At 72.6% G+C, this 55,329-nt stretch carries 52 protein-coding genes; 29 read left to right on the top strand and 23 right to left on the bottom strand.

Annotation, left to right across the window (positions count from 1 at the left end; translation table 11 throughout):
* Nucleotides 1–71: 71 nt before the first annotated feature.
* Nucleotides 72–464: a rodlin gene (locus ACZ68P_RS25650; RefSeq protein WP_365714296.1), complete on the bottom strand. Its 393-nt coding sequence runs from the start codon at nt 462–464 to the stop codon at nt 72–74.
* A gap of 277 nt (nt 465–741) precedes the next feature.
* Between ACZ68P_RS25650 and ACZ68P_RS25645 the strand changes: the two genes are divergently transcribed.
* Complete coding sequence (locus ACZ68P_RS25645; RefSeq protein WP_471010029.1) at nt 742–4,011, top strand: tetratricopeptide repeat protein; 3,270 nt, start codon at nt 742–744, stop codon at nt 4,009–4,011.
* Nucleotides 4,012–4,068: 57 nt separating this feature from the next.
* Here ACZ68P_RS25645 and ACZ68P_RS25640 read toward each other — a convergent pair whose 3' ends face one another.
* A complete protein-coding gene (locus ACZ68P_RS25640) occupies nt 4,069–4,305 on the bottom strand; it encodes a hypothetical protein (RefSeq protein ID WP_365714294.1) in 237 nt (78 codons plus the stop codon).
* On the bottom strand, nt 4,298–5,179 hold the full coding sequence (gene mca, locus ACZ68P_RS25635) for a mycothiol conjugate amidase Mca (RefSeq protein WP_471010026.1): 882 nt from the start codon (nt 5,177–5,179) through the stop codon (nt 4,298–4,300). Before mca ends, ACZ68P_RS25640 begins: the two co-directional genes overlap by 8 nt.
* 99 nt (nt 5,180–5,278) lie before the next feature.
* Here mca and ACZ68P_RS25630 point away from each other — a divergent pair, with 99 nt between their 5' ends.
* Together ACZ68P_RS25630 and greA are read left to right on the top strand one after the other, a co-directional pair.
* Nucleotides 5,279–5,680, top strand: a complete 402-nt coding sequence (locus ACZ68P_RS25630) for a DUF4307 domain-containing protein (protein ID WP_471010024.1) — start codon at nt 5,279–5,281, stop codon at nt 5,678–5,680.
* Between the two features lie 189 nt (nt 5,681–5,869).
* The gene (gene greA / locus ACZ68P_RS25625) at nt 5,870–6,367 is read left to right on the top strand and encodes a transcription elongation factor GreA (protein ID WP_365714291.1); all 498 of its coding nucleotides are present in this window, start codon (nt 5,870–5,872) and stop codon (nt 6,365–6,367) included.
* Nucleotides 6,368–6,452: 85 nt separating this feature from the next.
* Here greA and ACZ68P_RS25620 read toward each other — a convergent pair whose 3' ends face one another.
* The 3 genes from ACZ68P_RS25620 to ilvA all read right to left on the bottom strand — a co-directional run bounded on the left by ACZ68P_RS25620 (nt 6,453) and on the right by ilvA (nt 9,801).
* Entirely contained in the window at nt 6,453–7,313 is an 861-nt protein-coding gene (locus ACZ68P_RS25620; RefSeq protein ID WP_471010022.1) for an ABC transporter permease, read from the bottom strand.
* Complete coding sequence (locus ACZ68P_RS25615; RefSeq protein ID WP_471010020.1) at nt 7,310–8,341, bottom strand: ATP-binding cassette domain-containing protein; 1,032 nt, start codon at nt 8,339–8,341, stop codon at nt 7,310–7,312. Before ACZ68P_RS25615 ends, ACZ68P_RS25620 begins: the two co-directional genes overlap by 4 nt.
* Before the next feature lie 230 nt (nt 8,342–8,571).
* Nucleotides 8,572–9,801: a threonine ammonia-lyase gene (gene ilvA / locus ACZ68P_RS25610; RefSeq protein WP_471010018.1), complete on the bottom strand. Its 1,230-nt coding sequence runs from the start codon at nt 9,799–9,801 to the stop codon at nt 8,572–8,574.
* Between the two features lie 147 nt (nt 9,802–9,948).
* Here ilvA and ACZ68P_RS25605 point away from each other — a divergent pair, with 147 nt between their 5' ends.
* The 4 genes from ACZ68P_RS25605 to ACZ68P_RS25590 are packed head-to-tail and all read left to right on the top strand — an operon-like array spanning nt 9,949 to nt 11,497.
* Nucleotides 9,949–10,464 carry a MarR family winged helix-turn-helix transcriptional regulator gene (locus tag ACZ68P_RS25605; protein WP_471010015.1) on the top strand — a complete coding sequence of 172 codons (516 nt, stop codon included), beginning with the start codon at nt 9,949–9,951 and terminating at the stop codon, nt 10,462–10,464.
* Nucleotides 10,465–10,495: 31 nt separating this feature from the next.
* Nucleotides 10,496–10,996 (top strand): sigma factor-like helix-turn-helix DNA-binding protein, encoded by a 501-nt coding sequence (locus ACZ68P_RS25600; RefSeq protein WP_471010013.1) that lies wholly within the window; start codon nt 10,496–10,498, stop codon nt 10,994–10,996.
* 7 nt (nt 10,997–11,003) lie between these two features.
* Complete coding sequence (locus ACZ68P_RS25595) at nt 11,004–11,252, top strand: hypothetical protein (protein ID WP_471010010.1); 249 nt, start codon at nt 11,004–11,006, stop codon at nt 11,250–11,252.
* Between the two features lie 53 nt (nt 11,253–11,305).
* Nucleotides 11,306–11,497, top strand: a complete 192-nt coding sequence (locus tag ACZ68P_RS25590) for a DUF1059 domain-containing protein (RefSeq protein ID WP_471010008.1) — start codon at nt 11,306–11,308, stop codon at nt 11,495–11,497.
* Between the two features lie 77 nt (nt 11,498–11,574).
* Here ACZ68P_RS25590 and ACZ68P_RS25585 read toward each other — a convergent pair whose 3' ends face one another.
* Nucleotides 11,575–12,729: a cystathionine gamma-synthase gene (locus tag ACZ68P_RS25585; RefSeq protein WP_471010005.1), complete on the bottom strand. Its 1,155-nt coding sequence runs from the start codon at nt 12,727–12,729 to the stop codon at nt 11,575–11,577.
* 105 nt (nt 12,730–12,834) lie between these two features.
* On the opposite strand from ACZ68P_RS25585, the gene ACZ68P_RS25580 reads away from it, so the two are divergent.
* The 3 genes from ACZ68P_RS25580 (at nt 12,835) to abc-f (ending at nt 16,673) form a co-directional block, all read left to right on the top strand.
* Nucleotides 12,835–13,944, top strand: coding sequence for a hypothetical protein (locus ACZ68P_RS25580; protein WP_365714282.1), 1,110 nt, complete (start codon nt 12,835–12,837; stop codon nt 13,942–13,944).
* A 129-nt stretch (nt 13,945–14,073) separates the two neighbouring features.
* Nucleotides 14,074–14,733 carry a peptide-methionine (S)-S-oxide reductase MsrA gene (gene msrA, locus ACZ68P_RS25575; RefSeq protein WP_471010003.1) on the top strand — a complete coding sequence of 220 codons (660 nt, stop codon included), beginning with the start codon at nt 14,074–14,076 and terminating at the stop codon, nt 14,731–14,733.
* A gap of 299 nt (nt 14,734–15,032) precedes the next feature.
* Entirely contained in the window at nt 15,033–16,673 is a 1,641-nt protein-coding gene (abc-f, locus tag ACZ68P_RS25570) for a ribosomal protection-like ABC-F family protein (RefSeq protein WP_471010001.1), read from the top strand.
* Here abc-f and ACZ68P_RS25565 read toward each other — a convergent pair.
* Nucleotides 16,653–17,012 (bottom strand): DUF1330 domain-containing protein, encoded by a 360-nt coding sequence (locus ACZ68P_RS25565; RefSeq protein WP_471009999.1) that lies wholly within the window; start codon nt 17,010–17,012, stop codon nt 16,653–16,655. The two genes, abc-f and ACZ68P_RS25565, sit on opposite strands and share 21 nt — an antisense overlap.
* 128 nt (nt 17,013–17,140) lie before the next feature.
* The gene (locus ACZ68P_RS25560; RefSeq protein ID WP_471009997.1) at nt 17,141–18,187 is read right to left on the bottom strand and encodes an NAD(P)-dependent alcohol dehydrogenase; all 1,047 of its coding nucleotides are present in this window, start codon (nt 18,185–18,187) and stop codon (nt 17,141–17,143) included.
* A gap of 129 nt (nt 18,188–18,316) precedes the next feature.
* Between ACZ68P_RS25560 and ACZ68P_RS25555 the strand changes: the two genes are divergently transcribed.
* A complete protein-coding gene (locus ACZ68P_RS25555) occupies nt 18,317–19,177 on the top strand; it encodes a helix-turn-helix domain-containing protein (RefSeq protein ID WP_471009994.1) in 861 nt (286 codons plus the stop codon).
* Nucleotides 19,178–19,300: 123 nt separating this feature from the next.
* On the opposite strand, the gene ACZ68P_RS25550 is transcribed toward ACZ68P_RS25555, so the two are convergent.
* Together ACZ68P_RS25550 and ACZ68P_RS25545 are read right to left on the bottom strand one after the other, a co-directional pair.
* Nucleotides 19,301–20,566, bottom strand: coding sequence for a L,D-transpeptidase (locus tag ACZ68P_RS25550; RefSeq protein ID WP_471009992.1), 1,266 nt, complete (start codon nt 20,564–20,566; stop codon nt 19,301–19,303).
* A 205-nt stretch (nt 20,567–20,771) separates the two neighbouring features.
* A complete protein-coding gene (locus tag ACZ68P_RS25545; protein WP_471009989.1) occupies nt 20,772–21,149 on the bottom strand; it encodes a hypothetical protein in 378 nt (125 codons plus the stop codon).
* 109 nt (nt 21,150–21,258) lie between these two features.
* On the opposite strand from ACZ68P_RS25545, the gene ACZ68P_RS25540 reads away from it, so the two are divergent.
* Complete coding sequence (locus ACZ68P_RS25540; RefSeq protein ID WP_471009986.1) at nt 21,259–21,546, top strand: hypothetical protein; 288 nt, start codon at nt 21,259–21,261, stop codon at nt 21,544–21,546.
* A gap of 88 nt (nt 21,547–21,634) precedes the next feature.
* Here ACZ68P_RS25540 and hutH read toward each other — a convergent pair whose 3' ends face one another.
* From hutH to ACZ68P_RS25515, 5 genes are all read right to left on the bottom strand, one after another.
* Nucleotides 21,635–23,176: a histidine ammonia-lyase gene (hutH, locus tag ACZ68P_RS25535; protein WP_471010172.1), complete on the bottom strand. Its 1,542-nt coding sequence runs from the start codon at nt 23,174–23,176 to the stop codon at nt 21,635–21,637.
* 115 nt (nt 23,177–23,291) lie between these two features.
* Entirely contained in the window at nt 23,292–24,407 is a 1,116-nt protein-coding gene (locus ACZ68P_RS25530; protein WP_471009983.1) for a GGDEF domain-containing protein, read from the bottom strand.
* A gap of 93 nt (nt 24,408–24,500) precedes the next feature.
* Complete coding sequence (locus tag ACZ68P_RS25525) at nt 24,501–25,298, bottom strand: enoyl-CoA hydratase/isomerase family protein (RefSeq protein ID WP_471009980.1); 798 nt, start codon at nt 25,296–25,298, stop codon at nt 24,501–24,503.
* A 166-nt stretch (nt 25,299–25,464) separates the two neighbouring features.
* Entirely contained in the window at nt 25,465–26,601 is a 1,137-nt protein-coding gene (locus ACZ68P_RS25520) for an adenylate/guanylate cyclase domain-containing protein (protein ID WP_471009979.1), read from the bottom strand.
* Between the two features lie 261 nt (nt 26,602–26,862).
* Nucleotides 26,863–27,714 (bottom strand): biotin--[acetyl-CoA-carboxylase] ligase, encoded by an 852-nt coding sequence (locus ACZ68P_RS25515; protein ID WP_471009977.1) that lies wholly within the window; start codon nt 27,712–27,714, stop codon nt 26,863–26,865.
* Between the two features lie 133 nt (nt 27,715–27,847).
* Between ACZ68P_RS25515 and ACZ68P_RS25510 the strand changes: the two genes are divergently transcribed.
* Together ACZ68P_RS25510 and ACZ68P_RS25505 are read left to right on the top strand one after the other, a co-directional pair.
* Entirely contained in the window at nt 27,848–29,440 is a 1,593-nt protein-coding gene (locus ACZ68P_RS25510) for an acyl-CoA carboxylase subunit beta (RefSeq protein ID WP_471009974.1), read from the top strand.
* Nucleotides 29,441–29,449: 9 nt separating this feature from the next.
* Complete coding sequence (locus tag ACZ68P_RS25505; protein ID WP_365714269.1) at nt 29,450–29,662, top strand: acyl-CoA carboxylase epsilon subunit; 213 nt, start codon at nt 29,450–29,452, stop codon at nt 29,660–29,662.
* Nucleotides 29,663–29,801: 139 nt separating this feature from the next.
* Here ACZ68P_RS25505 and ACZ68P_RS25500 read toward each other — a convergent pair whose 3' ends face one another.
* A complete protein-coding gene (locus tag ACZ68P_RS25500) occupies nt 29,802–31,046 on the bottom strand; it encodes an SGNH/GDSL hydrolase family protein (protein ID WP_471009972.1) in 1,245 nt (414 codons plus the stop codon).
* A gap of 77 nt (nt 31,047–31,123) precedes the next feature.
* Here ACZ68P_RS25500 and ACZ68P_RS25495 point away from each other — a divergent pair, with 77 nt between their 5' ends.
* The 3 genes from ACZ68P_RS25495 to ACZ68P_RS25485 all read left to right on the top strand — a co-directional run bounded on the left by ACZ68P_RS25495 (nt 31,124) and on the right by ACZ68P_RS25485 (nt 32,729).
* Nucleotides 31,124–31,765: a TetR/AcrR family transcriptional regulator gene (locus ACZ68P_RS25495; RefSeq protein ID WP_471009969.1), complete on the top strand. Its 642-nt coding sequence runs from the start codon at nt 31,124–31,126 to the stop codon at nt 31,763–31,765.
* Nucleotides 31,766–31,840: 75 nt separating this feature from the next.
* Nucleotides 31,841–31,969, top strand: coding sequence for a morphogenic membrane protein MmpB (gene mmpB, locus ACZ68P_RS25490; protein WP_365714266.1), 129 nt, complete (start codon nt 31,841–31,843; stop codon nt 31,967–31,969).
* Between the two features lie 154 nt (nt 31,970–32,123).
* Complete coding sequence (locus ACZ68P_RS25485) at nt 32,124–32,729, top strand: nucleoside triphosphate pyrophosphatase (RefSeq protein ID WP_471009966.1); 606 nt, start codon at nt 32,124–32,126, stop codon at nt 32,727–32,729.
* A 152-nt stretch (nt 32,730–32,881) separates the two neighbouring features.
* Here ACZ68P_RS25485 and ACZ68P_RS25480 read toward each other — a convergent pair whose 3' ends face one another.
* A complete protein-coding gene (locus ACZ68P_RS25480; protein ID WP_471009964.1) occupies nt 32,882–33,310 on the bottom strand; it encodes a hypothetical protein in 429 nt (142 codons plus the stop codon).
* A 362-nt stretch (nt 33,311–33,672) separates the two neighbouring features.
* Here ACZ68P_RS25480 and ACZ68P_RS25475 point away from each other — a divergent pair, with 362 nt between their 5' ends.
* Both ACZ68P_RS25475 and ACZ68P_RS25470 read left to right on the top strand, forming a co-directional pair.
* On the top strand, nt 33,673–35,427 hold the full coding sequence (locus ACZ68P_RS25475) for an acetyl/propionyl/methylcrotonyl-CoA carboxylase subunit alpha (RefSeq protein WP_365714263.1): 1,755 nt from the start codon (nt 33,673–33,675) through the stop codon (nt 35,425–35,427).
* 254 nt (nt 35,428–35,681) lie between these two features.
* A complete protein-coding gene (locus ACZ68P_RS25470; RefSeq protein WP_471009960.1) occupies nt 35,682–36,227 on the top strand; it encodes a TetR/AcrR family transcriptional regulator in 546 nt (181 codons plus the stop codon).
* A 39-nt stretch (nt 36,228–36,266) separates the two neighbouring features.
* On the opposite strand, the gene ACZ68P_RS25465 is transcribed toward ACZ68P_RS25470, so the two are convergent.
* Nucleotides 36,267–37,196 carry a DeoR/GlpR family DNA-binding transcription regulator gene (locus ACZ68P_RS25465; protein ID WP_471010170.1) on the bottom strand — a complete coding sequence of 310 codons (930 nt, stop codon included), beginning with the start codon at nt 37,194–37,196 and terminating at the stop codon, nt 36,267–36,269.
* 245 nt (nt 37,197–37,441) lie between these two features.
* Nucleotides 37,442–38,881, bottom strand: a complete 1,440-nt coding sequence (locus ACZ68P_RS25460; protein WP_365714260.1) for an NAD(P)H-quinone dehydrogenase — start codon at nt 38,879–38,881, stop codon at nt 37,442–37,444.
* 181 nt (nt 38,882–39,062) lie between these two features.
* Here ACZ68P_RS25460 and ACZ68P_RS25455 point away from each other — a divergent pair, with 181 nt between their 5' ends.
* The 5 genes from ACZ68P_RS25455 to ACZ68P_RS25435 all read left to right on the top strand — a co-directional run bounded on the left by ACZ68P_RS25455 (nt 39,063) and on the right by ACZ68P_RS25435 (nt 47,478).
* The gene (locus tag ACZ68P_RS25455) at nt 39,063–39,500 is read left to right on the top strand and encodes a gamma-glutamylcyclotransferase family protein (RefSeq protein ID WP_365714259.1); all 438 of its coding nucleotides are present in this window, start codon (nt 39,063–39,065) and stop codon (nt 39,498–39,500) included.
* Nucleotides 39,501–39,737: 237 nt separating this feature from the next.
* A complete protein-coding gene (locus tag ACZ68P_RS25450) occupies nt 39,738–40,541 on the top strand; it encodes a purine-nucleoside phosphorylase (protein WP_365714258.1) in 804 nt (267 codons plus the stop codon).
* A gap of 297 nt (nt 40,542–40,838) precedes the next feature.
* Nucleotides 40,839–42,491, top strand: a complete 1,653-nt coding sequence (locus ACZ68P_RS25445; protein WP_471009956.1) for a phospho-sugar mutase — start codon at nt 40,839–40,841, stop codon at nt 42,489–42,491.
* A gap of 286 nt (nt 42,492–42,777) precedes the next feature.
* Nucleotides 42,778–43,962 carry a hypothetical protein gene (locus tag ACZ68P_RS25440; protein ID WP_471009953.1) on the top strand — a complete coding sequence of 395 codons (1,185 nt, stop codon included), beginning with the start codon at nt 42,778–42,780 and terminating at the stop codon, nt 43,960–43,962.
* A 114-nt stretch (nt 43,963–44,076) separates the two neighbouring features.
* On the top strand, nt 44,077–47,478 hold the full coding sequence (locus tag ACZ68P_RS25435; RefSeq protein WP_471009950.1) for a FlgD immunoglobulin-like domain containing protein: 3,402 nt from the start codon (nt 44,077–44,079) through the stop codon (nt 47,476–47,478).
* 75 nt (nt 47,479–47,553) lie between these two features.
* On the opposite strand, the gene ACZ68P_RS25430 is transcribed toward ACZ68P_RS25435, so the two are convergent.
* A complete protein-coding gene (locus ACZ68P_RS25430) occupies nt 47,554–48,186 on the bottom strand; it encodes a PH domain-containing protein (protein ID WP_471009948.1) in 633 nt (210 codons plus the stop codon).
* A gap of 332 nt (nt 48,187–48,518) precedes the next feature.
* Here ACZ68P_RS25430 and deoC point away from each other — a divergent pair, with 332 nt between their 5' ends.
* From deoC to ACZ68P_RS25410, 4 genes are all read left to right on the top strand, one after another.
* A complete protein-coding gene (gene deoC / locus ACZ68P_RS25425) occupies nt 48,519–49,478 on the top strand; it encodes a deoxyribose-phosphate aldolase (protein ID WP_471009946.1) in 960 nt (319 codons plus the stop codon).
* Between the two features lie 6 nt (nt 49,479–49,484).
* A complete protein-coding gene (locus ACZ68P_RS25420) occupies nt 49,485–50,921 on the top strand; it encodes an aldehyde dehydrogenase family protein (protein WP_471009945.1) in 1,437 nt (478 codons plus the stop codon).
* The gene (locus tag ACZ68P_RS25415) at nt 50,914–51,804 is read left to right on the top strand and encodes an aldehyde dehydrogenase family protein (protein WP_471009942.1); all 891 of its coding nucleotides are present in this window, start codon (nt 50,914–50,916) and stop codon (nt 51,802–51,804) included. The genes ACZ68P_RS25420 and ACZ68P_RS25415 overlap by 8 nt, the downstream gene beginning before the upstream one ends.
* Nucleotides 51,805–51,880: 76 nt before the next feature.
* Nucleotides 51,881–53,302: a TerD family protein gene (locus tag ACZ68P_RS25410; protein ID WP_471009939.1), complete on the top strand. Its 1,422-nt coding sequence runs from the start codon at nt 51,881–51,883 to the stop codon at nt 53,300–53,302.
* Nucleotides 53,303–53,315: 13 nt separating this feature from the next.
* Here the strand turns inward: ACZ68P_RS25410 and ACZ68P_RS25405 are convergent, their stop codons facing one another.
* The gene (locus ACZ68P_RS25405; protein WP_471009937.1) at nt 53,316–53,714 is read right to left on the bottom strand and encodes a hypothetical protein; all 399 of its coding nucleotides are present in this window, start codon (nt 53,712–53,714) and stop codon (nt 53,316–53,318) included.
* Between the two features lie 117 nt (nt 53,715–53,831).
* Here ACZ68P_RS25405 and ACZ68P_RS25400 point away from each other — a divergent pair, with 117 nt between their 5' ends.
* Nucleotides 53,832–54,461 (top strand): uridine kinase family protein, encoded by a 630-nt coding sequence (locus tag ACZ68P_RS25400; protein ID WP_471009934.1) that lies wholly within the window; start codon nt 53,832–53,834, stop codon nt 54,459–54,461.
* 128 nt (nt 54,462–54,589) lie between these two features.
* On the opposite strand, the gene ACZ68P_RS25395 is transcribed toward ACZ68P_RS25400, so the two are convergent.
* Nucleotides 54,590–55,312: a SigE family RNA polymerase sigma factor gene (locus ACZ68P_RS25395; RefSeq protein ID WP_471009932.1), complete on the bottom strand. Its 723-nt coding sequence runs from the start codon at nt 55,310–55,312 to the stop codon at nt 54,590–54,592.
* Between the last annotated feature and the right edge of the window lie 17 nt (nt 55,313–55,329).

The following is a 55,329-nucleotide window of genomic DNA, read 5'->3' as shown; positions in this document are numbered from 1 at the left end:
AAACGGGAGCGGCCCCGCTCCCCCGCAATGGATATGCGAGGAGCGGGGCCGCTTCAGCGGAGGTGCTGGCGTCAGCCGCCGACGTTTCCGTTGTCCGCCAGGACGTTGCGCAGGAGGTTCGACAGCGGGTCGTCACCGGTCTGCTGCACGGAGTTCTGGGTGCAGGTCTGGTTCGACATGTCGTTGCCGATGACGTCCTGGACCGCGACCGGGATGGCGATGACGCCGACCGGAACCTGGGCCTGGACCTTCTGGATGTCGAAGCAGTGGAGAACGCCACCGTTGACGAGGCCGAAGTTCGGGCTCATGTAGCCACCGGTGGAGTTGCTGCCGATCGCCTGCTTCGACGTGTTGCCGATGGTGTTGGCGCTGTTGCCTTCGTCGCCCGCCGCCATCGCCGTCGTCGCCGAGACGCCGACAACGGAGGCCGCAACTGCCGCCGTGGCAAGAACCTTCTTGATCACGAGATTTCCTTCTTGAGCTGGAGGGCCCTGGAATGCTCCGTTACCGAAGCACGCTGATCAACTGCCGGGATGGGGATTGGTTCCGGAGCCTCACCCGGACGCGCTATTCGGCAGATGAACGCCATCGGACGTGATGTCGAGGGGCAGCCGTTCGGTCCGGGCCGATCCGGGCCTCGGCACCGGCGGGACACCGGCAGCCGACTCCGCTCCCTCGCTTCGGCGCGCGTGGCGCAGGACACTTGTTCCCGGAAGCGGGAGCTCTCGGAGGGGGACGCACATGCGGGAGAACCACCGGGCGGAAGCCGAGGGGCTGTTGGCGCGCCTCGTGGAGGAGGAGGTGCGGCGCTCCGGCGACCGCGCCGGCTCCGCGGCGCTGCTGGCACGCGGCCGGGCGGCGCTGGACACCATGGCGGCGGGCGCGGCGGAGGAGTACGCGGCCTACGTGCGGGCGCTCGCGGAGGCGGAAGCCGCCCCTTCGCCGCCGACGGGCCGGTTCGGCGGCCCGGCGGCCGGGGCGGGCGCGGTGGTGACGGCCGTCGCCTCCGTCGCCGCCCTCGGCGCCGACCTGGCCCTGGGGACGGCGGCCGGGACCGCGCTCGGCGCCGGGGCGGTGGTCGCGGTGGCCGGTGCGGCGGCGACGGTCCTGAAGGTGACCGCCTCCTCGTGGACCGCCCCGCACCGGCGGCCCGGCGCGGCCGGTCCGCCGGGCGGCGCCGAACAGCTGCGGGAGCGCTGGCTGACGGCTCTGGAGGTACGGGGGGTGCGGCCGTTCCTCGACCGGCAGCGGGTGCCGTCAGCGGCCGCCGAGGAGCCGCCGAGGAAGGTGGTGGCCCAGCTGCGCGGCGCGGACCGCAGCGCGGCGGCCCGCCGCCGTACGGTACTCGAGCAGTCCTTCGGCCATCTCCCCTCCACCGGGGCGGCGTTCGCCGGGCGCCGGGACGAACTGGCGCGGATCACGCGGTGGGTGCAGGCGGGACGGGCGTCGACGACGACCCGGCCGACGGTCGTGATGCTGCACGGGGAGCCAGGGTCGGGACGCACGACGCTCGCCGTACGGGCGGCGCACGCGCTCAAGGACCAGTTCCGGGGGGCGTGCGTGGTGGACCTGCGGGGCGGTGGAACGCGCGGCGAGAAGCCGCTGTCGACGCGCGAGGCGCTGCTGCACCTGCTGAACCGGCTGGGGGCGCCGCGGGAGCAGCTGCTGTTCCGCGAGCGGTCGTCCGCCGAGCAACAGGTGCGGAGACTGGCGGAGTTGTACCACCAGCACCTGACCGGGCTGCCGGTGACGGTGGTCCTCGACGACGCGGTGGACGCCGCACAGGTCCGCACGCTGCTGCCGGAACGCTCGGACAGCCTGGTCCTGGTGACCTGCCGGGAGCCGCTGGACCTCGGACCGGACGTGCCGGCGTCCGTGCACCGGATCGCGGTGACCGGCCTGGACGCGGCGGGCGCCGAGGAGCTGCTGCGCGGGGCGGCCGAGGGGCCGGACGCGGGCCCGTACGACTCCGCGGCCTTCGACCGGGTGCGGGAGCTGTGCGGAGGGCTGCCGCTCGCTCTGAGGGCCGCGGGCTCCCTGCTCGGGTCCCGCTCGATGGGTGATCTGGCGGGGCTCCTCGACCGGCCCGGCTCCGGCGCGGATCCCGTCGGGCGGGCGCTGGGCGTCCGCTACGCCACCGGTCTCGACGAGGACGGACGGCGGTTGCTGCGCCGGCTCGCGCTCGCCGGGCGGGCCTCGCTCGGCGCGGCCGCCGCCGCCGCGCTGCTCGGCGCGACCGGGCAGGACGGCGCCCGGCTGCTGCGGGAGCTGGCCCGGGCCGGGCTCCTGGACCATGTGCGCGGGGGGCCGGCGACGCCGCAGGGCGGCGGCGGGGAGCGGTACCGGCTGCACGACTCCGTGCGCGGCTTCGCCGCCGCCCGGCTCCTCGACGAGGAGGACGCGGCGGAGACGGCGGCCGCGCAGGAGCGGCTGATCCGGGACTACGCCGAGCTCGCGGACACGGTGATCCGGATGGTCGACGGCAAGATGTCGACACGGGCCGACCGGTTCGGCGGGCACGGCTTCGGCTCCCTGGACGCGGCCCTGCGCTGGCTGGACGAGGAGTCGAGCTTCATCACGGCGGCGCTGCGGCACGCCGAGGGCGTCGACCAGCAGACGGTCCTCGATCTGCTGGGCGCGCTCTGCGACTACTGCCTGCTCCGCGGCGACCTGTACCGGCTGGGTGAGATCAACGAGCTGACCGACGCGGTCGGGCTCGGCCTGCTGTCCCGCTCGGTGCAGTGGCGGACCGGCATCGCGGCCCGCCAGCTCGGCGAGCTGGACAAGGCGCGCACCACGCTGACGTCGGTGGTCTCCCTCTACCAGGAGGCGCACCAGGACGCGGGGGCGGCCCTCGCGCTGTGTTCCCTCGGGATCACCCTGCACCACCAGGGCAATCTGACGGAGGCGTCCGCGAGGCTGCGGGAGGCCCTCGTGCTGCAGGAACCGGAGTCCCTCGCCGCCGACCGGGGCTGGACGCTGCACGCCCTCGGGGCGGTGGAACGGGACCGGGGCCGGCTTGCGGAGGCGCTGGACCTGCTCGGCCGGGCGCTGGACCTGCACCGGGAGAGCGAGTCCCTGCACGGCGAGGCGTGGGCGCACTTCCAGCTGGGCCAGGTGTGTCTGCGGACGGGCGACGCGGAGCGCGCCGGAACGGAGCTGCGGCGCGCTCTCGACCTGTACGGACGCACCCACGACGGCCGGGGGCAGGCGTGGGCGCTGACGCAGCTGGCCCGCGCCCGGCTCGTCGAGTCGGACGCCCCGGCCGCGGTCGACGGGCTGCGCCAGGCCCTCGCCCGCCACCGTGACCAGGAGGACGCCCGGGGCGAGGCGTGGACGCTGTACTACCTCGGGCACGCCCTGGAGGAGCACGGCGAGCCGGACCAGGCGGTGCGGGAGCTGGAGCGGGCGCGCACGATGTTCTCGCGGATGCGGGACGTGTACGGGCTCGCCTGCGCCCGGCACCACTCGGGCCGGGTGACCCGTGATCAGCGGGCGGCGCGGACCGGCAACCTCCGCAACTCCGGGTTCGCCCGGCAGCTCCTGGCCGACGCCCGGGCGGACTTCCACCGCATCGGGGTGGCTCACGGGGAGGCGTGGACCTGTCTGGAGCTGGCGATCGTCGACGCCGGGAACGACAGGCCGGCGCAGGCCCTGGCGCTGTGCGACGAGGCGGTCGCGCTCTTCCTCTCGTACGACGACCGGCGCGGTGCGGACTGGGCCCGTTTCCTGCGCTGCACGCTGCTTCCGTACGCCGCCCCGGGCGGCGTGGAGGCGGGCAGGGAGGCGGCGCGGGAGGAGCTGGCCGCGCTCCTCGCGGACGGCCACGCGACCCGCGACGGGAAGGTGGAGGACTGCGCCGAGGCGTACGGGCTCGTCCTGGAGCGGGGCGGCGTCCAGGCACCGGGCGGATCCGGCGCGGGCTGGCAGGCGTGGGCGCTGGGCATGGTGCCGAGCCGGCACGCCCGCGAGGTGATGGGCGTGCCGGTGGTGCTGCCGGGGCCTGCCTGAGGACGCGGCACGAGGGCCCCGGGTGCCGGGGCCCTCGTGCCGCGGGGCGGGGCCCCGCTACTCCCGCGTGGCCGCCTTCTCCGCCTGGGGGGCGGCGGCCGGGTCGGCGGCCTCCTCGAAGGAGACCTTGCCCATGTGCCGGTTCATCGACTTCATCAGCATCCAGACGGCCACGGCCATCACGGCGAAGACGACGAAACCGAGCACGCCGGGGGTCACCTTGTTCTTGTCCAGCTCTTCGGCGGCGAAGGGGACAAGCTGGGTCAGTGCCAGGTGTGCGCTCATGTCAGGCATTGTCGCGGATGCCCGCGAAGAGGTCGCTCTCGGGGAGGGAGGTATCGACCAGCGACTTGCTGAGCTCGTACTCCTCCGTCGGCCAGACCTCCTTCTGGATCTCCATCGGGACGCGGAACCAGCCGCCGTCCGGGTCGATCTGCGTACGGTGCGCGATCAGGGCCTTGTCGCGGATCTCGAAGAAGTCCGAGCAGGGGACGTACGTGGTCAGCGTGCGCTCGGCGCGCTGGAAGTCCTTCCAGCGCTCCAGCCACTCGCCGTACGGCGACTCCAGCCCGCGGGCGAGCAGGGCCTCGTGCAGGGCGAGCGTGCGGGGCCGGTTGAAGCCCTGGTTGTAGTACAGCTTCTGCGGCTGGAAGGCCGGGCCGAACTCCGCCTCCGGGTACTTCTCGGTGTCCGCCGCGGCGTCGAACGCCACCATCGTGATCTTGTGGGTCATGATGTGGTCGGGGTGGGGATAGCCGCCGTTCTCGTCGTAGGTCGTGATGACCTGCGGACGGAAGGAACGGATCTTGCGCACCAGCTCGCCGGCCGCCTTGTCGATGTCCTCCAGGGCGAAGCAGCCCTCGGGCAGCGGAGGCAGCGGGTCGCCCTCCGGCAGGCCGGAGTCCACGAAGCCCAGCCACTCCTGCCGCACGCCGAGGATCTCGCGGGCCTCGTCCATCTCCTTGCGGCGCACCTCGTGGATGTTCGCCTCGATGTAGGCGTCGCCCTGGAGCTTGGGGTTGAGGATGGAGCCGCGCTCGCCACCCGTGCACGTGACCACAAGGACGTCCACCCCCTCCGACACATACTTGGCCATCGTGGCCGCGCCCTTGCTCGACTCGTCGTCGGGGTGGGCGTGAACGGCCATCAGTCGCAGCTGCTCAGTCAAGACTCGGTCCTCGGTGATTGGTCGCGGAGGGAGGTCTCTATAGTGACGGAACCGGGGGGCGGAAAATTCCGGGTGCCCCGGCGGCGAGAGGTAAAGAGCATGAGCGCGGTTCGAGAGCAGCTGCCCGAAGGGCGCTACGGCCGCTCGGCGGACGAGCGCGCCGACCGGACGCTCAGGATCACCGGCGCCGTGCTCGGGGTCCTCTTCCTCGGCCTGCTGAGCTGGTTCGCCTGGTACTACGTGGCCGACAACAAGATCAGCGCCGAGATGATCAAGTTCGACGTGGTGAGCGACACCGAGGTGCAGGTGCACCTGGAGATCCGCAAGGACACCGACGCGAAGGGCGTCTGCACCCTGCGCTCGCGCTCCGAGGACGGGGCCGAGGTCGGCCGCAAGGACGTCCGCGTCGAGGAGGCCGCCGACCGGATCGACCGCGTGTGGTCCGTCCGCACCACCGCCCGGGCGACCAGCGCCGAGCTGGTCGGGTGTACAACCCGTTAGCAGCGGGTAGGGACCGTACGGCGTGTCGGGCTCCGTTTCACGCCTGACCTGGGGCGATGTCATCCCTGTGGTTTTTGTCCTCCCCCTTTTCGCCACTAATTGTTAGGCTCGTGGTTTCGCCCACTCAGGAGGGAACATCCTTCCGGGTAGGGCGATGCTTTGTATTCCCGGTACCTACGAGGAGCACCTGTGACCCAGACCAGCGACAACGTCACCTGGCTCACCCAGGAGGCGTACGCCCAGCTCAAGGCCGAGCTGGAGTACCTGTCTGGTCCCGCGCGAACCGAGATCGCCGCCAAGATCGCCGCGGCGCGCGAGGAAGGCGACCTGCGCGAGAACGGCGGGTACCACGCGGCCAAGGAGGAGCAGGGCAAGCAGGAGCTCCGGGTGCGCCAGCTCACCCAGCTCCTGGAGCACGCCAAGGTCGGCGAGGCCCCGGCCGAGGAGGGCGTCGTCGCGCCCGGCATGGTCGTCACGATCGCGTTCGACGGCGACGAGGACGACACGATGACCTTCCTGCTCGCCTCGCGCGAGTACGCGAGCGGCGACATCGAGACCTACTCCCCCCAGTCCCCGCTCGGCGTCGGCGTCAACGGCAAGAAGGCCGGCGAGGACGCCGAGTACGAGCTGCCGAACGGCAAGAAGGCCACGGTGAAGATCCTGAGCGCCAAGCCGTACGCCGGCTGACGCCCCCACTGCACGGCGAAGGGCCGGACCCCGAGGGGTCCGGCCCTTCGCCGTGCGTGAGCGGTGGTGCCGGGCGGTCAGGCCGTCAGGCCGTCGCCGAGCGGTACTTGCGGACCGACAGCGTCCGGAAGACCAGGACGATGAGGACCGACCAGATGACCGACGCCCAGACCGGATGCTGCATCGGCCAGGCGTCCGGCGCCTGGTAGCCCGGTGGCAGGTTGCCGAAGAGCTCGCGGGCCGCCTGCACCGTGGCGCTGAACGGGTTCCACTCCGCGATGTGCCGCAGGAAGGTCGGCATGTTCTCCGACGGTACGAAGGCGTTGGAGATGAAGGTCAGCGGGAAGAGCCAGATCAGGCCGCCGGAGGTGGCCGCTTCCGGGGTCCGCACCGACAGGCCGATCAGGGCGCCGATCCAGGAGAAGGCGTAGCCGAGGAGGAGCAGGAGGGCGAAGCCGCCGAGCACCTTGCCGACGTTCTCGTGCGTCCGCCAGCCGACCAGCAGCGCCACGATCGCGAGGACCACGAGCGTGAGGGTGGTCTGCACCAGGTCGGCGAGGGTGCGGCCGGTCAGGACCGCGCCGCGGGCCATGGGCAGGGAGCGGAAGCGGTCGATGAGGCCCTTGTGCATGTCGTCGGCGATGCCCGCCCCGGCGCCGGCCGTGGCGAAGGTGACCGTCTGGGCGAAGATGCCCGCCATGAGGAACTCGCGGTAGGCGGCCGGCGAGGTGCTGCCGTCGACACTGATCGAGCCGCCGAAGACATAGCTGAACAGCACCACGAACATGATCGGCTGGATCAGCCCGAAGATGATCATCTCCGGGATCCGGGTCATGCGGATCAGGTTGCGCTTGGCGACGACCAGGGAGTCGCTGATCGACTGGGTGATGCCGCCGCGCGGCACGGGGGCCTGGCGCTGCGGGGCGGTGTCCGTCGCTGCGGTCACGTGGCCGCCTCCTTCCGGCTCTTCTTGGGGTCCTTGGTGCCCTGGGCGGCCTCGGCGCTCTCCTCCTCGGCCCGCTCGGCCGCGTGGCCGGTCAGCGAGATGAAGACGTCGTCGAGGGTGGGCCGCCGCAGGCCGATGTCGTCGATCCGGACACCCCGGGCGTCGAGGTCGCGGATGACCTCTGCGAGCAGCTTGGCGCCGCCGGCGACGGGAACGGTCAGCCTGCGGGTGTGGTCCTCGACCGCGACCTCTCCGCGGCCCGTACCGGCCAGGCCGTAGCGGGCGAGGACGTCGCGGGCCGGATCGATCATCTCCCGCTCGTGGACGACGACTTCGACGCGCTCGCCGCCCGTCTGGGCCTTGAGCTGGTCCGACGTGCCGCGGGCGATGACCTTGCCGTGGTCGACGACGCAGATGTCGTGGGCCAGGTGGTCGGCCTCCTCCAGGTACTGGGTGGTCAGGAGCAGCGTCGTGCCGCCCGCCACGAGTTCCTGGATGATCCCCCAGAGCGCCTGCCGGTTGCGGGGGTCGAGGCCCGTGGTCGGCTCGTCCATGAACATCACCGGGGGCGAGACGACGAGGGCCGCGGCGAGGTCCAGGCGTCGGCGCATACCGCCGGAGTACGTCTTGGCGGGGCGGTCGGCCGCGTCCGCGAGGTGGAAGCGCTCGAGGAGCTCACCCGCCCGCGCCTTGGCCCGCTTGCCGCTCATCTGGTAGAGCCGGCCGACCATCTGGAGGTTCTCGCGGCCCGTCAGGTACTCGTCGACGGCGGCGAACTGGCCGGAGAGACCGATCGAGCGGCGGACCTCGTTGGGATGCTTGAGGACGTCGATCCCGGCGACGACGGCCCTTCCGCTGTCCGGCTGGAGCAGGGTCGTCAGGACGCGCACCGTGGTCGTCTTCCCCGCGCCGTTCGGGCCGAGCAGGCCCAGGACCGTGCCCTCGGGGACGTCGAGGTCCACGCCGTCCAGAGCTCGTACATCACCGAAGGTCTTCACCAGACCTTCGGCGTAGATCGCGCCTGGCATGTGGTTTCTCCCAGGGATTCGGGCGTTTCCGCCCAAGCTTAGGGAGGCCGGGCGGGCGCCGCCCGGTGATTTCGTGACGGAGGACACACGCTAACGCGATACATCGCGATACACAACCGCTTTCGCGCGGGGCCCTTCGTACGGGAAGCGGCGCGGCGAGCCCCCGCCCTCGGGACGCGAACGGGCGCGAGGACCCGTCCGGTCCCCGCGCCCCTCGGCGTACGGCGTCGTCAGCCGGTCACGGCGTATCCCGCGTCCCGCAGGGCCGCCCGGACCTCCTCACAGTGGTCCGGCCCCTTCGTCTCCAGATGCAGCTCGACCTCCGCCTCCGTCAGACCCAACCGCGGATCCGTCCGCACATGGCTCACGTCGAGGACGTTCGCGTCGACCACCGTGAGCACCGCGAGCAGCGTCGCCAGCGCCCCCGGCCGGTCCGTGACCCGCAGCCGCAGGCTCAGATAGCGACCGCCGGCCGCCATGCCGTGCCGCAGCACCCGCTGCATCAGGAGCGGGTCCACGTTCCCGCCCGAGAGCACGGCGACCACCGGACCGCGGAACGCCTCCGGGTCGCTCAGGAGCGCCGCCACCGGGCTCGCCCCCGCCGGCTCGACCACCAGCTTCGCCCGCTCCAGGCAGAGCAGGAGCGCGGTGGAGAGCTCGTCCTCCGAGACCGTACGGACCTCGTCGACGAACTCCCTGACCAGCGCGAACGGCACGTCTCCCGGACGCCCGACCCTGATCCCGTCCGCCATCGTCGCCGGGGAATCGACCGCCACCGGATGCCCCGCCGCCAGCGAGGGCGGATAGGCGGCCGCCCCCTCCGCCTGCACGCCGACGACCCGCACGTCCGGGCGCACCGACTTCACGGCGAGCCCGATACCGGCCACGAGACCGCCGCCCCCGACGCCGACCACGATGGTGCGGACCTCCGGGCACTGCTCCAGGATCTCCAGGCCGACCGTGCCCTGACCGGCGATGATGTCGGGGTGGTCGAAGGGATGGATGAAGACCGCGCCGGTCCTGGCCGCGTACTCCTCCGCCGCCTCCAGCGTCTCGTCCACGACATGACCGTGCAGCCGCACCTCGGCGCCGTACTCCCGGGTCGCGGCGACCTTCGGCAGCGGGGCGCCGAGCGGCATGAAGACCGTGGAACGGACACCGAGCAGCGTCGAGGCGAGCGCCACACCCTGCGCGTGGTTCCCCGCCGAGGCGGCGACGACCCCGGCCGCCCGCTGCTCGGGCCGCAGCCCCGAGATCCGTACGTACGCACCGCGCAGCTTGAACGAACCCGTCCGCTGGAGGTTCTCGCACTTGAGGTGGACCGGCGCCCCCACCAGCGAGGACAGATGACGGCTTCCCTCCATCGCGGTCACCCTGGCCACCCCGGAGAGCATCTTCTGCGCCCCGCGCACATCGTCGAGAATCAGTGGATGCAAGGGGTCAGGCCTACGGAAGCTCATGACAGCAAGTCTCGCAGCTCACGGGCCTCGTGGCCGCCCGGGGAGCGGGCGTCCCCTCGGGTTTGCGCAGCCCCGGTACGGACTCCCACAGCTCCGCGTACTCTGTCCCCCACCAACCGACCACCGCACGAGAGAGCCCCCACAGCCATGCCCACATCTCAGGACATGACGACTGAGCTTGACCCCGGTCTCCTCGATGCCCTCCAGCACCAGGTGGCCGTCTTCGCCCGCCGGGCCGAACAGACCCGCCTCGGCGGCACCGGCCAGCTCCGCAACTCCATGGACCGCGCCGCCTACCTGCTCCTCAACCGCCTGGACCAGGAGGGCCCCATGGGCGTGAAGGCGCTCGCCGCCGGCATGGGCATCGACTCGTCCACCGTCACCCGCCAAGTCGCCCCGCTCGTCGACACCGGCCTCGTCAAGCGCACCTCGCACCCGGAGGACGGCCGCGCGGTCGTGCTCCAGCTCTCCCCGCGCGGCCTGACCCGCCTGGAAGAGGTCCGCTCCTCGCGCCGGCAGCTGATGGCCGAGGTCACGGACGGCTGGACGCCCGCCGAGCGCGAGTCGTTCTGCACCCTGCTCACCCGTTTCAACTCCGCGCTGTCCGCCCGCCAGTCGGGCCTTCCCGCGAACTCGGAAGCGGAGTCCTCGCCGACCTCTTGACCTGTGCCGCGCCCTGTCCTCATATGAGGACGTGCGAGAGGGACGGGACGGCTTCCCAGCGGCCGGCCGAAACGGCGAAGAGCGCCACCGCACCCGGCAGTTCGAGGCGTTCGTGGCCGGGGCGGCGGGGCGGCTGCTGCACGCCGCCACGCTCCTCACCGCCGAGACCCCGGCCCGTAACCCGCGCGCCCAGGCCCTGTTGACCGCCTCCCTCGCACACACCTACGCGCACTGGGGCCGGCTGCGCGGAGAGGACCCGTACGACCTCACCCGCGCCGGCCTCGTGGCCCGCTTCGCCCGCGCCGCCTGGCGGCACCACCGCGGTGGCGGCGGCGTCCTCGCCGCCCTCACTCCGCAGGAACGTCTCGTCGTGGTGCTGCGGCTGTACGAGGGCGTCGCCGAGGAACAGACCGCGGCCCTGCTCGGACTGCCCGAGGAACGGGTCCGGGCCGTCTGCGCCCGCTCCGTCGTCGCGCTGCGCACCGGCCCGGCGCGAGGACCGGGCCCGACCGGGACGAGGGCCGCCTCATGACCGTCGCATGACCCGGCACGAGCACCGGGAGGACGAAGTACGGCGGATGCTCGAGGCCCCGCACCCCCGGGTCCCCCGCGACCTGGCCGCGCGGGCCGTCGAGCGCGGAACCCGCCTGCTCCACCGGGACCGGGCGGTGCGCCGCGCCCTGTGGGTGCTGCTGGGCGTCGCCGTGATCGCCTTCGCCGTCTGGGCCTCGGTGGCCGAGCCGTGGAGGGCACCGCCCGTGACGACCCCGCCCCTCGAAGGCTGGTGAGATCGGGCATAGCCTGGAAAGAGCGGTACGCAGTCCGAGCCCAGGAGGTCGTGATGGCCAGGAAAGTCGCCGACTGCCGCAAGACTCCCAGCGTCATGAACTGCACGCTCACCATCATCGGTGAGGAGGAGGAAGTCGTCCGGGCCGCCACCGAGCACGCCGTCTCCGTGCACAGCCACCAGGACAGCCCGGAACTGCGCGCGATGGTCCGCGATTCGCTGGAGGACGAGAAGGTCCCCGCCTGACCGCGGACCGGGCGCCCTCGTCGGGCGCCCGGCCGGACCCGGTTCCTCGGGGATGTACCCGGGCCCCGGGAGACGTCCTAGCCCAGCGCCTGGCGCAGGTCCGCCAGCAGGTCGTCGACGTTCTCGATGCCCACCGACAGCCGCACCAGGTCCCCCGGAACCTCCAGGGCCGACCCGGCGACGCTCGCGTGCGTCATCCGGCCCGGGTGCTCGATCAGCGACTCGACCCCGCCCAGGGACTCGCCCAGGGTGAACAGCCGGGCGCGGTCGCAGACGGCCACGGCCGCCTCCTCGCCGCCCGTCACCTGGAACGAGATCATCCCGCCGAACGCCTTCATCTGCTTGGCGGCGATGTCGTGACCCGGGTGGTCCGGAAGGCCCGGGTAGAGCACCTTCGTGACCTTCGGGTGCTGGGTCAGCATCTCGGCGATCTTCTCGGCGTTCTCGCTGTGCCGGTCCATCCGGACGGCGAGCGTCTTGATGCCGCGCAGCACGATCCACGAGTCGAACGGGCCGGCCACCGCGCCCATCGCGTTCTGGTGGTACGCCAGCTCCTCGCCGAGCGCCTCGTCGGCCGTCACCAGCGCACCGCCGACGACGTCGGAGTGCCCGCCCATGTACTTGGTCAGCGAGTGCACGACGACGTCCGCGCCCAGGGCCAGCGGCTGCTGGAGGTAGGGGGAGGCGAAGGTGTTGTCGACGACCAGCTTCGCGCCGGCCGTGCGGGCCACGTCCGCGACCGCCGCGATGTCGGTGATGCCGAGCAGCGGGTTGGACGGCGTCTCGACCCAGATCACCTTCGTACGGTCGTTGACCGCGTCCCGCACCGAGGCGAGGTCGGAGGTGTCGGCGACGGAGAAGTCGACGCCCCAGCGCTGGACGACCTTGGCGAAGAGCCGGAACGTGCCGCCGTAGGCGTCGTTCGGGATGACCACGTGGTCACCGGGGGCCAGCAGCGTGCGCAGCAGGCAGTCCTCGGCGGCGAGGCCGGAGGCGAACGCGAGCCCGCGGCGGCCGCCCTCCAGCGCCGCAAGGTTCTCCTCGAGCGCGGTACGCGTGGGGTTGGCGCTGCGGCTGTACTCGTAACCGCCGCGGAGCCCACCCACGCCGTCCTGCTTGTAGGTGGACACCTGGTAGATGGGCGGGACGACCGCGCCGGTCAGCGGGTCGGCGGTGTTGCCCGCGTGGATCGCGCGGGTCTCGAAGCTCTGATGAGAGTGCTGGTCGCTCATGGTCAGGAGCGTAGTCCCGAGACCGGCCGCGCGCCGCCCACTGTCCCCGGCGGTGTCCCCCGGGCGCCCGGCCGGCGCCCCCGGGCCGTACGGGACAATGGGCGCATGGAGATTCTCTGGTTCCTGCTCGCGATGGGGCTGCTCTTCGCGGTCGTCGCTCCGCTGGTACGGCGCCGCCGCGGCGACGTCGGCATCCACCAGGTGGCACCCGGGTCGCCCGACGCCGCCGATCCGGAGGCGTACGGCTTCCTGCGCCAGGAGGAGCAGGACGTGCGGATGCCCGGCCCCGACCGCGACCTGCTCGACGTCCTCGACGTGGTGCAGGCGACCCAGGACTGGCGGGCGGCCGCGCAGCTGCTGGCCGGCACGGAGAAGGAGGGCGAGGTCCGCTGGCAGCGCGTCCAGGCGTTCGCGGGCGCGGCCTCCCTGGAACTCCAGCAGCGGCCCGGGGTGGGCGGCGCGTGGCTGCGCGCCTGGCGGGCGGACGCGCCGAAGGACCCGGGCGGGGCGGCCGTGCACGCCGAGTTCCTGGTGCAGCAGGCGTGGCGCTCGTCGGCGGCCGGCACCGACGACTTCCGGATCATCCTCGAAGAGGCCCGCAAGGTGACCGAGGAGGCGGCGCTGCTGGCCCCCGGCGACCCCGTCCCGTACATCACGCAGCTCGCCGTCGCGCGCGGCCTCGGCTACGGCCACGAGGAGTTCGACCAGGTCTGGGCGAGGATCATCGACCGGGCGCCGCAGCACATGGGCGCCCACCTGGCCGCCCTGCACTACTGGTGCGAGAAGTGGCACGGCTCGCGCGAGGACGCCGACCGTTTCGCGACGGCGGCCGCGGCCCGCGCCCCGCGGGGCTCGCTGCTCGCCGCGCTGCCGCTGTTCGCCGTGTACGAGCACCTGCCCGAGGTGGTCATGGTGCAGGACTTCTACGGCTCGGCGGTCGTGAGCAAGGCGATGGAGGGCGCGCTGTACGCGGTCCACTCGGCCCGTCCCGACGACCCGATGCTCGCGCACGTCCGCCATCTGCTGGTCCTCTTCCTCGTCCGCGCGGAGCGCTGGGCCGAGGCGATGCACCAGCTGGTGCACGTGGACGGTCACGTCGGCGCGCTGCCGTGGACGCTGAACGGCGACCCGGCGGCGGAGTACACGGTCTACCGGAACCTGGCGGTGGCGGGGTACGAGGCGAACGGCGGCAGCCCGGCGACGCTGCCCCATTAGGGAGTGTCCGGAAGGTCTCGCCCGGGTCGCGACTCCCTGGGGCACGCGACGGCGGTGGCGGCCGGGCGATCGGGAATCCCTTCCGGCTGCCGGGCGTTGTGCTAACGCCCACCGTCGAGGAGATGCCGCATGTTCCTGTCACGCACCCCCGTCCTCCCCACCCCCGAGCAGGCGCTCAAGGGCCGCCCGGAGCCCGAGTTCGCCGTGCCGGAGCGCCACACGGTCCTCGGCAACCCGCTGCTCGGGCCGTACCCCGAAGGGCTCGAGGTCGCGGACTTCGGTCTCGGCTGTTTCTGGGGGGCCGAGCGCAAGTTCTGGCAGACCGAGGGCGTCTGGACGACGCTCGTCGGCTACCAGGGCGGCCACACACCGAACCCGGCGTACGAAGAGGTGTGCTCGGGCCTCACCGGCCACACGGAGGCCGTCCGGGTCGTCTTCGACCCGGCGGTCGTCCCGTACGAGCGTCTGCTCAAGCTCTTCTGGGAGTCGCACGACCCGACCCAGGGCTTCCGCCAGGGCAACGACGTCGGCACCCAGTACCGCTCGGCGGTCTACACCCACTCCCCCGAGCAGGCCGAGGCCGCGGAGGCCTCCCGTGTCTCGTACCAGCGGGTCCTGACCGGCTCCGGTCACGGCACGATCACCACCGAGATCCTCCCCGCCGAGGGCCGTACCTTCTTCCCGGCGGAGGGGTACCACCAGCAGTACCTCGACAAGAACCCGGGCGGCTACTGCGGCATCGGCGGCACGGGCGTCTCCTGCCCGATCGGCGTGGCGCAGGCGGAGTGACCTCGGCCCTTCGGTCCGGGCGCCCGCGCGAGGGCGCCCGGAGCGAGGGCCGGCGCCCAGATGCCCGGACCAGGGGTGCCCCGGTCCGGGCCGAACGACCGCGCACGGTCCTCAATTCGGATGCGCCGTCGCGGAGCCCGGCCCTAGACTCCCGCCCATGGGTTCGTACTACTTCTTTCTCTGATTCCGGCCGCGGACACGGCTCGACCCGCTGACGGCGTCTCGCGACGCGGCAGTGGCGGTCGCCGGTGTCCCCTTCCCCACCGGCCCGGAAGAACCCACCTCCCAGGGAAAGAACCATGCGCGACCGCGCCCACCTCACGCTTCGTCACGTCTCCAAGTCCTACGGGGACCGCTCCGTCCTCGACCAGGTGTCCCTCACCGTCCGTCCCGGCGAGAAGGCCGCCGTCATCGGCGAGAACGGCGCCGGGAAGTCCACGCTGCTGCGACTGATCGCCGGGGCCGAGGCCCCCGACTCCGGCGAAGTGGCCGTCCGCTTCCCCGGCGGCACCGCCCGCCTCGCCCAGACGCTCGCCGAGACCTTCGGCGTCGGCCCCGGGCGGACCGTGCGGGACACCGTCGACGCCGCGCTCGCGGACCTCCGCGCGATGGAACGGGAACTGCGGTCCGCCGAGGAGACGCTCGGCTCCGCCACCCCCGAGCAGCTCTCCGCCTACGGCGAGCTGCTGACCCGTTTCGAGGAGCGCGGCGGCTACCAGGCCGACGCCCGCGTCGACGCCGCCCTGCACGGCCTCGGCCTCGCCCACGTCACGTACGACCGCCGGATCGGCACCCTCTCCGGCGGGGAGCAGTCACGGCTCGCGCTCGCCTGCGTGCTCGCCTCGGGCGCCGAGCTGCTGCTGCTCGACGAGCCGACGAACCACCTCGACCGGGCCGCCGCCGACTGGCTGAAGGAGCGGCTGCGGGCCCATCGCGGCACGGTGGTGGCGGTCACCCACGACCGGGCGTTCCTGGAGGGGATGGCGACCACGATCCTGGAGGTCGACCGGGACACCCGGGCGGTGACGCGGTACGGCGACGGCTGGTCCGGTTACCGGGCCGCGAAGGCCGCGGCCCGCCGCCGCTGGGAGCGGGAGCACGAGGAGTGGCGGGATGAACTGGCGCGTACGGAGGAGTTGGCGACCGCGGCGGGCCGGCGGCTCGCCGGCTCCGGCAAGGACCCGGGGCAGGGCTTCGGCAAACACCGCCGCTCGCACGAGAACAAGCTGTCGGGCCAGGTCAGAGCGGCCCGGCAGCGGCTCGAACAGCTCCGCCGGCAGCCGGTCCCCGCTCCGCCGGAGCCCCTGCGGTTCACGGCGAGGCTCGCCACGGCCGCACCCCACGCACCGGAGCCGGCCGACGACGGCGTGCTCGCCGAGCTCGCCGATGTCGTGGTCGGCGACCGGCTGCGGCTGGACGGCCTGCGGATCTCGGCCGGGGACCGGCTGCTCGTCTCGGGGCCGAACGGCGCCGGCAAGACGACCCTGCTGCGGGTCCTCGCCGGGGACCTGCGGCCCGACAGCGGCAGCGTCAGCCGGCCGGCCCACGTCGGCTATCTGCCGCAGGAGCTGCCCGCCGTGGCGACCCGCGAGCCGCTCCTCACGGCGTACGCGGCGGGCCGGCCCGGCCTGCCGGAGGAGTACGCGGCCGAGATGCTCGCCCTGGGCCTCTTCCGTGAGGAGGACCTGACCGTGCCGGTGGCCGCGCTGTCGGTGGGCCAGCGGCGCCGTCTGGAGCTGGCCCGTCTGGTGGCCCGCCCGGCCGATCTGCTCGTCCTGGACGAGCCGACCAACCACGTGGCGCTCTCTCTGGTGGAGGACCTGGAGACGGCACTCACGGCGTTCGAAGGCGCCGTGGTCGCGGTCTCGCACGACCCCCGCTTCCGCGCCGGGTTCGGCGGCGCGCGTCTCGACCTGCGCTCAGGCCGTGCCGTGGTCTGACGCGGCGCGCAGGCGCGCGGCGGTCTGCGCCGGGTCGTAGCCGGGGGGCACTCCGTCGATGAGCAGGATGTCGCCGGGGATGTGCCGGGCGCGCAGCGGGATCAGCTCCTGGTAGGCGGCGGAGTCGTACCAGCGGCGGGCGTGTTCCATCGACGGGAAGCCGACGAGGACGAGGTCGCCGGGCCACTCGCCCTCCTTGACCTCGCGCTCGGTGGCCCCGTGGACGAGGAAGCTGCCGCCGAAGGGGTCGAGGGTGGCCTGGATGCGCTCGATGTAGTCCAGGACCTCCTCGTGAGGGGCGGACTGGGGCCGGAGGTTCGCCATCGCGTATGCGGTCATGTCGTCAGCATGCCGGGGCATGACGTCCGGGGTCGATGACCCCGGACGTCATGCCCCGGCGCGGGCTCGTGTCCCCCGTGCGCCGCCCGCCGGGGCCCGGACACCCGGACCCGGAGGGCCGTCCGCGGTCAGATCGTCGACGCGTCGATCACGAAGCGGTAGCGCACGTCACTGGCGAGCACCCGCTCGTACGCCTCGTTGATCTGGTCGGCCCGGATGAGTTCGATCTCCGCGCCCAGGCCGTGCTCGGCGCAGAAGTCGAGCATCTCCTGCGTCTCGGCGATGCCGCCGATCATCGAGCCGGCCAGCGTCTTGCGGCCGCCGATGAGCGAGAACAGGTTGAGCGCGATCGGCTCCTCGGGGGCGCCGACGTTGACCAGGGCGCCGTCCGTCTTGAGCAGGCTCAGGTAGGCGCCGAAGTCGATCGGGGCCGAGACGGTGGAGACGATCAGGTCGAAGGAGCCGGCGAGCTCGGTGAAGGTCTCCGGGTCGCTGGTGGCGTAGTAGTGGTCGGCGCCCAGCTTGAGGCCGTCCTCGCGCTTCTTCAGCGACTGGCTGAGCACGGTCACCTCGGCGCCGAGAGCGTGGGCGATCTTGACGCCCATGTGGCCCAGGCCGCCGAGGCCGACGACGGCGACCTTCTTGCCGGGGCCGGCCTTCCAGTGGGCGAGCGGCGAGTAGAGGGTGATGCCGGCGCAGAGCAGCGGGGCGGCCTCGTCGAGGGCGATGCCCTCGGGGATGCGCAGGGTGTAGTTCTCGTCGACGACGATGTGGGTGGAGTAGCCGCCGTAGGTCGGCTCCCCGCTCTTGTCGAGGGCGTTGTACGTGCCGACCATCCCGCCGCCCGTGCAGTACTGCTCCAGGCCCTGGAGGCAGTACTCGCACTCCCGGCAGGAGTCGACGAAGCAGCCGACGCCGACGCGGTCGCCGGCCTTGTGCCGGGTGACCCCGGAGCCGACCTCGGTGACGATTCCGGCGATCTCGTGGCCCGGCACCATCGGGAAGATGCCCTCACCCCAGCCGTCACGGGCCTGGTGGATGTCGGAGTGGCAGATACCGGCGTACTTGATCTCGATGAGGACGTCGTGCTCGCCGACCGGTCGGCGCGGCACGGTGGTGCGCTCCAGCGGGGCGTTGGCGGCGGGTGCGGCGTAAGCGGAAACGTTCGTGGTCATGATGACCAGCCTGCCCGAACCCGCGGAAGGTACCCAGGCCCCTGTTCTGCCTACGTCCACCGTGCCTACCACTGGCAGGGACAGGAACACCCGTCCGTCCGGGCGGGCGACCTGGGATAATCGGGACGCATGGATCTCAGTGCCGAACTCAGCGAATTCCTGCGCTCGCGCCGGGCCCGGCTGAAGCCGGAGGACGTGGGCCTGCCGGAGTTCGGGCGCCATCGCCGGGTGCCGGGCCTGCGCCGGGAGGAGCTGGCGCAGCTGGCCGGGGTGTCGGTCGCCTACTACACCCGCCTGGAACAGGGCAACGGCCGCAACGTGTCCATGGAGGTGCTGGACGCGATCGCGCGGGCTCTGCGGCTGAGCGACACCGAGCGGGCGCATCTGACGCACCTGGCGAAGCCGACGGCGAAGAAGAAGCAGCACCGGGCGGCGATCGCCCGGCCGCAGCAGGTGCGGCCGGGTCTGCTGCACCTGCTGGACTCGATGGACGGCGTCCCGGCCTTCGTCATCGGCCGGCGCCTCGACATCCTCGCCTGGAACCGGATGGCCCGGGCGCTGCTCGGCGACTTCTCGGCGATGGAGCCGGAGGAGCGCAACATGGCCCGGCTGGTCTTCCTCGGGCCCAACTCGCGCGATCTCTACCTGGACTGGGAGTGCAAGGCGACCGAGGTGGTGAGCGTGCTGCGGCTGTACGCGGGCTGCTACCCGGACGATCCGGCGCTGCTGGCGCTGGTCGGCGAGCTGTCGGTACGGAGCGAGGAGTTCCGGTCGCTGTGGGCGGCACACACCGTCGCGGACAAGGGGCACGGGACGAAGCGGCTGCGGCATCCGCTGGTAGGCGAGATGACGCTGGCGTACGAGAGTCTGAAGGTGGCCGGCGGGGATCCGGACCTGGTCCTCGTGACGTACCACGCGGAGCCGGGGTCGGCTTCGGCGGACGCGCTGGGGCTGCTCGCGCAGTGGGGCGTGGAGGAGGTCGTCCGGTGACGCGAGGGCGGGACCGCAGCGGGTGGGCGACGGCGCCTCTCCGGGTGCACGACCGCGGGTGACACGGCGGCGGGGCCCCCCCCCGGGGGGGGGGGGCCCGCCGCCGTCGTACGCGTACCGGGGTCAGACCGCCGAGCCGGCCTTCCACGCCGACCAGCTCAGGTTCCAGCCGTTGAGGCCGTTGTCGGGGGCGATCGTCTTGTCCTTGGAGTTCTTGACGATGACGACGTCGCCGACGAGGGAGTGGTCGTAGAGCCAGGCGGCCGTCTGGTTCGGGTCGCCGGCGCCCTTGACGTCGTTCAGGCCCACGCAGCCGTGGCTGGTGTTGGAGTTGCCGAAGATCGAGTCCGGACCCCAGTAGTTGCCGTGGATGAACGTGCCGGACGTGGAGAGCCGCATGGCGTGCGGGACGTCCTTGATGTCGTATTCGCCCTTGCCGTCGTCGTCCGTGAAGCCGACGGTGGCGCCGTTCATCCGGGTCTCCTTGAACTTCTCGGAGATCACCATCTCACCGTTGTAGGTGGGGTTCTCCGGGGAGCCGGCGGAGATCGGGATGGTCTTGATGGTGCGACCGTCCTGCGTGACCTTCATCGTCTTGGTGGCGACGTCGACGGTGGAGACCTGGTTGCGGCCGATCTTGAAGGTCACGGTCTTCTGCTGGACGCCGAAGACTCCCTGGGCACCCTCGACGCCGTCGAGCTCCAGCTTCAGGGTGACGGTCGAGCCCTCGGCCCAGTAGTCCTCGGGACGGAAGTCCAGGCGCTGGGAGTTGAACCAGTGGCCGACGACCTCCTGGCCACTGCTGGAGGTCACCGTGATGCCGCTCTGGACGGCCTTCTTGTCGGTGATCGCCTTGTTGAAGTTGATCGAGACGGGCATGCCCACGCCGACGGTCGAGCCGTCCTCGGGGGTGAAGCTGCCGATGAAGCTGTTGGCCTGGGAGACGGTGGTGAAGGAGGAGTTCTCGTGCGCCTCCAGGCCGTCCGCGTCCTTCGCCGAGGCGGCGATCTTGTAGACGGTGGCCCGCTTCAGCTGCTCGGTGGGCGCCCAGCTCTTGCCGTCGGCGGCGATCTCGCCCTTGACGCTCGCGCCGTCGGCCGTGGTCATGGTGACCTCGGTCAGCGTGCCGTCGGTGACGGTGACCTTCGCGTCCTTGTTGATCGACGCGTTGTCGGCACCGTTCTTGGGCGAGATGGATATCTGGGCCTTGGACGTCTTCTGTGCCGCGGCCTCGTCGACCTGGGCCTGTGAGTTCGGCGTCGGCGAGCCGGCGCTGCCCTTGTCCCCGTCGCTGCACGCCGAGAGCACCAATACGCCGCCCAGCACCGCGGCCGCGGCCGCCAGGCCCTTGCGGCGGTGCTTGCCGTCCGTCATCACACGCTTCTCCATCGTCGCCTAATTCCCTGCAAACACTGCTACGAACATCCATGACACCCCGCCCGGTTCCGGAACCGGAGCGTTTGTGGGGAACAACACTGATCGACACGCTGCCGCGGGCCGACCGGTTCCCGTACACGCGAAAGCCCCGGCGGACGTCGCACCGGAGGGCGCCGAGCCGGGGCTTCCCGCGGGGGCGGCAGCGCCGCGTGTCCCGCTACACCCGTTCCTCGTCGTCCGCCTCGTCGGCGTCGTCCGCCTCGTCTTCCTCGTCCGTGTCCGACCCATCTTCCTCGTCGAGGTCCCACTCCTGTGCGTCGGGGTCGTAGTCGACCTCCTCGCTGCTCCAGGAGGCCTGGACGAGCTCGACCCCGGGAACCGTGCTGACCAGGTCGAACGGCTCGACGAGATAGGCGAGCGCCTCGGCGCTGTCCTCCTGGACGGACGAGCGGGCGTGCGCGCGCTCGTCCTCGGGCATGAACTCGTCGGTGTCGATCCGGCCGACGGCCGCCTCGGTCAGCTCCTCGGGGCCGTCGATCTCCAGGACGACCTCCACCCGAAGTCGTACGTAACGTGATGTCTCGGAAGCACTCATACGACCGAGCGTAGGCTCCACCGGCCCTCGGCTTTCCCGCGACCCGCTGTGTTCATTAGCATCGGCCCCACACACCAATTCGCGGTTGCCGCAAGGGGGATCGAAATCTGTGTCCGTCGCACGCCGCCCGCTGCTGACCGCCACCGCCGCCGGGACACTGTTGTGCGCCCTGTGGTTCGTTCCCTCCGCGAACGCCACGGACGAGGAACGTCCGGCGGACGGCTCGCGCACCTCGGTGACCCAGGACGACGGTGAGGCCGGTGAGCCCGATGGGGCGCGCCTGGCCGAGACCGGCACGCTGGACACGACGCCGTACGTGATCGGCGGCACGGGCTTCCTCGCGGTCGGCGCGGGTTTCGTGGCGCTGGCGATGAGACGCGGCGGCCGGGCCTCCTGAGCCCCGCGGGGCCTTCGAAGCACGCCTGGGGCGAAGACGCGCAAGAGCCGCCCCGTCGCGGGGCGGCCCTTCCGTCGTGCGCGGCCGGTCAGGCGAGCGGACCGGTGACCTTCTCGACGGCCGCGACGAGCTTGCCCTCGCGGACGAAGGCGTCGGCGGCCTCCAGGTCGGGGGCGAGGAAGCGGTCGGGGCCGGGGCCCTGGACGCCGGCGGCGCGCAGGGCGTCGATGGCGGCCCGGGAGGCGGGGGCCGGGGTCAGGCCGTGGCGGAGTTCGATGCCGCGGGTGGCGGCGTAGAGCTCGACGGCGATGATCCGGTTGAGGTTGCCGATCGCGGTGCGCAGCTTGCGGGCGGCGGACCAGCCCATGGAGACGTGGTCCTCCTGCATCGCGGAGGACGGGATGGAGTCGGCGGAGGCCGGGACGGCCAGCCGCTTCATCTCGCTGACCAGGGCGGCCTGGGTGTACTGGGCGATCATGAGGCCCGAGTCGACGCCCGCGTCGTGGGCGAGGAACGGCGGCAGCCCGTGGGACCGGTTCTTGTCGAGGAGCCGGTCGGTGCGGCGCTCGGCGATGGAGCCGAGGTCCGCCGCGGCGATGGCGAGGAAGTCGAGGACGTACGCGACGGGGGCGCCGTGGAAGTTGCCGTTGGAGGCCACCCGGCCGTCGGGCAGCACCACCGGGTTGTCGACGGCGGCGGCCAGCTCGCGTTCGGCGACCAGTCGCGCGTGGGCCATCGTGTCGCGGCCGGCCCCGGCGACCTGCGGGGCGCAGCGCACGGAGTACGCGTCCTGCACGCGCGGGGCCTCGTCGGCCTGGAAGTGACCGGTGAGGCCGGAGCCCGCGAGCACGGCGAGCATGTTGGCGGCGGAGGCGCCCTGGCCGGGGTGGGGGCGGATGGCGTGCAGCTCGGGGGCGAGGACCTTCTCGGTGCCGAGGAGGGCTTCGAGGGAGAGGGCCGCGGTGATGTCCGCCGAGGTGTAGAGGGTGTCGAGGTCGGCGAGGGCCATGATCAGCATGCCGAGCATGCCGTCGGTGCCGTTGAGGAGGGCGAGGCCCTCCTTCTCGCGGAGCTCGACGGGCTGGATGCCGGCCTCGGCGAGCAGCTCGCCCGCGGGCCGCACCGTCCCGTCGGGGCCCTCCGCGTCACCCTCGCCCATCAGCGTGAGCGCGCAGTGCGAGAGCGGGGCGAGGTCGCCGGAGCAACCGAGGGAGCCGTACTCGTGCACGACCGGGGTGATGCCGGCGTTGAGGACGTCCGCCATCGTCTGCGCCACCTCGGGGCGGACCCCGGTGTGCCCGGAGGCGACGGTCTTCAGCCGCAGGAACATCAGCGCGCGCACGACCTCGCGCTCGACGCGCGGGCCCATGCCGGCGGCGTGCGAGCGGACGATGTTGCGCTGGAGCTGGGCGCGGAGCTCCTGGCTGATGTGCCGGGTGGCCAGCGCGCCGAAGCCGGTGGAGACGCCGTACACGGGCTCGGGCTTGGCGGCGAGCGCGTCGACGATGGTCCGGGCCGCGGCGAGCGCCTCCACGGCCTCGGCCGACAGCTCGACGCGGGCGTCGTGGCGGGCGACGTCGATCACGTCCTGCGCGGTGGTGCCGAACGGACCAAGGACGACAGAGTGCATATCCATATTCAGCAGCCTACGGATTGAATCCCGACGTGTCACTAGTCGAACGTGTCACGACTCAGTTGCCTCGCGGACCCTTACACGGACCGTGCGCGACCCCCTGTACGGACCCTCACACGGGCGGGGCGTCGCGGAAGCGACGGCGGTCGCGGGCACCGGGCGGGGCGTCCGCGAGCGCGATGACCGTGCCGTCGCGCCCGGCGACCACCGGCTTGGCCGAGCGCGCCGCCTTCGCCTGGTACTGCGCCGCGTCCGCGAGCCGGAAGAGACGGCGCGCCGACTTCAGCGGGCCGATCGGGTCGCCGGTGGAGGCGACCCCGCAGGCCACCCCCTCGCCGAGCTCCAGCTCCCCGGCCCGGACGCACAGTTCGTCCGCGACGCCCACCACCTCGTCGGCCGTCGGACCCACCGACAGGAGGCAGAACTCGTCCCCGCCCAGGCGGGCCGAGAGCGCGCCCGGGAGCATCGCCCCGCAGCGCGAGAGCACCGAGCCGAACCGTTCCAGCAGGCGGTCGCCTACCGCGTGGCCGTGGGTGTCGTTCACCCGCTTGAGGCCGTTCAGGTCGCACACCACGAGGCTCACCACGGAGCCGTCCGCGCGGTACCGCTCGACGGCCTCGTCCAGCCGGGTGTCGACCGCCCGCCGGTTGGCCAGCCCGGTCAGCGGGTCGGTGAAGGCCAGCTTCCGCACCTCCTCCAGGCGCTCCGCCTGGGCGATGCCCGCCGCCACCACGGCGGCGACGACCGCGGCGTAGTCGGCGTCGTCGCGGTCGAAGGCCGGCCCCCCGGCCCGCCGCGCCACGTACAGCTCGCCCCAGGCCCGGCCGTGCAGCACCACGGGCGCGACCACGCAGCAGCCGCGGCCCCGCCGGCGCAGACCGGCGACCCGGCCGGTCACGACGTGGTCCTCCGCCGTCTCCACCCAGGCGTCCGGCGCGGCGCCACCCGCCCACTGCTCGTGCAGGAACTCGGTGATCTCCGGGAACTGGTGGACGGGGTAGGTCTCGGCGTCGGGGAACTCCTCCTCCCCCAGCGCCCGGTCCCCCGCGTTCACCAGCACCTTCAGCCGGCCGTGGTCGCGTTCCCAGACGGACAGCGCGGCGAAGCTGCCACCGAGGGCGTCGCGGGCGCCGAGCGCCGCCGCCCGCCAGAACTCCCGCGGTGTGTGCGCCGCCGCCATCGCCTGCGCCAGCGCCACCACGGCCCGCAGCCGCACGTCCTCTCCCATTTCTACAGCTTAGGGAGTTTTCAACCTTTTTTACTTGTGGAGCATCACAGAAAGTCACATAACGGATGAAAGCGGACTTTTCTCATACGGTTCTCACTCGCCCGGCCACTGCGGCTTCCGCTTCTCGTTGAACGCCGCCACACCCTCCGCACGGTCGCCGGAGAACGCCACGGACCGCCAGGCCGCGTCCTCGACCTCCAGGCCCGCCCGCAGGTCGAGGCCCTGCCCGAGCCGCATCGCGCGCTTGGCCGCGCGCAGGCCGACCGGGGAGTTCGCCGCGATCCGTCCCGCGAGCTCCAGCGCGGCCGTCCGGGCGTCGTCCTCCAGCAGGTCGACGAGGCCCAGCTCGCGGGCCTCGACGGCCTCCACCCGGCGCGCGGTGAAGACCAGCTCGGCGGCGCGGGCGGCGCCCACCCGGCGCGGCAGGAGCTGCGTGCCGCCGCCGCCGGGGATCACTCCCACGGAGACCTCGGGCAGACCGACCACGGCCGTCGCGTCGGCCACGATCACGTCGCAGGCGAGCGCCAGCTCGAACCCGCCGCCGAGTGCGAAGCCGTGCACGGCGGCGACGGTCGGCATCGGCAGTTCGAGGACGCCGGTGTAGGCGCCGCGCGCGGTCGGCCGCTGGCGCACCAGCTCGGCGTCGGTGAAGGAGTTGCGCTCCTTGAGGTCGGCGCCGACGCAGAACGCCCGGTCGTTGGACGAGGTCAGCACCGTCACCCGCACCGACGTGTCGGCGGCGAGCGCGTCGCAGGCGGCGCCGAGGGAGCGGGCCATCTCGGAGGAGACGGCGTTCATCGCCTTGGGCCGGTCGAGGACGAGCTCGGCGACGTGCCCGTCCTTCCGGACCACGACGAACTCACCAAAACGCTGCTCGGACTGGACCGACATGACCGCACACCCTCCCGGTTAACGACTGTTCACCGGGATCCTAGGGGGTGCCCGCCCGATCGGTCCGGCCGCCCGCGAGATCGGTCCGGGGCGCCCGCGGGACGGGCCCTGTCGTCCGGCGGAATCCGGACGACTGGGGCCCGCGGTATCCGGACGGCAGGGGCCCTCACGAGGGGCGGCGGGTCAGGTGCCAGGGCTCCACGACGCCCAGGCCGCGCACGGGGCGCTGCCACATCGGCTGGAGCGCGAAGCGGTACGTCGGGGCCGCCTCGCCCTCCTTCTCCGCGCGGGCGGCCTCCTCCGCCGCCTGGGTCTCCGAGACGGGCGCCTCCCCGGTCCGGGTCAGCTCCTCGGCGAGCGCCCCGTCCACCAGGACGGTGTCCTTGGGGGCTATCGAGGTGAGCCGGCTGGCCAGGTTCACGGTCGTGCCGAAGACGTCGCCCATCCGGGTCGTCACCGTGCCGAAGGCGATGCCCACGCGCAGGGCGGGCATCGTCTCGTCCTGGCCGAGCGTCTCGATGAGCCGGAGCGCGATCTCGGCGGCGGTCCCCGCGTCGTCCGCCGCGTAGAGGACCTCGTCGCCGAGCGTCTTGATCAGCCGGCCGCCGTGCGCGGCGACCAGGTCGGCGCACGTCGTCTCGAAGGCTTCGACCAGCTCGCCCAGCTCCTCCTCCTCGAGGCGGCGGGTGAGCCGGGTGAAGCCGACGAGGTCCGCGAAGCCGACGGCCAGGCGTCGGTCGACCATCTCCTCGTCGTCACCGGCCTGGACGACCCGGCCGGTGGCGGCGGCGAGCTGGCGGCGCCAGACGTAGATCAGGAACTCCTCCAGCTCGGGCAGGAGCAGCTCGACCAGGGGGTACGTGACCTCGGTGCGGGTCATTCCCGGCTCGGGCGGCTCGGTGAGGCCCTCCAGGAAGGAATCGATCTGCCATTCGGCCAACCGGGCGGTGGTCTGCCCGGTGGAGCGCGCGACCTGCACGGCCATCGGCTCGCTCAGCAGCCCGGCCTCGACCAGACCGGCCAGGCGCCGCAGGGCCAGGACGTCGGCCTCGGTGAGCGCCTTGGCCTGCCCGATGTCGGCGAAGCCCATGGCGCGCCAGAAGCGGGAGGCGAGCTCCATGGAGACACCGGCGGTGCGGGCGGCCTGGAAGGGGGTGTAGCGGCGCTCGGCCCCGAGGATGAGCTGTTCGAGGCGGATGGCCAGGGGGTTGTCGGTCGGCTCGGCCGTGTGGTCGACGACATGGTGGGGGGTGGGGTACGTGGCCGGCTCGTCCCCGCCCGCGTTCTCGTCGTCGACGGTCACCGGCCGCCTCCTGCCCGTTCCCTGCCCACTGCCCTGCCGATCTGTCGCCTGGATCGCGCTCCACGATACGACAGGTGTGTGCCAGCTCACGCCGTAACCGTGCCCGCGACCCGCGTCGTCGCGTCACGGCGGCCGCCGGACGCCGGCCCGGACGGGGCGGGTGCCCCGGCGGCGCCGGACCACCGTCGCCCCGGTGCGTGTCCGGAAAGTCCCCCCCTGGGCCGCGCCTCCGGGCGGACTTCGACGCTTTCCGGCCGCCGCCTAGTCCTCGGCGCGCATGTGGACGATGTCGCCCGCCGAGACCGCCTCCGTGCCTCCGCCCTCCGTCGCGACCACCAGACGGCCGTCACCGTCCAGGGCCACCGCCTCGCCCTCCAGCATCCGCTCGCCCGGCAGCTCGGCCCGCACCCGGCGGCCGAGCGTCGCGCAGCCAGCCGCGTACGCCTCCTGCAGGCCGGAGAGCTCGGGGTCGCCGTCCGCCCGCACCCACGCCCCGTACCACTGGTCCATCGAGCGCAGCACGGCCCGCAGCAGCGTGTCGCGGTCGGTCGAGACGGCGTTCGCGAGGAGCAGCGAACCGGCCGCCGGGACCGGCAGCTCCTCCTCACGCAGGGTGACGTTGACGCCGAGTCCGAGGACGACCCCGTCCTCGCCGGCCCGCTCGGCGAGGATGCCGCCCGTCTTGCGTTCCTCGCCTCCGACCGAAACCAGGAGGTCGTTGGGCCACTTGAGGGACAGGTCCACGCCGGCGGCCTTCGCGAGACCGGTCGCCGCGGCCACACCCGTCAGCAGCGGCAGCCAGCCCCAGCGGTGCACCGGCACGTCGGGCTTGAGCAGCACGGACACGAAGAGTCCGGACCGCGCCGGTGCGACCCAGCTGCGGTCGAGGCGGCCGCGTCCCGCGGTCTGCTCCTCGGCGACCAGCACCGCCCCCTCGGGCAGGTCACCGGCGCGGGAGGCGAGGTCGGAGTTGGTGGATCCGGTCGTGGGGACCACGTCGAGGGAGGTCCACAGTCCGTCGGGGAGCAGGAGCGCGCGGCGCAGCGCGGCGGCGTTGAGCGGGGGCCGGTCCAGGTCGGACCAGGGCCCTCCTGAGCCATGAGAGGACGTCATGCAAGGCAGCCTAGGTGTGGCAAACACCGCAGTGCCGAACCGTATCGGCGTCGATACCCTACGGATCAGTAGGCCAGTAATAGCCCATTGGTAGTCAATGAACCCCCGTGACCAGGCAGGGAGCCGCATCCCGATGTCCGAGTCGGTAGAGCCACAAGAGATCGACATTCACACGACCGCGGGCAAGATCGCGGATCTGAAGCGCCGTATTGACGAGGCGACGCATGCCGGCTCCGAACGTGCCGTCGAGAAGCAGCACGCGAAGGGGAAGCTGACCGCGCGCGAGCGGATCGAGCTGTTGCTCGACGAGGACTCGTTCGTGGAGCTGGACGAGCTGGCCCGGCACCGGTCGACCAACTTCGGCCTGGAGAAGAACCGCCCGTACGGTGACGGTGTCGTCACCGGGTACGGCACGGTGGACGGCCGCCCGGTCGCGGTCTTCTCGCAGGACTTCACGGTCTTCGGCGGCGCCCTTGGCGAGACCTTCGGGCAGAAGATCATCAAGGTGATGGACTTCGCCCTGAAGACCGGCTGCCCGGTCATCGGCATCAACGACTCCGGGGGCGCCCGCATCCAGGAGGGTGTCAACGCGCTCGGCATGTACGGCGAGATCTTCCGCCGCAACACGCACGCCTCGGGTGTCATCCCGCAGATCTCGCTGGTCGTCGGCCCGTGCGCGGGCGGCGCGGTGTACTCCCCCGCGATCACCGACTTCACGGTGATGGTGGACCAGACCTCGCACATGTTCATCACCGGCCCCGACGTCATCAAGACGGTGACGGGCGAGGACGTCGGCTTCGAGGAGCTGGGCGGCGCCCGGACGCACAACACCACCTCGGGTGTCGCGCACCACATGGCGGGTGACGAGAAGGACGCGATCGAGTACGTCAAGTCCCTCCTGTCGTACCTCCCGTCGAACAACCTCTCCGAGCCGCCGGCCTTCCCCGAGGTCGCCGAGACCGAGGTGAACGACGAGGACCGCGAGCTGGACGTCCTGATCCCGGACTCCGCGAACCAGCCGTACGACATGCACCAGGTCATCGAGCACGTGGTGGACGACGGCGAGTTCCTGGAGACGCAGGCGCTGTTCGCGCCGAACATCCTCACCGGCTTCGGCCGCGTCGAGGGGTTCCCGGTCGGCATCGTCGCCAACCAGCCGATGCAGTTCGCCGGCTGCCTGGACATCAACGCGTCCGAGAAGGCCGCGCGGTTCGTCCGTACCTGCGACGCCTTCAACATCCCCGTGATCACCTTCGTGGACGTGCCGGGCTTCCTGCCGGGCGTGGACCAGGAGTACGGCGGCATCATCCGCCGGGGCGCCAAGCTGATCTACGCGTACGCCGAGGCGACGGTCCCGCTGATCACGGTGATCACCCGCAAGGCCTTCGGCGGCGCGTACGACGTCATGGGCTCCAAGCACCTGGGCGCCGACCTCAACCTCGCCTGGCCCACCGCGCAGATCGCGGTGATGGGCGCGCAGGGCGCGGTGAACATCCTGCACCGCAGGACGATCGCGGCGGCCGATGACCAGGAGGCGGAGCGGGCGCGGCTGATCCAGGAGTACGAGGACACGCTGCTCAACCCGTACACGGCGGCGGAGCGCGGGTACATCGACGGCGTGATCCTGCCGTCGGACACCCGCCCCCAGATCGTGAAGGGCCTGCGTCAGCTGCGGACGAAGCGGGAATCCCTGCCTCCGAAGAAGCACGGCAACATCCCCCTGTAAGGAGCCGCTGTGATCAAGGTCGTTCGAGGCAATCCGACCCCCGAGGAGCTGGCCGCCGCACTGGCGGTGGTCCAGGCCCGGGCCGCGGCGTCGGCGGCGGCGTCCGCCGCCGAGGGCGGCCCGGGGGTTCCCGAGGGCTGGGCCGATCCTTCGCGGATCGCCCGCGGGGTACGGCACCGGCCGGGGCCGCGCTCGTGGGCGCGCTCCTACTGGCCCGTCTGACGCGTACGCGCACGCAAGGCCGGACCTCTTGTGCGGGAGGTCCGGCCTTTCGCGTGTCCGGCGACGGGCGCCGCCGGGACCCGGGGGATCGGCAGGTCACCTTGAGGGAGTGTCCGACACGACCTCGGGGAGGCGACGGTCAGACGAGGGGGGCGACGGCCTCGGCCATCAGGCGGTAGCCGGCGTCGTTCGGGTGCAGGCGGTCCGTGTGGGCGTAGACGGGGTTCAGCGCCCGCGCGTCCTCCGGGTCGGCGAGGAGCCGGGCGAAGTCGACCACCGCGTCGAACTCGCCCGAGGTGCGGATCCAGTGGTCGACCTCGGCGCCGGTCCGCTCGGCGGTCGGGCCCCAGTGGCTGGTGCCCTTGAAGGGCAGCAGCGTCGAGCCGACGATCCGCACGCCCCGGTCGTGCGCCGCGTCGATCAACGTCCGGTAGGCGGCGATGAGTTCGGCGGACGTGACGACGGGCGAGGGCTTGTAGGTGGGGTGGGGGTCGGCCTTCAGCGCGGCCTCGCTGTAGCCGATGTCGTTGAGCCCCTGGAGGAGGACGACGGTCCCGACGCCGGGCTGGTCGAGCGCGTCGCGGCGGAAGCGGGCGGTGGCGCGTTCGCCGTACCAGGCGGAGTCGTTGAGGACGAGGTTGCCGCCGATGCCGGAGTTCACCACGGGCCGGTCGAGGCGTTCGGCGAGGGCGTCGGAGTAGCGGCGGTCGGTGTTCGGGGTGGATCCGAAGCCGTCCGTGAGGGAGTCGCCGAAGAGGACCACCGCGCCCTTCCGGGGCGGGGCTCCGCCGCTCACCTCGACCCCGCTGAGGTAGTACCAGGACGCGGTGCGGGCGGTGAACGCCCGGCCGCTCACGTCGGCGCGGTGGTCGCCCTCGGCGCGGTAGGTGTCGGTCCATGCCTGGGAGTGGAAGGTGGCCGGCCCGGTCGTCCCCGCGAGGTGGAGCGTGACGGTGACGGACTCCAGCCGGCGCAGACCGAGGGCGGCGGCGTCGCTGCGCAGTTCGCCGTGGGCGGGGACGGTCACCGACCGCCTGCCGCCGAAGGTGAGGTGGCGGACCGAGCCGGGCTCGACCGACGCGCCCGTGTCGGTGCGGGCGAGGGTGGCGCCGGTGACGACGAGCGGCGAGGTGCCGTACGCGTTGGAGAGCCGGATGCGAGCGTGGTCACCGTCCTCGGTGACGCGGACGACCTGCCGGACGGTCTGGCGGGAGAAGCCCTCCTGCGACCAGTTGGGGGTGAAGCCGGTGGCGGGGGCCTGCGGAGCGGCGCCCCAGGCGGCCCGCCACACGGGGGTGCGGCCGGGGCGGGCGTCGGCCGGGGGGCCGGAGAGGAGGGTGAGACCGAGGGCGGCGGCGAGCACGGGGGTGAGCAGTTTCTTCATGACACGACCCTTCCGAGGCGTTAACGGGAACGCAGTTCCGTTAAGATGGAGGGACCGTAGCAGACTCGGAGGCGCTAATGGAACAGCAGACCCATTTGGACGGCGACGGTGCGGGAGACGGCACGCCGGGCACGGTCCGCCCCGGCGGCCGTACGGCCAAGGTGCGCGCGGCCGTCCTGGCCGCGACGGAGGACGCGCTGGCAGACGCCGGCTTCCACGCGCTGAACATGGACCACATCGCCGTGAGCGCGGGGGTGGGCAAGACGACCGTCTACCGCCGCTGGGGCTCCCCCGTCGGCCTCGTAGCCGACCTCCTGCGGGACATGGCCGACCGGTCCCTGCCCGCCTCCGACACCGGCAGCCTCGCCGGTGACCTGCGGGCCAACGCCGCCCTCGTACGCCACACCCTCACCGACGCGCGGATGGGCGCCGTCTTCCGCGCCGTCATCGCCGCCGCGGCCTGCGACCAGGAGTGCGCCGCCGCCCTGCACGGCTTCTACCGGGCCCGCCTGGAGGAATGGGCCCCGGTCGTGGAGCGGGCCGCGGCCCGCGGCGAGGTCCCGGCGGACACGGACGGCCTCGAACTGCTCCGGGCGGTCTCGGCCCCGCTCTACTACCGCTTCATGATCACGCGCGAGCCGCTGGCGGCGGAGGACGCCGAACGCGCGGTGGCGGCGGCCCTGACCGCGGCCGGTGGCGGGGTGTTCACCCGGCGGTGAGTAGTCCGTCGGCACCGGGGTTCCTGAGTACGGGTACTCAGGCGCGCCGGCCGTCCCGGCCGCAGGATCGAGGGCATGCTCTGGTCGGACCCGAAGGACGAGCCCCCCAAGGAGATGCGCGACATGCAGGCGATGCTGCGTCGCGCGTCCATCCTGCTGGCTCTGGCGATGCTGGTGGCGATGCTCGCGGCGGGCCTGCACTGACGCCCACGGCCCCTCCCCGGGGAGCGGCGACGGGGGGCCGGGGCCCGGGGGCCGAGAGGCACGCGACGGGCCGCGCACGCCCGGGCGAGCCGGCGGACCGGCCAAGGACTGTCCGATCCACCGGGGTTGACGGGACAGCCCTTAGGGTTGCCCCATGACTGCTGATCGCCGCCGTGTCGTGCTCGCCTCCGCCTCCCCCGCCCGGCTCGGACTGCTCCGGCAGGCCGGACTCGCCCCCGAGGTCATCGTGAGCGGCGTCGACGAGGACAAGATGCACGCCCCGACCCCGGCCGAACTCGCGCTCGCCCTCGCCGAGGCGAAGGCCGCGCACGTGGCCGCCCGCCCCGAGGCGAGCGGCGCACTCGTCATCGGCTGCGACTCCGTCCTGGAACTCGACAAGCAGGCGCTGGGCAAGCCCGCCGACGCCGCGGAGGCCACGGCGCGCTGGAAGGCCATGCGGGGCCGGGTGGGCATCCTCCAGACGGGCCACTGCGTCTACGACACGGCGGCCAAGCGCTACGAGTCGGCGACCGCCTCCACCGTGGTCCGCTTCGGCGAGCCGACGGACGAGGAGATCGCCGCGTACGTGGCGAGCGGCGAGCCCCTCCACGTGGCGGGGGCGTTCACCCTCGACGGCCGTTCGGCGCCGTTCATCGACGGCATCGACGGCGACCCCGGGAACGTGATCGGCCTTTCCCTGCCGCTGCTGCGCACACTGCTCGGCAAGCTGGGGGTCTCGATCACCGACCTGTGGACCTGAGGGCCCGCGGTACGGCCCCGTCGCGCGGCGCGCGGACCCGCGCCGGCCGGCGGTAGCTCCGGCCTCCGCCCCGGCGCTGTTTCCGGCCTTGGTTCCGGCCTCCGCCCCGGCCTTGGTTCCGGCCTTCGGGGACGGCCGTCACCCGAAAGGCGTCACGCGACCGCCGGAGCCCCTTCGGGGGCTTCTTCGCCGGTCTTGCCGTACGCCACCAGGGTGAGGACGACGAGTCCGAGCACCACGGACATGAACGCGAAGGCCCCCCAGCCGATCAGACCCACCGTCACCGCCGCGAGAAGGCCGTGCACCACCGCGCAGCCGATCAGGAGGGCGCGGCCCGCCCGCCCAGGACGGCGGTCGCGGATGCCCGCCAGCGCGGCCACCAGGGCGCACAGCCCCAGGAGGATGCCGGAGACGATGCCGAGCACCCAGGTGCCCGTGACCATCGCGCCCGGGTCGAGGCCGTCGAGCGACATCGACTGGATCTCCACGAACCTCGCCATCACGGCGTTGAGGACGACGATGCCCGGTGCCTCCAGGAGGAGCACCGCCGCCGTCACGAGCGCTATCGGTCTGCGGGCCACGCGGGCCACCCCCTGAGTACGGCTGTTACCTGGAGTACGGACGACAGCGCGAAGGCTACTGACTGGTAAACCTTCGGACAAGGGTCCGCGCAGCCGGACCCGACCGCAAAGAATCATTGAGCCGTTCGTAGGGACTCCACAAAGAAACCCGCCCGGCGACTGGCCGCCGGAACAGAGACCTGCGCCACACCTCGGAGCTACTGTGCCGTCAAGGAACCCTGCGTACCGTGGTGCGACAAGGGATTTCACGACCCGAGCGGGCCTCGTATCACGCTCCGTGTGGGCAAGCTCACCACTGGGGACGGGTCGAAAGGCCGTGTCGGCAGTCCCTAAACTCAGCTTGTTTCAAGGAGGGAGCCATCGTGCGCAAGGTGCTCATCGCCAACCGTGGCGAAATCGCTGTCCGCGTCGCCAGGGCGTGCCGGGACGCCGGGATCGCGAGCGTAGCCGTCTACGCCGATCCGGACCGGGACGCTCTGCACGTCCGCGCGGCCGACGAGGCGTTCGCTCTGGGCGGTGACACCCCGGCCGCCAGTTATCTCGACATGGCCAAGGTGCTGCAGGCGGCCAAGGACTCCGGGGCGGACGCGATCCACCCCGGCTACGGCTTCCTTTCCGAGAACGCCGAATTCGCCCAGGCCGTGCTCGACGCGGGTCTGACCTGGATCGGCCCGCCGCCGCAGGCCATCCGCGACCTCGGCGACAAGGTCGCCGCCCGGCACATCGCGCAGCGTGCCGGCGCCCCGCTGGTCGCGGGCACCCCCGACCCGGTCGCCGACGCGGACGAGGTCGTCGCCTTCGCCCGCGAGCACGGTCTGCCGATCGCGATCAAGGCCGCCTTCGGCGGTGGCGGCCGCGGCCTGAAGGTCGCCCGCACCCTCGAGGAAGTCCCCGAGCTGTACGACTCCGCCGTCCGTGAGGCGGTGGCCGCCTTCGGCCGCGGCGAGTGCTTCGTCGAGCGCTACCTCGACAAGCCCCGGCACGTCGAGACCCAGTGCCTGGCCGACTCCCACGGCAACGTCGTCGTCGTCTCGACCCGCGACTGCTCCCTCCAGCGGCGCCACCAGAAGCTCGTGGAGGAGGCCCCCGCCCCGTTCCTGACCGAGGAGCAGAACGCGGAGCTGTACGCGGCGTCGAAGGCGATCCTGAAGGAGGCCGGCTACGTCGGCGCCGGCACGGTGGAGTTCCTCGTCGGCACCGACGGCACGATCTCCTTCCTGGAGGTCAACACCCGTCTCCAGGTCGAACACCCCGTCACCGAAGAGGTCACCGGGATCGACCTCGTGCGGGAGATGTTCCGCATCGCCGACGGCGAGGCCCTGGGCTACGACGATCCGCCGATGCGCGGTCACTCGTTCGAGTTCCGGATCAACGGCGAGGACCCCGGCCGCAACTTCCTGCCCGCCCCCGGCACCGTCACCGTCTTCAACCCGCCCACCGGTCCCGGTGTCCGTCTGGACGCCGGTGTCGAGTCCGGCTCGGTGATCGGCCCGGCGTGGGACTCGCTGCTCGCCAAGCTGATCGTCACGGGCGCCACCCGGGAGCAGGCCCTGCAGCGCGCGGCCCGCGCGCTGGCCGAGTTCACGGTCGAGGGCATGGCCACCGCCATCCCGTTCCACCAGGCCGTGGTGGTCGACCCCGCGTTCACCAGCGACCCGTTCCGCGTCCACACCCGGTGGATCGAGACGGAGTTCGTCAACGAGATCAAGCCGTTCGCTCCCGCCGGCGCCGACGCCGAAGAGGACGAGTCCGGCCGCGAGACGATCGTCGTCGAGGTCGGCGGCAAGCGCCTCGAGGTCTCCCTGCCGTCCTCCCTGGGTATGACGCTGGCCCGCACGGGTCTGGCCGCCGGTGCCAAGCCGAAGCGCCGCGCCGCGAAGAAGTCGGGCCCGACCGCTTCCGGCGACACCCTCGCCTCCCCGATGCAGGGCACCATCGTCAAGGTGGCCGTCGAGGAGGGCCAGGAGGTCAAGGAGGGCGACCTGATCGTCGTCCTGGAGGCCATGAAGATGGAGCAGCCCCTCAACGCCCACCGCTCGGGCACCGTCAAGGGACTCTCCGCCGAGGTCGGCGCCTCCGTCACCTCCGGCGCCCCCATCTGCGAGATCAAGGACTGACCGGGTCGCACAGGTACCGTACGAAGGGCCCGCGGGCGCACGCCGCCCGCGGGCCCTTCGTCGACGTGAACGGGCGGACGCGCACGTGCGGTCGTCAACCGGCGGTCGTCAACCGGCGGTCGTCAACCGGCGGTCGTGAACGGCCCGAAGGGAACGGCCGAAGAAAACGGTCCGGAGGATACGGGGCCGACGGGGTACGCCTCGACGGGATACGGCCCGACGGGGCGCGGCTGGACGGAACCGGGGGAGGACACATGCGGGCCGACGCGCGCCGCAATCACGAGCGGCTGCTGGGCGAGGCCCGCGCCGCCTTCGCCGAGCGCGGCACGGACGCCTCCCTGGAGGAGGTGGCCCGCCGCGCCGGAGTCGGCATCGGCACCCTCTACCGGCACTTCCCGAGCCGTGACGCCCTGGTGAACGCGGTCTTCCAGGAGGCGCTGGCCACGCTCGTCCAGCGCTCGCGCGACCTCGCCGAGGCGGAGGACCCGTGCCGGGCGCTCGGGGAGTGGCTGCGCGCCCTCATCACCCATGCGGGTGAGTACCGCGGCCTCGCGCGGGCGCTCATGTCGGCTTCGTACGACGAGAGTTCGGCGCTCGCGCAGTGCAGCGTCCCCTTGCGGACGGCGGGAGAGCGCCTGCTCGACCGGGCTCGGCGCGCGGGTTCGGTCCGCGACGACGTGTCGATCGGCGATCTGATGCAGCTCACCAAGGCGATCGCCCTGGCCGCCGAACAGTCCCCCGACGACGAGGGCCTGGCGGACCGCCTGCTCACCCTGACCCTGCGGGGCCTCGAACGGTGACCCGGGTGCCGGCGAGGTCCCCCTCCGCCGGCCGGGTGCTCAGCGACGCCGCATGTCCGCGACGCGGGCCGTCCTCTCGGGGCCGAGCGGCTCGGCGGCCATCGCGGCCGCGCCACGGAACTGCCCGGCCGGGTAGCGGCCGCGCTGCCCGGGAAGGGGCACGTCACGTCGAGGGCGGCCGCCGCCCGGGGGGACGGGGTCGGCCCCCGCGCCCGGCGCCGCGCCCGTGCCCGCCACCGCGATCTGGACACCCTGGTCGGCGAGCGCCTGGAGCTCCGTCGCGGCCCGGTCGTCGTGCGCCGGCGGCTCGTCGGTGACCAGCCGGGTGATCACGTCGGTCGGCACCGTCTGGAACATCGTGTCGGTGCCGAGCTTGGTGTGGTCGGCGAGGACCACCACCTCCGCCGCCGCCTGCACGAGGGCCCGGTCCACGCTCGCGGAGAGCATGTTGGACGTGGACAGGCCGCGCTCGGCGGTCAGTCCGCTTCCGGAGAGGAAGGCCCGGGAGACCCGGAGGCCCTGGAGCGACTGCTCGGCACCGCTGCCCACCAGCGCGTAGTTCGACCCGCGCAGCGTGCCGCCGGTCATGACGACCTCGACCCGGTTGGCGTGGGCGAGGGCCTGGGCGACGAGCAGCGAGTTGGTGACCACGGTCAGGCCGGGCACGCGGGCGAGCCGGCGGGCCAGCTCCTGCGTGGTCGTCCCGGCGCCGACGACGATGGCCTCGCCCTCTTCGACGAGGCTCGCGGCGACGTCGGCGATGGCCGTCTTCTCCGCGGTCGCGAGATGGGACTTTTGCGGGAAGCCGGACTCTCGCGTGAAACCGCCCGGTAGTACCGCACCGCCGTGCCGGCGGTCGAGGAGTCCTTCTGCCTCCAGTGCCCGCACGTCTCGCCGTACGGTCACTTCTGAGGTCTGGACGACGCGGGCGAGCTCACGGAGCGACACGGCCCCGTTGGCGCGCACCATTTCGAGGATCAACTGACGACGTTCTGCAGCGAACACGAAACTGACAGTAACCTGAGCGGCCGATACTTTTCAGCACTATGCGCCGAATTGCAGAAGATGCGCACAGACGGGACCCCCAAGTGATATGGGAAGTCCCGTCGTTGATCACGGAGTGCGAGGAGTGGCCCCCCGTTCGCCGGGGGTTGCCGGGGATTGTCCCCCTCTCCCCGACCGGGGCCGGGCGCGCCCCCGGCGGGGAGCGCCGGCTACGCCTCGCCCGTCGCCTTTCGGGTCTGCAACTGCCGTGCCACTTCCGCGATCGAGCCCGACAGGGACGGGTACACGGTGAAGGCGTTCGCGATCTGCTCGACGGTCAGATTGTTGTCCACCGCGATCGAGATCGGATGGATCAGTTCGCTCGCCTTGGGGGCGACGACACAACCGCCGACCACGATCCCCGTGCCCGGACGGCAGAAGATCTTGACGAAGCCGTCCCGGATGCCCTGCATCTTCGCGCGGGGGTTGCGCAGCAGCGGCAGCTTGACGACCCGGGCGTCGATCTTGCCCGCGTCCACGTCCGCCTGGGTGTAGCCGACGGTGGCGATCTCCGGGTCGGTGAAGACGTTCGAGGAGACCGTCTTCAGGTTCAGCGGGGCCACCGCGTCGCCGAGGAAGTGGTACATCGCGATCCGCCCCTGCATGGCCGCCACCGAGGCGAGCGCGAAGACGCCGGTCACGTCGCCGGCGGCGTAGACGCCCGGGGCGGAGGTGCGGGAGACCTTGTCGGTCCAGATGTGGCCGGAGTCCTTCAGCCGGACCCCGGCCTCCTCCAGTCCCATTCCGGCCGAGTTCGGGATGGCGCCGACCGCCATGAGGCAGTGGGTGCCGGAGATGACCCGGCCGTCGGCCAGGGTGACCTCCACCCGGTCGCCGACCCGCTTGGCGGACTCGGCGCGCGAGCGGGCCATGACGTTCATGCCGCGGCGGCGGAACACGTCCTCCAGGACGGCGGCGGCGTCCGGGTCCTCACCGGGCAGCACGCGGTCGCGCGAGGAGACGAGCGTGACCCGGGAGCCGAGGGCCTGGTAGGCGCCGGCGAACTCGGCGCCGGTGACACCGGAGCCGACCACGATGAGCTCCTCGGGCAGCTCCTTGAGGTCGTAGACCTGGGTCCAGTTCAGGATCCGCTCGCCGTCGGGCTGCGCGTCGGGCAGCTCGCGCGGGTGACCGCCGGTCGCGATCAGCACGGCGTCGGCGGTGAGCGCCTCCTCCTTGCCGTCGGCGGCGGTGACGATCACCTGACGGGAACCGTCCACGGCCTGCCGGCCCGACAGCCGGCCACGGCCGCGCAGCACCCGGGCGCCGGCCCGGGTGACGGAGGCGGTGATGTCGTGGGACTGGGCGAGCGCGAGGCGCTTCACCCGGCGGTTGACCTTCCCGAGGTCGACGCCGACGACGCGGGCGGCCTGCTCCACGTGCGGGGTGTCGTCGGCCACGATGATGCCCAGCTCCTCGTACGAGGAGTCGAAGGTGGTCATCACCTCGGCCGTGGCGATGAGGGTCTTCGAGGGGACACAGTCGGTCAGGACGGACGCGCCGCCGAGGCCGTCGCAGTCGACGACGGTCACCTCCGCGCCGAGTTGGGCGCCCACCAGGGCCGCCTCGTATCCGCCGGGTCCGCCACCGATGATCACGATCCGGGTCACGTGGGTTACGCCTCGCGCTCTCGTTCTGCCGGGGGGTGACCCCGTGGGGCTGCGTGCAGTGCGTACCCCATTGTCCCGCACGCTTCAAGGGTGCTCTCGTCGGGGCCTCCGAACGGCCCCCGTCACGGCCCCCACCACGGGCTTCCGCGATCACCCCTCCCCCTCCCGTACCCTCGACCCCATGTCGCTCTACGCCGCGTACGCCGGCAACCTCGACGCGCGGCTCATGACCCGCCGCGCCCCGCACTCCCCGCTGCGCGGCACCGGCTGGCTCAACGGCTGGCGGCTCACCTTCGGCGGCGAGCAGATGGGCTGGGAGGGCGCGCTGGCCACGATCGTGGAGGCACCGCGTTCCCAGGTCTTCATCGCGCTGTACGACATCGCGCCGATGGACGAGGACTCGATGGACCGGTGGGAGGGCGTGGGTCTCGACATCTACCGCCGGATGCGGGTGCGGGTGCACACCCTGGACGGCGAGGAGGCCGCGTGGGTGTACGTCCTCAACGCGTACGAGGGCGGTCTGCCGTCCGCGCGGTACCTCGGCGAGATCGCCGACGCGGCCGAGTCGGCGGGCGCGCCGCACGACTACGTGATGGAGCTGCGCAAGCGGCCCTGCTGACGGACGCCGAGGCCCGCCCTCGCCACGAAGAGCCTGGTCACGGGCGCGGCCTGGGACAGTCCCGGCAGACGGCCGAGTGCCGGAGGCCACAGTGTTCGTCGGAAACGACAAGACAACGATCGCATGTCCGTCCGCATCGTCATCTACGCGCGTAGGAATTCTCGGGCTACGCTTCTGCGCGTATGAAATCCGTCCGGGGCGCTCCTCGGACACCCCCTCCCCGAGGCGAGAGAGTCAGTGAACGCAACTGCCACCCCGTACGAGGCCGCCGAGGCCGCTGCCGCGCGCCTTCGCGAGCTGACCGGCACCGAGAACCACGACGTCGCCCTGGTGATGGGTTCCGGCTGGGCGCCGGCCGTCGACGCGCTCGGCGCACCGCAGGCCGAGTTCCCGGTCACCGAGCTGCCCGGCTTCCCGCCGCCGGCCGTCGAGGGCCACGGCGGCACGGTCCGCTCGTACAAGATCGGCGAGAAGCGTGTGCTGGTCTTCCTCGGCCGCACCCACTTCTACGAGGGCCGGGGCGTCGCCTCCGTCGCCCACGGCGTGCGCACCGCCGTCGCCGCCGGCTGCCGGACCGTCGTCCTGACCAACGGCTGCGGTGGCCTGCGCGAGGGCATGCGCCCCGGCCAGCCGGTCCTGATCAGCGACCACATCAACCTGACGGCCGCCTCCCCGATCGTCGGCGCGAACTTCGTGGACCTGACCGACCTGTACTCGCCGCGGCTGCGCGCGCTGTGCCAGGAGATCGACGAGACCCTCGAAGAGGGCGTCTACGTCCAGTTCCCCGGGCCGCACTACGAGACCCCGGCCGAGATCAACATGGTCCGCGTCATGGGCGGCGACCTGGTCGGCATGTCCACGGTCCTGGAGGCCATCGCGGCCCGCGAGGCCGGCGCCGAGGTCCTGGGCATCTCCCTGGTGACCAACCTGGCGGCGGGCCTCTCGGGCGAGCCCCTGAACCACGAGGAGGTCCTCCAGGCCGGCCGCGACTCCGCCGCCCGCATGGGCGAGCTGCTCACCCGGGTGCTCGACCGCATCTGACGGCCGGCCGCACCCCGCCCGCCCCGTGACGGGGCCCACGCCCGCCCGCCCTCCGTCCCGACGCCTCCCGCGCCCTCGCCGGCGCGGAGGCCCGGCGGGGCGCGCGGGCGCGGGCCGTACGGGGGTCCGCCCGGGGGGTCTTCCGCCGATCGGGCCGGAGCAGCCGCGCGCCCGGCAGGATCGGCAGGACGCCCCGGGGAGCCCACCGCCCGTCGCGCGGCTCGTTCGGGAAGGGCCGGGCCGGGGAAGAGAACCCGCCCGCGCCCTCCCGCCCGCACCCTCCGAAAGGCACCCACCGTGACGCAGGACGACCTCCTCGCCCGGGCCCAGGCCTGGCTCGCCGAGGACCCCGACAACGAGACCCGCGAGGAGCTTTCCCGGCTCGTCGCGGCCGGTGAGACCGACGAGCTCGCCGCCCGGTTCGCCGGCACGCTGCAGTTCGGCACCGCCGGGCTCCGCGGCGAGCTGGGCGCCGGCCCGATGCGGATGAACCGCTCGGTCGTCATCCGGGCCGCCGCCGGACTCGCGGCGTACCTCAAGGCGAAGGGCCGCACGGGCGGACTCGTCGTCATCGGCTACGACGCCCGCTACAAGTCGGCCGACTTCGCCCGCGACACCGCCGCCGTCATGACCGGCGCCGGCCTGCGCGCGGCCCTGCTCCCGCGCCCCCTGCCGACGCCGGTCCTCGCGTTCGCCATAAGGCACCTGGGTGCCGTCGCGGGTGTCGAGGTGACCGCGAGCCACAACCCGCCGCGGGACAACGGCTACAAGGTCTACCTCGGCGACGGCTCGCAGATCGTGCCGCCCGCGGACGCCGAGATCGCCGCCGAGATCGCCGCGGTGCGCTCGCTCGCCGACGTACCGCGCCCGGAGTCCGGCTGGGAGACCCTCGGCGACGAGGTCCTGGATGCCTACCTGGACCGTACGGAGGCCGTCCTGACCCCTGGGACGGCCAGGACCGTGCGGACCGTCTACACCGCCATGCACGGCGTCGGCAAGGACGTCCTGACGGCCGCCTTCGCGCGGGCCGGCTTCCCGCCGCCCGCGCTCGTCGCCGAGCAGGCCGAGCCGGACCCGGCGTTCCCGACGGTCGCCTTCCCGAACCCGGAGGAGCCGGGTGCCATGGACCTCGCCTTCGAGGCGGCCCGCGCCGTGGGACCCGACATCGTGATCGCCAACGACCCGGACGCCGACCGGTGCGCGGTGGCGGTGCCGGACGCCGCCGTCGAGGGCGGCTGGCGGATGCTGCGGGGCGACGAGGTGGGCTCGCTGCTCGCCGCGCACCTCGTCGACAAGGGCGCGCGGGGCGTCTTCGCCGAGTCGATCGTGTCGTCCTCGCTGCTCGGCCGCATCGCCGAGGCCGCCGGGGTCGGCCACGAGGAGACCCTGACCGGATTCAAGTGGATCGCCCGCGTCGACGGCCTGCGGTACGGCTACGAGGAGGCGCTGGGTTACTGCGTCGACCCCGAGGGCGTCCGCGACAAGGACGGCATCACCGCCGCGCTGATGGTCGCCGAGCTGGCCTCGGAGCTGAAGGAGAAGGGCCGCACGCTGACGGACCTCCTGGACGACCTGGCGGTGGCGCACGGCCTGCACGCCACGGACCAGCTGTCGGTCCGGGTCGAGGACCTGAGCGTCATCGCGAACGCGATGAGGGCGCTGCGCGAGCGGCCGCCGGTCTCGCTGGCCGGCCTGACGGTGACACGGGCGGAGGACCTGACGAAGGGCACGGAGTCGCTGCCCCCGACGGACGGGCTGCGCTACTACCTGGACGGCGACCACAAGGCCCGCGTGATCGTCCGCCCGAGCGGCACCGAGCCCAAGCTCAAGTGCTACCTGGAGGTCGTGGTCCCGGTCACCGCCGCGAGCGAACTGCCCACGGCCCGTGCGAAGGCCACCGCCATCCTCACCGCGATCAAGCACGACCTGTCGGCCGCCGCCGGGCTCTGACTCGGCGCCGGGGGGACTCGCGGCCCGGGTTCCCGGGCGTCCGCTTCGGTCTCCCCCACCGCGGCACGCACGAGGGCCCGTACGGAATCGTCTCCGTACGGGCCCTCGTCCTCGTCTCCGTACGGGCCCTCGTCCTCGTTTCCGTACGGGCCCCGCCGCTGTCCCGCCCCGCCCCCTCCCGTACGGGTGAATTCGGTACGGCAACCGCCGTAACGCGCGTCCCGCGATCAGGTGGTCCGCGCCAGGGTGACCCGGTATCCCGACACCCACCCCTGGAGCCGCCGCAGTGCCCCCGGTGCTGTCCGTCCGCCCCACCGTGCCCGCCTCGCGGCGGCCGCCGGACCCGCCGCACGACGCCCTTCCGGAGCGGGTGCGCGGCACACTGCGGCATGCCGCCCCCGCGCTCCTGGGCTATCTGGTCGTACGGCTCCTGGGCCTGCTCGTCCTCGCCCGCTGGGCGCACCTGCGCGGTCACGGCGTCTGGCCGACGCTGGCCACGTCCTGGGACTCGTCCTGGTACCTCGGGATCGCCGAGGACGGCTACGCGCAGGAGCTCGGCACCCGGACGTACGGCAACAACCTCGCGTTCTTCCCGCTCTACCCCGCCCTGATCAGGACGCTCGCCGCCGTCGCGCCGGGCTCACCCGCCTCCGTGGCGCTGGTGATCGCCGGGGTCTGCTCGCTGGTCGCCGCCTGGGGGGTCTTCGCCGTCGGCGACCGGCTGCACGGCCGCCGGACGGGCACCGTCCTCGCCGTGCTGTGGGGCGCGGCGCCGGTCGCCGTCGTCCAGTGGATGGGCTACACCGAGTCGCTGTTCACCGCGCTGACCGCCTGGTCGCTGTACGCGGTCCTCACCGGCCGGTGGGCCTGGGCGGCGGGTCTCGCGGTCGCCGCCGGGCTCACCCGGCCGACCGGGATCGCCGTGGCGGCGGCGGTGACGGCGGCCGGCCTGCTGGCCGCCCGGCGCGGCAGCCGCCCGGCGCTGGCGGCGGCGCTCGTGGCGCCGCTCGGCTGGCTCGGTTACGTCGGCTGGGTGGGACTGCGCCTGGGCCGCTGGGACGGCTACTTCGCCGTCCAGCGGCTGTGGACCAACGAGTGGGACGGCGGAGCCGTGACCGCGCGGACCCTGCGCGAGCTCCTGGTGTACGACCGGAAGCCCCAGCTCTTCCTGGTGGTGGTCTCCGTCGTGCTGATCGGCTCGGCGGCGCTGTTCCTGCTCTGTCTGGGCGACCGTCAGCCGCTGCCGCTGCTGGTCTTCACGGGGGTCCTGCTGCTGGTGGTCCTCGGCAGCGGAGGGGTGTACTTCCCGCGCGCCCGCTTCCTGCTGCCGGGCTTCCCCCTGCTGCTCCCCCTCGCCCACGCCCTCACCCGCGCCCGCCTCCACGCCGCCGCCCTGGCCCTCGCGGGGGCGGCCGTGTCCTCGGCGTGGCTGGGCGGCTACATGCTCCTGGTCTGGCACGGGCCGCCGTGACTGTCGCAGACCTGTGACAGTCGGGACGGAGTCGTGACGCGCGGAGCGGAGAGGTCGTCGACCTCCGTTGCTAGCCTCGAATCTTTGATCCTTTAACCAAAGTGGGGGGCCACTGTGCGCTATCGCGCGAGAGGAGCGGCGGACCGGCCGCGCCGACGGCTGGCGGCGACCGCCGTCGCCGTCGCCGCGGCGGCCACGCTCGCACCGTTCACCGGGGGGCCGGCGGTCGCGGCGGAGGAGACGACGCCGACGGCACCGCTCATCATCCCGGCTCAGAAGTCCCGGGTCCCGGGGCAGCTCGTCCACGCCGGGGCGACCGGCTTCCTGCACAAGGACTGGCAGGGGTACGCCCGGGTGGCGTACGCCGACGGTGCCTCCGTCCGGTACGACGCGAAGGGCGCCCGCGACGTGTACGGCACCGGCACCGGAATCGCCCGCGTGTACGAGCCGCCGGGAGAGCCCCAGCGGGTGGTCTTCCAGGACGGCCCCACGGCCGCCGAGCGGACCGTGACGGTCCCCGCGAACCAGTCGTTCGCGCATGTGGAGGGCGGCTCGGTCGTCACCACCGAATACACGGGTGCGAAGACCGTCCACGTCCTCTCCCACGAGAATGGTGTGCTGAAGGACCGCACGGTGACGGCGCCGGCCGGTGCCGAGAGCGTCACGGCCCACATCACCCAGGGCAACGGCAGTGGGTTCCTCGTCTCGTACACCGTCGGCGGCGCCCGACAGGTCGGATGGGTCCGCCTCGACGACCTCGTCGTCCGCCCGACGGGAATCGCCTACGACATCACCGGCCGCACCGCACCGCTCGTGGGCTCGCGCGTCATGGACTTCGACTTCAAGAACGACCGCCTCAAGGTGTGGGAAACCGAGGGCGACCTCTCCCGGCCGGTCGCGGAGATCTCCGTGCCCGAGGCGCCCTCGGCGCTCCTCGGCGACTACGCGGTGGTCCGCGAGGAGGACCAGGACGGCGACGACCCGTTCACGCTGTACCCGCTGGACGGCGGCGAGGCGCGCCCGGCGTTCGACGCCGACGCGGTCCTCGGCACTCCGGGCGGCGGCGCGCTGGCGACGGTCGAGGGCGCGGACGGGACGTACCGGGTCCATCGGGTCGGGATCTCCGAGGGCGGGTCCGCGCCCGTCCTCACCCCGTTGTACGAGATACCGCTGGGGATCACCCGAACCGAACAGCTGGTCGTCGCGCAGGGCGTCCTGCACGGCACGGAGAACTACGACTACGACGTGTACAACGCGGCGGCGGTCGTCTCGCGGAACCTCACCGTCGGCGGTGACCTCGCGGCGGGTCCGAGGGTCGACCGCGGACAGGACGGCTACAACAACGTTCCGGGGTACTGCCGCCAGGTGTGCCAGACGATCGTGCCCTCCGGTGACGGCCGGCTCCTCTGGATCGGATACCCGGGCAACATCCGGTTCGTCCGGGAGGGAGAGAACCTAGGGCCCGGCCGGTGGACGGACACCGACCCCCATTCGTCCGACTTCCAGTCGTCCGGCCGGTACGTCGCGTACACCCAGGACCACCTGGAACGCGACGGCACCGAGAAGACGTACAAGGTCCACGACATCGACACCGACAAGAACGTCCTCTCCCGTGCGATCGGGAACCGGCTGACCTCGCTCGACGGCGGCACGCTGTGGGTGGAGGGCAGGACCGCCGGCGTCGTCGACGCGGTCGACGTCCGCACCGGCGCGACCACGCGCTCGGTGAGGGTCGCTGGCTGCGACCTGACCGGGCTGCAGGCGGTCGGATCGGCCGTGTACTGGAAGTGTGCGACGGCCTCCGGGGTGAAGGACCTCGACACGGGGGCGGACGTGTCGCTGCCCGCCCACACCTCCGCTCTGCTCGGCGACGGCTACGTCGCCCACGCCCAGGGCCACACGGTCTCCGCCACCCCCCTGCGCGGGGGCGGCGCGACCCGCGTCATCGGAACCGTGGCGGACCCCGTGCCGGGCCGCGGCTGGACCGTGGACCGGTTCGGCGGCCACGTCAGCTACGTGGACGCCGCGGAGGACATCCACGTCGTACCCGTCGGGGTGGCGGCGCCGCCGCTGCGGCTGCTCGACTCCCGGCCTCCCGCCGAGATCCTGGACCGCAAGGCCACCGACCCGGCCTGGTCGGGCAGCTGGTGGCTGTCCAAGCCCGCCTCGTCCTGGCGGATCGACGTCCGTGACGCGGCCGGCACCGTCGTCCACACCCTGAGGGGAGGCGAGGCCCGCGGTGTGGTCGAGGCCCGGTGGGACGGGAAGGACGCGTCGGGGACCGCGCTGCCGGACGGACTGTACGACTGGACGCTGACGGCCGTCCCGGCGGACGGCGAGGGCCAGGCGCTCACGCGGACCGGTGACGTCGCGCTGACGCGCGCCGACTCCCTGGCCTCCGGGGCGTACCAGCCGGTGACTCCGGCGCGGGTGATGGACACCCGCGACGGCACGGGCGTCGCCAAGGCCAGGATCGGCGCGGACGGAACGGTCACCCTGACCGTCGCGGGCAAGGGCGGCGTGCCGGCGAGAGGCGTCTCCGCCGTCGTCCTCAACGTCACCGCCACCAACCCGACGGCCGGAACGTTCGTCTCCGTCTACCCCTACGGCACCACCCGCACCAGCGCGTCCAACCTCAACGTCGTCGCGGGACAGACCGTCCCCAACCTGGTCGTGGTGCCCGTCAAGGACGGCAAGGTCACCTTCTACAACCGCAACGGCAGCGTCGACCTCATCGCCGACGTCGCCGGGTACTACTCCCTCACGGGTTCCGGTTCCCGGTTCGAGCCGGTGACCCCGGCGCGGGTGATGGACACCCGCGACGGCACGGGCGTCGCCAAGGCCAGGATCGGCGCGGACGGGACCGTCTCGCTGACGGTCGCGGGCAAGGGCGGCGTCCCCGCCACCGGTGTCACCGCCGTCGTCCTCAACGTCACCGCCACCAACCCGACGGCCGGAACGTTCATCTCCGTCCACCCCTACGGCACCACCCGCACCAGCGCGTCCAACCTCAACGTCGTCGCGGGACAGACCGTCCCCAACCTGGTCGTGGTGCCCGTCAAGGACGGCAAGGTCACCTTCTACAACCGCAACGGCAGCGTCGACCTCATCGCCGACGTCGCCGGGTACTACACCGACACGGGGGCGGGCTCGCTCTACGAGCCGGTGACCCCGGCACGGGTGATGGACACCCGCGACGGCACGGGCGTCGCCAAGGCCAAGATCGGCACGGGCGGAACGGTCACCCTGACGGTCGCGGGCAAGGGCGGCGTCCCCGCCACCGGTGTCACCGCCGTCGTCCTCAACGTCACCGCCACCAACCCGACGGCCGGAACGTTCATCTCCGTCCACCCCTACGGCACCACCCGCACCAGCGCGTCCAACCTCAACGTCGTCGCGGGACAGACCGTCCCCAACCTCGTCGTCGTCCCCGTCAAGGACGGCAAGGTCACCTTCTACAACCGCAACGGCAGCGTCGACCTCATCGCCGACGTCCAGGGCTTCCACGCCCCCTGAACCGACGGGCGGAGACGCCGAGGGCCGGGTGCGCACCCGTGGGTGCGTACCCGGCCCTCCGCCGTGCGGGGCGCCTCAGCCCGTGGCGAGCAGGATCACGAGCAGCAGCAGACCGGCGGCCGTCGGCGCGATGATCTCGTACGCCCACCGGATCCGCGGCTCGCCCTGGGCGCCCGGGCGGGAGGCGTAGCGCTCCGCGAGGTCGCGGAGGTCGGCGACCGTCTGGTCGGCGGGGGCGAGCCGGGAGGCGTCGTTCACGTCGGCGTGGACGGACGTGCGGCCGTGCGGGTCGTCCTGGGCGGCGCGGGTCTGGCGGCGCGCGGCGCGCTTGCGCTGGCGCAGCGAGACCGGGATGGCCCAGAGCTGGTACTTCGTCCCCTCCCGGGTGAGGGCCTCGCTGGAGTACCCGGCGCGGACGTCGGCGACGGCGGCCCAGGGCAGCGTGATGGAGCGGAACGGGTTGCGGATGCGGAGCCGGTCCTCGTTCGCGTAGACGGCGGGCCGGATGGTGAAGGCCACGACGAGCGGGACGAGGAAGACCAGCGCCGCCAGCGCCACCCACGGCGTGCGGCCCTCGCCCCGGACGATCGCGTCGCCGCAGAACCAGGCGGCGAGGCCGAGCAGCAGGACACCGCCCGCGATCCCGAAGGGCGAACGGAAGACGCGGTCGGCGTAGGCCGGCTCGGCGGGCGGCTGGGGGCTCGTCATACCGCCGATTCTGCCTCAGCGCCCCTCGCCCGGCTCAGGCGGCTCGGTCGACCAGGTCGGCGTAGAGCACGATGTGGTCGGGGCGGTGGCCGTGGACCGGTCCGACCCCGCGGGCGCCGGCTGTCCACGTCCCCGAACTCGGCTCCGGCCCCCGGGGCCCGTCGGCCGCTCGACAGCGGTGCCCGCGCCGAGGCGACGGCCCTGTTCGACCGCGGGCGAGGATGACTGTGACAGCCGTCACGTCGGCCCGTGCCGACCTGGAACGTTCGCGGCCGGAGCAAGGGCGGGCCTGTACAGGTCGCTACGCGCGTAGATATGCTCGACTGGTGACCATGCCCACCACTGCATCTGCAGCACACGCTTTCGCCGACGTGACCGCGTCCGACAGTGCGCTGCGCCGCTTCCTCCACGGGCTGCCCGGCGTCGACGCCGTCGGCCTGGAGGCGCGCGCCGCGTCCCTCGGCACCCGCTCGATCAAGACCACGGCCAAGGCCTACGCCATCGACCTGGCCATCTCGATGATCGACCTGACGACGCTCGAAGGCGCGGACACCCCGGGCAAGGTCCGGGCGCTCGCCGCCAAGGCCGTCAATCCCGATCCGTCCGACCGTACGACCCCGACGACCGCCGCGGTCTGCGTCTACCCCGACATGGTGGCCACCGCCAAGGCCGCCGTCGCGGGTTCCGACGTCAAGGTCGCCTCCGTGGCCACGGCCTTCCCGGCCGGGCGCGCCGCGCTCCCCGTGAAGCTCGCGGACACCGCCGACGCGATCGCCGCCGGCGCCGACGAGATCGACATGGTCATCGACCGTGGCGCCTTCCTCGCCGGCCGCTATCTGCAGGTCTTCGAGCAGATCGCCGCGATCAAGGCCGAGTGCGGCGACCGCGCCCGCCTCAAGGTGATCTTCGAGACCGGCGAGCTGTCCACGTACGACAACATCCGCCGCGCCTCCTGGCTCGGGATGATGGCCGGCGCCGACTTCATCAAGACCTCGACCGGCAAGGTCGCGGTCAACGCCACCCCGGCCAACACGCTGCTGATGCTGGAGGCGGTGCGCGACTTCCGCGCGCAGACCGGCGTCCAGATCGGCGTGAAGCCGGCCGGCGGCATCCGCAACACCAAGGAAGCCGTCAAGTTCCTGGTCCTGGTCAACGAGACCGTGGGGTCGGACTGGCTGGACAACCACTGGTTCCGCTTCGGTGCCTCCAGCCTGCTCAACGACCTGCTCATGCAGCGTCAGAAGCTGGCGACCGGCCGCTACTCCGGCCCCGACTACGTCACGGTGGACTGATCGATCATGGCATCTGTATTCGAGTACGCACCGGCGCCCGAGTCACGCTCGGTCGTCGACATCGCTCCGTCGTACGGCCTGTTCATCGACGGCGAGTTCGTCGACGCGGCCGACGGCAAGGTCTTCAAGACCGTCTCGCCCTCCTCCGAGGAGGTCCTCGCCGAGGTCGCCCGGGCGGGTGCCGAGGACGTCGACCGCGCGGTGAAGGCGGCACGGAAGGCGTTCGAGAAGTGGTCGGCGCTGCCCGGCTCCGAGCGCGCCAAGTACCTCTTCCGCATCGCCCGGATCATCCAGGAGCGCAGCCGCGAGCTGGCCGTCCTGGAGACCCTGGACAACGGCAAGCCGATCAAGGAGACGCGCGACGCGGACCTCCCGCTCGTCGCCGCTCACTTCTTCTACTACGCCGGCTGGGCCGACAAGCTCGACCACGCCGGATACGGCGCGAACCCGCGGCCGCTGGGCGTGGCCGGCCAGGTCATCCCGTGGAACTTCCCGCTGCTGATGCTGGCGTGGAAGATCGCCCCGGCGCTGGCGACCGGCAACACCGTCGTGCTGAAGCCCGCCGAGACCACCCCGCTGTCCGCCCTGTTCTTCGCGGACATCTGCCGTCAGGCCGGGCTGCCCAAGGGCGTCGTCAACATCCTCCCCGGCTACGGGGACACCGGCGCCGCGCTCGTCGAGCACCCGGACGTGAACAAGGTGGCCTTCACCGGCTCCACTGCGGTCGGCAAGTCCATCGCCCGCTCGGTCGCCGGCACGCGCAAGAAGCTGACGCTGGAGCTGGGCGGCAAGGGCGCGAACATCGTCTTCGACGACGCGCCGATCGACCAGGCCGTCGAGGGCATCGTCACCGGCATCTTCTTCAACCAGGGCCAGGTCTGCTGCGCGGGTTCGCGTCTGCTGGTCCAGGAGTCGATCCAGGACGAGCTGCTCGACGCGCTCAAGCGGCGCCTGTCGACGCTGCGGCTGGGCGACCCGCTGGACAAGAACACCGACATCGGCGCGATCAACTCCGCCGAGCAGCTGTCCCGGATCACCACGCTGGTGGAGAAGGGCGAGGCGGAAGGCGCCGAGCGCTGGTCGCCGGCCTGCGAACTCCCCACGTCCGGCTACTGGTTCGCCCCGACGCTGTTCACGAACGTCACGCAGGCGCACACCATCGCCCGGGACGAGATCTTCGGCCCTGTCCTCTCCGTGCTGACGTTCCGTACGCCGGACGAGGCGGTCGCCAAGGCCAACAACAGCCAGTACGGCCTGTCCGCCGGCATCTGGACGGAGAAGGGGTCGCGGATCCTGGCCGTGGCCGGCAAGCTCCGGGCCGGTGTCGTCTGGGCCAACACGTTCAACAAGTTCGACCCGACCTCGCCCTTCGGCGGCTACAAGGAGTCGGGCTTCGGCCGCGAGGGCGGCCGCCACGGCCTGGAGGCGTACCTCGATGTCTGAGCAGAACCGTCTGAGCGTCTTCAAGACCTACAAGCTGTACGTCGGGGGCAAGTTCCCCCGCAGCGAGAGCGGCCGGGTGTACGAAGTGCAGGACCACAAGGGCAAGTGGCTGGCCAACGCGCCGCTCTCCTCCCGCAAGGACGCCCGTGACGCGGTCGTCGCGGCGCGCAAGGCGTTCGGCGGCTGGTCGGGCGCGACGGCGTACAACCGCGGCCAGGTCCTCTACCGCGTCGCCGAGATGCTGGAGGGCCGCAAGAGCCAGTTCGTGCACGAGGTGGCGCACGCCGAGGGCCTGTCGAAGTCCAAGGCCGCGGAGGTCGTCGAGGCGGCCGTGGACCGCTGGGTCTGGTACGCCGGCTGGACCGACAAGATCGGCCAGATCGTGGGCGGGGCGAACCCGGTCGCGGGGCCGTACTTCAACCTCTCCACCCCGGAGCCCACCGGTGTCGTCACCGTCGTGGCGCCTCAGGAGTCGTCGTTCCTCGGCCTGGTGTCGGTGGTCGCCCCGGTGATCGCGACCGGCAACACGGCCGTCGTGATCGCGAGCGAGAAGGCTCCGCTGCCGGCCCTGTCCCTGGGCGAGGTGCTCGCCACGTCCGACCTGCCGGGCGGTGTCGTCAACATCCTCTCCGGCAAGGCCGCGGAGATGGGCCCGCACCTGGCGGCGCACCAGGACGTCAACGCGATCGACCTGACGGGCGCGGACGCGGATCTCGCGCGCGAGCTGGAGATCGCGGCGGCGGACAACCTCAAGCGCGTCCTGCGCCCTCGCGCCGTGGACTTCACGGCACCGCAGGGGACGGAGCGCCTGACCGCCTTCCTGGAGACCAAGACCGTCTGGCACCCGACGGGTTCGCTGGGCGCGAGCGGCTCCGCCTACTAGCTCCACCGGCCGAGGCCCCCGGGTGTTCGCACCCGGGGGCCTTGCGCTTGCCCGTGACCGAACCCATGATCCAGTCATGCTGAGGCAATTGATCAAGGGAGACAACGCCTTCGTCCCGACAGCCGCGCTGCGCGTCGCCGTCCGAAGCGGGGTGGACGTCGCGGCGCTGCTCGTGACGGAGACGGGCAGGGTCCGGGGGGACGCCGACATCGTCTTCCCCGGCGCGCCCGTCCACGCGTCGGGCGCGGTACGGCTCGCCGAGGGCCAGGACGGCACGGTGTCACTCGACGCCGACCTCGCGGGCGTCGAGGAGGCCGTGGCCCGCGTGCTCCTCGTCGTGTCGACGGAGGAGGGCGCCCTGCGGGACGCGCGCGGGCTCTCCGTGGAGGTGTCCGGGTCCGACGGGACGGCCGTCGTGTCGTACGAGGTGACCGACGCGGGCGACGAGACGGCGATGGTCCTCGCGGAGCTGTACCGCCGCTCGGGCGGCTGGAAGTTCCGCGCGGTGGGCCAGGGGTACGTCGACGGGCTGACCGGCCTGGCGGCGGACCACGGGGTGGACGTGAGCGAGGAACCGCAGGAGGCCCCCCACCAGGCCCCGGCCCCGCCCGCCGCCCAGGCCCAGGAGCCGTCTCAGGTCCCCGCACCGTCCCAAGCTCAGGACCAGGCACCGTCCCCGGGTCAGGCGCAGGGTCTGCGCCTGACCCGGGACCAGATCCTCGACATGACCCCGGACCAGATCCGGGCCCTGGCCGCGGAGCGGGCCCAGGCCCGGGCGTCGGCGCCCCGGACGACGCCTCCCCCGCCCGGGCCTCGGCCCGACCCGTCGGTCTGGACGTGCGGGCCCGTCTTCAAGCCGCGCACCGTCACCGGCCGGGACAGCGACGTGATCACCGAGAAGGATCTGCCGCCCGGCCCCCTCATGGTGGAACTGACGCTGAAGGGCGAAGGACACCAAGCCCTGTGGCCCCTCGACGACTCCAACGCCACCGGGACTTCCCTCGTCAACACCACGGAGAAGGGCTTCCGGGGCCGGGTGCTCGCCTCCGTCCCCGGGCACGGGCGCCTGCGCCTGCGCCTGAAGGCGAGCGGCTCCTGGGAGATGCGGATCCTCCCGCTGGCGGAGGCCCGGCGTCTGACGGAGGGCCGCCTGGAGTCCTGGGGCCCCGACCTCCTGCTCCACACCGGAGGGACGGCCGACGCCGCCTTCCACTACCGCGGCGACGGCAATTTCGTCGTCTACCTCTACAGACTGGCGGGGCACACGGACCCCACCACGCTTCCGAGGTCCGGAAGCTCCGTCATCAACGAGATCGGCGGACGCCGGGACACCGTGCCGCTGCCGGAGGGCCCGCTCCTCGTCCAGGTGTCCATGGGCGAGGGCCCCTGGAGCGCGCGCCTGAAGGACGTGCAGCCGCACAGCGGCGGCGAGAACGTCCCGGCGAAGCTGCCCGGGCCCCGCAGGGCACTGGGCTGGCTGCGCCGCGCCCGCGGCTGAGCCCGCCCCTTCGTTACGGGAGCGTCCCCTGCGTCAGCGGACCCGCCACCGGCAGGTCCGCGACGGCGCCGCCCTTCGTGAGGTGGTCGGTGACGAGGTGGGTGCCGACCGGCTTGAAGTCGGCGACCTGGGTGCCGACGCCGTTGTCGAGCGGATCGACGCCGGTGCCGGCCAGCGGATGGAGCCGAAGCTCCGTCAGGGGGTCGACGCCGTGCCCGACGGCGCCGAGGACACCCGCGCCGGCGGTGGCCGTGTCGGAGCCGACGAGCGTGTCGAGCGGCAACGGCGCCGGGGCCGACGCGTGCGCGGCGGCGCCGAGTCCGAGGACCGCGGCCCCCGCGGCCATCACGGTCAGCCCGGCCTTCGCCGGTCCACCGCGACGGGGAGTCGCGGATCTTGCGTGACGCGCCATGGGAGCCTCCGGCTTCGGGTGATCACGAAGGCACCGAGCGTAGTGGGGGTGTGATGCTCATACCAACGGCTTCCGGATGGGTCCGCTCCCCCGGGGGATGCCTCACACTGGTGTCTCGTGAGTTCCCCATCGATCCCGACCCGTGTCGTCCTGCTCGCGGGCCCTTCCGGCTCCGGCAAGTCGTCCCTCGCCGCCGTCGCCGGCCTTCCCGTCCTGCGCCTCGACGACTTCTACAAGGAAGGCGACGACCCGACACTGCCGCTGGTCGCGGGGAGCGCCGACATCGACTGGGACTCACCGCTGTCCTGGGACGCGGACGCCGCCGTCGCGGCGATCGTGGATCTGTGCCGTACGGGCCGGACGGACGTCCCCGTCTACGACCTCGCCACCAGTTCCCGCGTGGACCGGGAGCGGCTGGACATCGAGCGGACGCCGCTCTTCGTGGCCGAGGGCATCTTCGCCGCGGAGATCGTGACGCGCTGCGAGGAACTGGGTGTGCTCGCCGACGCGCTGTGTCTGCGGGGCCGCCCCTCGACGACGTTCCGCCGCCGGCTCGTGCGGGATCTGCGGGAGGGCCGCAAGTCGGTCCCGTTCCTGCTGCGCCGCGGCTGGCGCCTGATGCGCGCCGAACGCTCCATCGTGGCCCGCCAGACCGCCCTGGGTGCCCACCCCTGCGCCAAGCAGGAGGCCCTGGGCCGCCTCGCCGCCGCCGCGGCCGGCCGGCACCGCACCCCGGCCTCCCGGTAGCGGACACCGCCACGCGGGACGACGACGCGGCACAACGCGACGCGGGCCGTACAAGCCCCCCCGGCTTGTCCGACCCGCGCCTTTTCCCCCGTACCCCCGTACGGTCCCCCCGTGTTCCCCCCGTACCTTCAGGCCACCAGCTCGCCGAAGGATTCTTCCTCGTCACGGCCGAAGCTGAGGACCTCGTCCTCGCGCAGCCGGCGCAGGGAGCGCCAGATGCTCGACTTCACCGTGCCGACACTGATGTCCAGGATCTCCGCGATCTCCGGATCCGTACGGCCCTCGTAGTAGCGCAGGACCAGCATCGTGCGCTGGAGCTCGGGCAGCCGGGCCAGGGCCTGCCACAGCACCGCCCGCAGCTCGGTCCCGCGCATCGCGTCCGTGTCGCCCGCCGTCTCCGGCAGCTCCTCGGTCGGGTACTCGTTGAGCTTGCGACGGCGCCAGGCGCTGATGTGCAGGTTCGTCATGGTGCGGCGCAGATAGCCGCCGACCGCCGCCTTGTCGCTGATCCGCTCCCAGGCGCGGTAGGTCGAGAACAGCGCGCTCTGCAGCAGGTCCTCGGCCTCGTAACGGTCCCCGGTCAGGTGGTAGGCGGTGGCGTACAGGGAGGCCCGGCGCTCCTGGACGTAGGCGGTGAACTCCGCCTCCGACAGGGACTCGCGCTCCCCCGTGCCCTCCCCGTACGCCGCTCCCCCGTCAGCCACGGCGACCATGTACGGCGCCTTGTGCTGACGCCCGGCACTGCGAACGCACCCCCGCCCGTTCACCGCGCCGGACTTCTCCGTGCTCCGTACGACGTCGTGGAGACGCGTGACAACTGCGCTTGAGGTGGTGCTGTGCAGTGCGTTCATCTCACGCCCCCCGTCGG

The sequence above is a fragment of the Streptomyces sp. NPDC036822 genome, from assembly GCF_055609145.1.
The sequence above is the reverse complement of the archived record's forward strand: the minus strand, read 5'-3'. Positions and strand labels throughout refer to the sequence as shown.

What these genes read in the sequence shown, in the direction of transcription:
- mmpB (WP_365714266.1), top strand. Translation starts at nt 31,841, where the DNA reads ATGCTCTGGTCGGACCCGAAGGACGAGCCCCCCAAGGAGATGCGCGAC.
- ACZ68P_RS25495 (WP_471009969.1), top strand. Translation starts at nt 31,124, where the DNA reads ATGGAACAGCAGACCCATTTGGACGGCGACGGTGCGGGAGACGGCACG.
- ACZ68P_RS25515 (WP_471009977.1), bottom strand. Translation starts at nt 27,714, where the DNA reads ATGACGTCCTCTCATGGCTCAGGAGGGCCCTGGTCCGACCTGGACCGG.
- ACZ68P_RS25525 (WP_471009980.1), bottom strand. Translation starts at nt 25,298, where the DNA reads ATGTCGGTCCAGTCCGAGCAGCGTTTTGGTGAGTTCGTCGTGGTCCGG.
- hutH (WP_471010172.1), bottom strand. Translation starts at nt 23,176, where the DNA reads ATGCACTCTGTCGTCCTTGGTCCGTTCGGCACCACCGCGCAGGACGTG.
- ACZ68P_RS25410 (WP_471009939.1), top strand. Translation starts at nt 51,881, where the DNA reads ATGCTGAGGCAATTGATCAAGGGAGACAACGCCTTCGTCCCGACAGCC.
- ACZ68P_RS25615 (WP_471010020.1), bottom strand. Translation starts at nt 8,341, where the DNA reads ATGCCAGGCGCGATCTACGCCGAAGGTCTGGTGAAGACCTTCGGTGAT.
- ACZ68P_RS25500 (WP_471009972.1), bottom strand. Translation starts at nt 31,046, where the DNA reads ATGAAGAAACTGCTCACCCCCGTGCTCGCCGCCGCCCTCGGTCTCACC.
- ACZ68P_RS25405 (WP_471009937.1), bottom strand. Translation starts at nt 53,714, where the DNA reads ATGGCGCGTCACGCAAGATCCGCGACTCCCCGTCGCGGTGGACCGGCG.
- ACZ68P_RS25585 (WP_471010005.1), bottom strand. Translation starts at nt 12,729, where the DNA reads ATGAGCGACCAGCACTCTCATCAGAGCTTCGAGACCCGCGCGATCCAC.
- ACZ68P_RS25645 (WP_471010029.1), top strand. Translation starts at nt 742, where the DNA reads ATGCGGGAGAACCACCGGGCGGAAGCCGAGGGGCTGTTGGCGCGCCTC.
- deoC (WP_471009946.1), top strand. Translation starts at nt 48,519, where the DNA reads ATGCCCACCACTGCATCTGCAGCACACGCTTTCGCCGACGTGACCGCG.
- ACZ68P_RS25485 (WP_471009966.1), top strand. Translation starts at nt 32,124, where the DNA reads ATGACTGCTGATCGCCGCCGTGTCGTGCTCGCCTCCGCCTCCCCCGCC.
- ACZ68P_RS25640 (WP_365714294.1), bottom strand. Translation starts at nt 4,305, where the DNA reads ATGCCTGACATGAGCGCACACCTGGCACTGACCCAGCTTGTCCCCTTC.
- ACZ68P_RS25510 (WP_471009974.1), top strand. Translation starts at nt 27,848, where the DNA reads ATGTCCGAGTCGGTAGAGCCACAAGAGATCGACATTCACACGACCGCG.
- ACZ68P_RS25530 (WP_471009983.1), bottom strand. Translation starts at nt 24,407, where the DNA reads ATGGGAGAGGACGTGCGGCTGCGGGCCGTGGTGGCGCTGGCGCAGGCG.
- ilvA (WP_471010018.1), bottom strand. Translation starts at nt 9,801, where the DNA reads ATGAGCTTCCGTAGGCCTGACCCCTTGCATCCACTGATTCTCGACGAT.
- msrA (WP_471010003.1), top strand. Translation starts at nt 14,074, where the DNA reads ATGTTCCTGTCACGCACCCCCGTCCTCCCCACCCCCGAGCAGGCGCTC.
- ACZ68P_RS25580 (WP_365714282.1), top strand. Translation starts at nt 12,835, where the DNA reads ATGGAGATTCTCTGGTTCCTGCTCGCGATGGGGCTGCTCTTCGCGGTC.
- ACZ68P_RS25470 (WP_471009960.1), top strand. Translation starts at nt 35,682, where the DNA reads ATGCGGGCCGACGCGCGCCGCAATCACGAGCGGCTGCTGGGCGAGGCC.
- ACZ68P_RS25420 (WP_471009945.1), top strand. Translation starts at nt 49,485, where the DNA reads ATGGCATCTGTATTCGAGTACGCACCGGCGCCCGAGTCACGCTCGGTC.
- abc-f (WP_471010001.1), top strand. Translation starts at nt 15,033, where the DNA reads ATGCGCGACCGCGCCCACCTCACGCTTCGTCACGTCTCCAAGTCCTAC.
- ACZ68P_RS25560 (WP_471009997.1), bottom strand. Translation starts at nt 18,187, where the DNA reads ATGACCACGAACGTTTCCGCTTACGCCGCACCCGCCGCCAACGCCCCG.
- ACZ68P_RS25455 (WP_365714259.1), top strand. Translation starts at nt 39,063, where the DNA reads ATGTCGCTCTACGCCGCGTACGCCGGCAACCTCGACGCGCGGCTCATG.
- ACZ68P_RS25605 (WP_471010015.1), top strand. Translation starts at nt 9,949, where the DNA reads ATGCCCACATCTCAGGACATGACGACTGAGCTTGACCCCGGTCTCCTC.
- ACZ68P_RS25590 (WP_471010008.1), top strand. Translation starts at nt 11,306, where the DNA reads ATGGCCAGGAAAGTCGCCGACTGCCGCAAGACTCCCAGCGTCATGAAC.
- ACZ68P_RS25395 (WP_471009932.1), bottom strand. Translation starts at nt 55,312, where the DNA reads ATGAACGCACTGCACAGCACCACCTCAAGCGCAGTTGTCACGCGTCTC.
- ACZ68P_RS25595 (WP_471010010.1), top strand. Translation starts at nt 11,004, where the DNA reads ATGACCCGGCACGAGCACCGGGAGGACGAAGTACGGCGGATGCTCGAG.
- ACZ68P_RS25545 (WP_471009989.1), bottom strand. Translation starts at nt 21,149, where the DNA reads ATGAGTGCTTCCGAGACATCACGTTACGTACGACTTCGGGTGGAGGTC.
- ACZ68P_RS25565 (WP_471009999.1), bottom strand. Translation starts at nt 17,012, where the DNA reads ATGACCGCATACGCGATGGCGAACCTCCGGCCCCAGTCCGCCCCTCAC.
- ACZ68P_RS25415 (WP_471009942.1), top strand. Translation starts at nt 50,914, where the DNA reads ATGTCTGAGCAGAACCGTCTGAGCGTCTTCAAGACCTACAAGCTGTAC.
- ACZ68P_RS25555 (WP_471009994.1), top strand. Translation starts at nt 18,317, where the DNA reads ATGGATCTCAGTGCCGAACTCAGCGAATTCCTGCGCTCGCGCCGGGCC.
- ACZ68P_RS25630 (WP_471010024.1), top strand. Translation starts at nt 5,279, where the DNA reads ATGAGCGCGGTTCGAGAGCAGCTGCCCGAAGGGCGCTACGGCCGCTCG.
- ACZ68P_RS25550 (WP_471009992.1), bottom strand. Translation starts at nt 20,566, where the DNA reads ATGGAGAAGCGTGTGATGACGGACGGCAAGCACCGCCGCAAGGGCCTG.
- ACZ68P_RS25465 (WP_471010170.1), bottom strand. Translation starts at nt 37,196, where the DNA reads ATGGTGCGCGCCAACGGGGCCGTGTCGCTCCGTGAGCTCGCCCGCGTC.
- ACZ68P_RS25430 (WP_471009948.1), bottom strand. Translation starts at nt 48,186, where the DNA reads ATGACGAGCCCCCAGCCGCCCGCCGAGCCGGCCTACGCCGACCGCGTC.